The organism is Massilia agilis (assembly GCF_024756255.1).
GTDB classification, from domain to species: domain Bacteria; phylum Pseudomonadota; class Gammaproteobacteria; order Burkholderiales; family Burkholderiaceae_D; genus Telluria; species Telluria agilis.
Genome location: NZ_JANUHB010000001.1, coordinates 910,573 through 967,386, shown reverse-complemented (window position 1 = coordinate 967,386; position 56,814 = coordinate 910,573). Strand labels below are relative to the sequence as shown.

55 protein-coding genes (2 of these 55 cut by a window edge) are annotated in these 56,814 nt (G+C 65.4%); 37 read left to right on the top strand and 18 right to left on the bottom strand.

The genetic code is table 11. The features are described 5' to 3' along the window. The 5 genes from NX774_RS04420 to NX774_RS04400 form a co-directional block, all read right to left on the bottom strand. A protein-coding gene (locus tag NX774_RS04420) for an OmpA family protein (protein WP_258820940.1) crosses the window boundary here: on the bottom strand, positions 1–642 show its 5' portion. Its footprint begins 210 nt before the window's first position; 642 of the gene's 852 nt are visible here — the first part of the coding sequence; its start codon is at positions 640–642; its stop codon lies off the left edge, out of view. A gap of 329 nt (positions 643–971) precedes the next feature. Next, complete coding sequence (acnA, locus tag NX774_RS04415; RefSeq protein WP_258820939.1) at positions 972–3,680, bottom strand: aconitate hydratase AcnA; 2,709 nt, start codon at positions 3,678–3,680, stop codon at positions 972–974. A 62-nt stretch (positions 3,681–3,742) separates the two neighbouring features. Next, positions 3,743–4,231, bottom strand: coding sequence for a hypothetical protein (locus tag NX774_RS04410; RefSeq protein WP_258820938.1), 489 nt, complete (start codon positions 4,229–4,231; stop codon positions 3,743–3,745). Then, the gene (locus NX774_RS04405) at positions 4,231–5,220 is read right to left on the bottom strand and encodes an HpcH/HpaI aldolase/citrate lyase family protein (protein WP_258820937.1); all 990 of its coding nucleotides are present in this window, start codon (positions 5,218–5,220) and stop codon (positions 4,231–4,233) included. Before NX774_RS04405 ends, NX774_RS04410 begins: the two co-directional genes overlap by 1 nt. Positions 5,221–5,323: 103 nt before the next feature. Further along, positions 5,324–6,313: a malate dehydrogenase gene (locus tag NX774_RS04400; RefSeq protein WP_258820936.1), complete on the bottom strand. Its 990-nt coding sequence runs from the start codon at positions 6,311–6,313 to the stop codon at positions 5,324–5,326. 255 nt (positions 6,314–6,568) lie between these two features. Here NX774_RS04400 and NX774_RS04395 point away from each other — a divergent pair, with 255 nt between their 5' ends. The 7 genes from NX774_RS04395 to gltA all read left to right on the top strand — a co-directional run bounded on the left by NX774_RS04395 (position 6,569) and on the right by gltA (position 12,723). Next, positions 6,569–7,333, top strand: a complete 765-nt coding sequence (locus NX774_RS04395; protein WP_258820935.1) for a GntR family transcriptional regulator — start codon at positions 6,569–6,571, stop codon at positions 7,331–7,333. Positions 7,334–7,540: 207 nt separating this feature from the next. Beyond that, positions 7,541–7,966: a succinate dehydrogenase, cytochrome b556 subunit gene (sdhC, locus tag NX774_RS04390; protein WP_258820934.1), complete on the top strand. Its 426-nt coding sequence runs from the start codon at positions 7,541–7,543 to the stop codon at positions 7,964–7,966. Further along, the gene (gene sdhD / locus NX774_RS04385; RefSeq protein ID WP_258820933.1) at positions 7,966–8,331 is read left to right on the top strand and encodes a succinate dehydrogenase, hydrophobic membrane anchor protein; all 366 of its coding nucleotides are present in this window, start codon (positions 7,966–7,968) and stop codon (positions 8,329–8,331) included. Before sdhC ends, sdhD begins: the two co-directional genes overlap by 1 nt. 2 nt (positions 8,332–8,333) lie before the next feature. Further along, positions 8,334–10,112, top strand: coding sequence for a succinate dehydrogenase flavoprotein subunit (sdhA, locus tag NX774_RS04380; protein WP_258820932.1), 1,779 nt, complete (start codon positions 8,334–8,336; stop codon positions 10,110–10,112). Positions 10,113–10,162: 50 nt separating this feature from the next. Beyond that, a complete protein-coding gene (locus tag NX774_RS04375) occupies positions 10,163–10,873 on the top strand; it encodes a succinate dehydrogenase iron-sulfur subunit (protein WP_258820931.1) in 711 nt (236 codons plus the stop codon). Between the two features lie 235 nt (positions 10,874–11,108). Continuing rightward, the gene (locus NX774_RS04370) at positions 11,109–11,375 is read left to right on the top strand and encodes an FAD assembly factor SdhE (protein ID WP_258820930.1); all 267 of its coding nucleotides are present in this window, start codon (positions 11,109–11,111) and stop codon (positions 11,373–11,375) included. 46 nt (positions 11,376–11,421) lie between these two features. Continuing rightward, on the top strand, positions 11,422–12,723 hold the full coding sequence (gene gltA, locus NX774_RS04365; RefSeq protein WP_258820929.1) for a citrate synthase: 1,302 nt from the start codon (positions 11,422–11,424) through the stop codon (positions 12,721–12,723). Positions 12,724–13,512: 789 nt separating this feature from the next. On the opposite strand, the gene NX774_RS04360 is transcribed toward gltA, so the two are convergent. From NX774_RS04360 to NX774_RS04350, 3 genes are read right to left on the bottom strand one after another with little or no spacing between them, the layout of a single operon-like run. Next, a complete protein-coding gene (locus tag NX774_RS04360; RefSeq protein WP_258820928.1) occupies positions 13,513–13,758 on the bottom strand; it encodes a DUF3297 family protein in 246 nt (81 codons plus the stop codon). Between the two features lie 50 nt (positions 13,759–13,808). Continuing rightward, entirely contained in the window at positions 13,809–14,165 is a 357-nt protein-coding gene (locus NX774_RS04355) for a hypothetical protein (protein ID WP_258820927.1), read from the bottom strand. Position 14,166: 1 nt separating this feature from the next. After that, positions 14,167–14,562 carry a hypothetical protein gene (locus NX774_RS04350; RefSeq protein WP_258820926.1) on the bottom strand — a complete coding sequence of 132 codons (396 nt, stop codon included), beginning with the start codon at positions 14,560–14,562 and terminating at the stop codon, positions 14,167–14,169. A gap of 146 nt (positions 14,563–14,708) precedes the next feature. Here NX774_RS04350 and NX774_RS04345 point away from each other — a divergent pair, with 146 nt between their 5' ends. From NX774_RS04345 to gluQRS, 4 genes are all read left to right on the top strand, one after another. Next, positions 14,709–15,743 carry a proline iminopeptidase-family hydrolase gene (locus NX774_RS04345; RefSeq protein ID WP_258820925.1) on the top strand — a complete coding sequence of 345 codons (1,035 nt, stop codon included), beginning with the start codon at positions 14,709–14,711 and terminating at the stop codon, positions 15,741–15,743. After that, a complete protein-coding gene (locus NX774_RS04340) occupies positions 15,740–16,237 on the top strand; it encodes a nuclear transport factor 2 family protein (protein WP_258820924.1) in 498 nt (165 codons plus the stop codon). Before NX774_RS04345 ends, NX774_RS04340 begins: the two co-directional genes overlap by 4 nt. Before the next feature lie 279 nt (positions 16,238–16,516). Continuing rightward, a complete protein-coding gene (locus tag NX774_RS04335; RefSeq protein ID WP_258820923.1) occupies positions 16,517–17,107 on the top strand; it encodes a hypothetical protein in 591 nt (196 codons plus the stop codon). Positions 17,108–17,164: 57 nt separating this feature from the next. Beyond that, positions 17,165–18,061 (top strand): tRNA glutamyl-Q(34) synthetase GluQRS, encoded by an 897-nt coding sequence (gene gluQRS, locus NX774_RS04330; protein ID WP_258820922.1) that lies wholly within the window; start codon positions 17,165–17,167, stop codon positions 18,059–18,061. Positions 18,062–18,070: 9 nt separating this feature from the next. Here the strand turns inward: gluQRS and NX774_RS04325 are convergent, their stop codons facing one another. Then, positions 18,071–18,652, bottom strand: coding sequence for a CHRD domain-containing protein (locus tag NX774_RS04325; RefSeq protein WP_258820921.1), 582 nt, complete (start codon positions 18,650–18,652; stop codon positions 18,071–18,073). Positions 18,653–18,828: 176 nt separating this feature from the next. Between NX774_RS04325 and NX774_RS04320 the strand changes: the two genes are divergently transcribed. Further along, the gene (locus tag NX774_RS04320; protein WP_258820920.1) at positions 18,829–19,791 is read left to right on the top strand and encodes a hypothetical protein; all 963 of its coding nucleotides are present in this window, start codon (positions 18,829–18,831) and stop codon (positions 19,789–19,791) included. On the opposite strand, the gene NX774_RS04315 is transcribed toward NX774_RS04320, so the two are convergent. From NX774_RS04315 to NX774_RS04295, 5 genes are all read right to left on the bottom strand, one after another. Further along, positions 19,753–19,923, bottom strand: coding sequence for an oxidoreductase-like domain-containing protein (locus NX774_RS04315; protein WP_258820919.1), 171 nt, complete (start codon positions 19,921–19,923; stop codon positions 19,753–19,755). The two genes, NX774_RS04320 and NX774_RS04315, sit on opposite strands and share 39 nt — an antisense overlap. Then, positions 19,920–20,258, bottom strand: a complete 339-nt coding sequence (locus tag NX774_RS04310) for a BlaI/MecI/CopY family transcriptional regulator (RefSeq protein ID WP_370660400.1) — start codon at positions 20,256–20,258, stop codon at positions 19,920–19,922. The genes NX774_RS04315 and NX774_RS04310 overlap by 4 nt, the downstream gene beginning before the upstream one ends. 220 nt (positions 20,259–20,478) lie before the next feature. Beyond that, the gene (locus NX774_RS04305) at positions 20,479–20,886 is read right to left on the bottom strand and encodes a hypothetical protein (RefSeq protein ID WP_258820917.1); all 408 of its coding nucleotides are present in this window, start codon (positions 20,884–20,886) and stop codon (positions 20,479–20,481) included. Between the two features lie 80 nt (positions 20,887–20,966). Beyond that, positions 20,967–21,629 carry a response regulator gene (locus tag NX774_RS04300; protein WP_258820916.1) on the bottom strand — a complete coding sequence of 221 codons (663 nt, stop codon included), beginning with the start codon at positions 21,627–21,629 and terminating at the stop codon, positions 20,967–20,969. Next, on the bottom strand, positions 21,626–23,158 hold the full coding sequence (locus tag NX774_RS04295) for an ATP-binding protein (protein ID WP_258820915.1): 1,533 nt from the start codon (positions 23,156–23,158) through the stop codon (positions 21,626–21,628). The genes NX774_RS04300 and NX774_RS04295 overlap by 4 nt, the downstream gene beginning before the upstream one ends. A gap of 327 nt (positions 23,159–23,485) precedes the next feature. On the opposite strand from NX774_RS04295, the gene NX774_RS04290 reads away from it, so the two are divergent. The 6 genes from NX774_RS04290 (at position 23,486) to NX774_RS04265 (ending at position 31,592) form a co-directional block, all read left to right on the top strand. Then, positions 23,486–26,341, top strand: coding sequence for a 2-oxoglutarate dehydrogenase E1 component (locus tag NX774_RS04290; protein ID WP_258820914.1), 2,856 nt, complete (start codon positions 23,486–23,488; stop codon positions 26,339–26,341). A gap of 85 nt (positions 26,342–26,426) precedes the next feature. Further along, positions 26,427–27,677: a 2-oxoglutarate dehydrogenase complex dihydrolipoyllysine-residue succinyltransferase gene (gene odhB / locus NX774_RS04285; protein ID WP_258820913.1), complete on the top strand. Its 1,251-nt coding sequence runs from the start codon at positions 26,427–26,429 to the stop codon at positions 27,675–27,677. A gap of 60 nt (positions 27,678–27,737) precedes the next feature. Further along, the gene (locus tag NX774_RS04280; RefSeq protein WP_258821439.1) at positions 27,738–28,064 is read left to right on the top strand and encodes a PspC domain-containing protein; all 327 of its coding nucleotides are present in this window, start codon (positions 27,738–27,740) and stop codon (positions 28,062–28,064) included. A 179-nt stretch (positions 28,065–28,243) separates the two neighbouring features. Then, the gene (lpdA, locus tag NX774_RS04275; RefSeq protein WP_258820912.1) at positions 28,244–29,677 is read left to right on the top strand and encodes a dihydrolipoyl dehydrogenase; all 1,434 of its coding nucleotides are present in this window, start codon (positions 28,244–28,246) and stop codon (positions 29,675–29,677) included. Positions 29,678–29,803: 126 nt separating this feature from the next. Continuing rightward, a complete protein-coding gene (gene zapE / locus NX774_RS04270) occupies positions 29,804–30,901 on the top strand; it encodes a cell division protein ZapE (RefSeq protein WP_258820911.1) in 1,098 nt (365 codons plus the stop codon). Positions 30,902–30,932: 31 nt separating this feature from the next. Continuing rightward, positions 30,933–31,592, top strand: coding sequence for a hypothetical protein (locus NX774_RS04265; protein ID WP_258820910.1), 660 nt, complete (start codon positions 30,933–30,935; stop codon positions 31,590–31,592). 83 nt (positions 31,593–31,675) lie between these two features. On the opposite strand, the gene NX774_RS04260 is transcribed toward NX774_RS04265, so the two are convergent. Further along, positions 31,676–32,479, bottom strand: a complete 804-nt coding sequence (locus tag NX774_RS04260; protein ID WP_258820909.1) for a PP2C family protein-serine/threonine phosphatase — start codon at positions 32,477–32,479, stop codon at positions 31,676–31,678. 191 nt (positions 32,480–32,670) lie between these two features. Between NX774_RS04260 and NX774_RS04255 the strand changes: the two genes are divergently transcribed. From NX774_RS04255 to rlmD, 9 genes are all read left to right on the top strand, one after another. Beyond that, positions 32,671–32,868 carry a YdcH family protein gene (locus NX774_RS04255; protein WP_258811062.1) on the top strand — a complete coding sequence of 66 codons (198 nt, stop codon included), beginning with the start codon at positions 32,671–32,673 and terminating at the stop codon, positions 32,866–32,868. A 14-nt stretch (positions 32,869–32,882) separates the two neighbouring features. Then, complete coding sequence (yoaA, locus tag NX774_RS04250; protein ID WP_258820908.1) at positions 32,883–34,937, top strand: DNA repair helicase YoaA; 2,055 nt, start codon at positions 32,883–32,885, stop codon at positions 34,935–34,937. A gap of 245 nt (positions 34,938–35,182) precedes the next feature. Then, a complete protein-coding gene (locus NX774_RS04245) occupies positions 35,183–35,791 on the top strand; it encodes a toll/interleukin-1 receptor domain-containing protein (RefSeq protein ID WP_258820907.1) in 609 nt (202 codons plus the stop codon). Between the two features lie 8 nt (positions 35,792–35,799). After that, positions 35,800–38,226, top strand: a complete 2,427-nt coding sequence (locus NX774_RS04240; RefSeq protein ID WP_258820906.1) for a tetratricopeptide repeat protein — start codon at positions 35,800–35,802, stop codon at positions 38,224–38,226. A gap of 146 nt (positions 38,227–38,372) precedes the next feature. Continuing rightward, on the top strand, positions 38,373–39,110 hold the full coding sequence (gene surE / locus NX774_RS04235; RefSeq protein ID WP_258820905.1) for a 5'/3'-nucleotidase SurE: 738 nt from the start codon (positions 38,373–38,375) through the stop codon (positions 39,108–39,110). Continuing rightward, positions 39,107–40,150, top strand: a complete 1,044-nt coding sequence (locus NX774_RS04230) for a protein-L-isoaspartate(D-aspartate) O-methyltransferase (RefSeq protein ID WP_258820904.1) — start codon at positions 39,107–39,109, stop codon at positions 40,148–40,150. The genes surE and NX774_RS04230 overlap by 4 nt, the downstream gene beginning before the upstream one ends. Before the next feature lie 28 nt (positions 40,151–40,178). Further along, positions 40,179–41,069: a peptidoglycan DD-metalloendopeptidase family protein gene (locus NX774_RS04225; protein ID WP_258820903.1), complete on the top strand. Its 891-nt coding sequence runs from the start codon at positions 40,179–40,181 to the stop codon at positions 41,067–41,069. 9 nt (positions 41,070–41,078) lie between these two features. Beyond that, positions 41,079–42,092: an RNA polymerase sigma factor RpoS gene (rpoS, locus tag NX774_RS04220; RefSeq protein ID WP_258820902.1), complete on the top strand. Its 1,014-nt coding sequence runs from the start codon at positions 41,079–41,081 to the stop codon at positions 42,090–42,092. 128 nt (positions 42,093–42,220) lie between these two features. Continuing rightward, complete coding sequence (gene rlmD / locus NX774_RS04215; RefSeq protein ID WP_258820901.1) at positions 42,221–43,573, top strand: 23S rRNA (uracil(1939)-C(5))-methyltransferase RlmD; 1,353 nt, start codon at positions 42,221–42,223, stop codon at positions 43,571–43,573. 27 nt (positions 43,574–43,600) lie between these two features. Here rlmD and NX774_RS04210 read toward each other — a convergent pair whose 3' ends face one another. Both NX774_RS04210 and NX774_RS04205 read right to left on the bottom strand, forming a co-directional pair. Beyond that, positions 43,601–44,098 carry a Spy/CpxP family protein refolding chaperone gene (locus NX774_RS04210; protein WP_258820900.1) on the bottom strand — a complete coding sequence of 166 codons (498 nt, stop codon included), beginning with the start codon at positions 44,096–44,098 and terminating at the stop codon, positions 43,601–43,603. Between the two features lie 59 nt (positions 44,099–44,157). Then, positions 44,158–45,324 carry an MFS transporter gene (locus tag NX774_RS04205; protein WP_258821438.1) on the bottom strand — a complete coding sequence of 389 codons (1,167 nt, stop codon included), beginning with the start codon at positions 45,322–45,324 and terminating at the stop codon, positions 44,158–44,160. 188 nt (positions 45,325–45,512) lie between these two features. Between NX774_RS04205 and NX774_RS04200 the strand changes: the two genes are divergently transcribed. Then, on the top strand, positions 45,513–46,403 hold the full coding sequence (locus NX774_RS04200; RefSeq protein ID WP_258820899.1) for a LysR family transcriptional regulator: 891 nt from the start codon (positions 45,513–45,515) through the stop codon (positions 46,401–46,403). A gap of 45 nt (positions 46,404–46,448) precedes the next feature. Here the strand turns inward: NX774_RS04200 and NX774_RS04195 are convergent, their stop codons facing one another. Continuing rightward, positions 46,449–47,132, bottom strand: a complete 684-nt coding sequence (locus tag NX774_RS04195) for a Bax inhibitor-1/YccA family protein (RefSeq protein WP_258820898.1) — start codon at positions 47,130–47,132, stop codon at positions 46,449–46,451. Positions 47,133–47,346: 214 nt separating this feature from the next. On the opposite strand from NX774_RS04195, the gene ndk reads away from it, so the two are divergent. The 9 genes from ndk to der all read left to right on the top strand — a co-directional run. Then, positions 47,347–47,772, top strand: a complete 426-nt coding sequence (gene ndk, locus NX774_RS04190; protein ID WP_036240108.1) for a nucleoside-diphosphate kinase — start codon at positions 47,347–47,349, stop codon at positions 47,770–47,772. 76 nt (positions 47,773–47,848) lie between these two features. Continuing rightward, positions 47,849–49,018 (top strand): dual-specificity RNA methyltransferase RlmN, encoded by a 1,170-nt coding sequence (rlmN, locus tag NX774_RS04185; protein WP_258820897.1) that lies wholly within the window; start codon positions 47,849–47,851, stop codon positions 49,016–49,018. Then, on the top strand, positions 49,015–49,818 hold the full coding sequence (gene pilW, locus NX774_RS04180; protein WP_258820896.1) for a type IV pilus biogenesis/stability protein PilW: 804 nt from the start codon (positions 49,015–49,017) through the stop codon (positions 49,816–49,818). The genes rlmN and pilW overlap by 4 nt, the downstream gene beginning before the upstream one ends. 7 nt (positions 49,819–49,825) lie before the next feature. Beyond that, a complete protein-coding gene (locus NX774_RS04175; protein WP_258820895.1) occupies positions 49,826–50,806 on the top strand; it encodes a helix-turn-helix domain-containing protein in 981 nt (326 codons plus the stop codon). A gap of 11 nt (positions 50,807–50,817) precedes the next feature. Next, a complete protein-coding gene (gene ispG / locus NX774_RS04170; RefSeq protein ID WP_258820894.1) occupies positions 50,818–52,092 on the top strand; it encodes a flavodoxin-dependent (E)-4-hydroxy-3-methylbut-2-enyl-diphosphate synthase in 1,275 nt (424 codons plus the stop codon). A 103-nt stretch (positions 52,093–52,195) separates the two neighbouring features. After that, positions 52,196–53,533 (top strand): histidine--tRNA ligase, encoded by a 1,338-nt coding sequence (gene hisS / locus NX774_RS04165; RefSeq protein WP_258820893.1) that lies wholly within the window; start codon positions 52,196–52,198, stop codon positions 53,531–53,533. Between the two features lie 39 nt (positions 53,534–53,572). Beyond that, positions 53,573–54,241 carry a YfgM family protein gene (locus NX774_RS04160; protein WP_258820892.1) on the top strand — a complete coding sequence of 223 codons (669 nt, stop codon included), beginning with the start codon at positions 53,573–53,575 and terminating at the stop codon, positions 54,239–54,241. 146 nt (positions 54,242–54,387) lie between these two features. Further along, on the top strand, positions 54,388–55,533 hold the full coding sequence (bamB, locus tag NX774_RS04155) for an outer membrane protein assembly factor BamB (RefSeq protein ID WP_258820891.1): 1,146 nt from the start codon (positions 54,388–54,390) through the stop codon (positions 55,531–55,533). Between the two features lie 9 nt (positions 55,534–55,542). After that, positions 55,543–56,814, top strand: partial view of a ribosome biogenesis GTPase Der gene (gene der, locus NX774_RS04150; protein WP_258820890.1) — the 5' portion only. 72 nt of this gene lie beyond the right edge of the window; only the first 1,272 of its 1,344 coding nucleotides appear in the window; it begins with the start codon at positions 55,543–55,545; its stop codon lies off the right edge, out of view.

The window sequence follows — 56,814 nt, the reverse complement described above, 5'->3', positions numbered from 1 at the left end:
GACCACGGACAGCTTGAGCGAGGCATCCTTCTTGAGCAGCGCCACGACTTCGCCCACCAGCGCCTGCGACTCCGGCTTGATGGTCGCTTTGCCGGTGTCAAACAGGATGCCATTCAGGGCGATGAAGCCGTCTTTCTTGATCGCCTCGGCCATCTGGTCGGCCGAAAACTCGACCTTCTGCTCCATGGCCGCGGTGTCGATGATGGTGAGCTGGTAGCGCTCGCCCTCGTTGTCGATGTGCATCAGCATCCAGCGCTCGCCGCCGCCCGAGAGCGGCTGGCGATAGGTCGCCTCGTCGCCGTCCGGGCCGTGATAGACCAGGCTGCCGCCGTTTTTCCTGAAGGCGTTTTCGTAGTTCTTCTTCAGTTCCACAATGCTGGGATGACGGTTGCCTTCCTTGATGATGTAGTCCACGAACCAGTACTTGCCGCCCTTGTTTTCCTGACCGGCCTTCACCGGGAAGGCGACCTCGTTGTAGTCGTTGCGCTTGCTGTTATCGATGTAGAAGTTGGGGAAGCGCACGACTTCCGGATGCTCTTCGGTGCCTTCCAGGTCGGCGGGGTCCTTGCCGCCGGCGGCCAGCGCGCAGGTGGCGGCCAGGGCGAGCAGCAGAAAGGCCAGCAATTTGGTCCACGGTTTCATGTTCGGTCTCTTTCCTGTCAGTGGCAGCAGGGCGCCGCCGGTGTACATACTTGTGCAACAGGCAAGTCTAGCAAGCGGGACCGTCCAGGGCATCCCCCACGGGTGGGGGTAATGGGGGCGAGATTTAGCCTGGAGCAACGTAGGGTGGGCAGCTCGTCTGCCCGCGCGTCCAACCAGCGCATGGGCTGCCACAACGCCGCCTTTTGTTGAACGCGTGGGCGGGAAACCCGCCCGCCCTATGCGCGGCGAGGGTTAGTGGCGACGAAAAAAAAGCGCCGGACGAATCCGGCGCTCCTTGTGCAGCCCGCCGAGGCGGGCGCAGCGGTCGATTACGCGACCAGCAGCTGGCGCAGCACGAACGGCAGGATGCCGCCATGCTTGTAGTAGTCCACTTCGATCGGGGTGTCGATGCGCAGCAGGACCTTCGCTTCGGTGGTCTCGCCGTTGGCACGATGGATCACCAGGGTGCACATCTGTTGCGGCTTGATCTCGCCTTCCAGGCCCTTCAGGTCGTAGGTTTCGTTGCCGGTGATGCCCAGCGACTCGACGCTGTCGTTGCCCACGAACTGCAGCGGCAGCACGCCCATGCCCACCAGGTTGGAACGGTGGATACGCTCGAACGAACGGGCGATCACGGCCTTCACGCCCAGCAGCTGGGTGCCCTTGGCGGCCCAGTCGCGCGACGAGCCGGTGCCGTACTCTTCGCCACCGAAGATCATGGTCGGCACGCCGTCGGCGATGTACTTCATCGCGGCGTCGTAGATCGACAGCTGTTCGCCGGTCGGCTGGTGGATCGTGATGCCGCCTTCGACTGCGGAACCGTCGGCCTTCGGCGGGATCATCTTGTTCTTGATACGCACGTTGGCGAAGGTGCCGCGCATCATGATCTCGTGGTTACCGCGGCGCGAGCCGTAGGAGTTGAAGTCGGCTTTCTGCACGCCGTGTTCCTTCAGCCACTTGCCTGCCGGACCGTCTTCCTTGATCGAACCTGCCGGCGAGATGTGGTCGGTGGTGATCGAGTCGCCAAACACGCCCAGTGCGCGCGCGCCAGTGATGCCGGCAGCAGCGGCTTTCGGGGTCATCTCGAAGTCGGCGAAGAACGGCGGCTCGGCGATGTAGGTCGATTCCGGCCAGTTGTACACTTGGCCTGCCACCGACGACACGTTCTCCCACAGCTTGCCCGGGTTGTTCTTCACGTCGGCGTAGTTCTTGCGATACGCATCGGCGTCCAGTGCCAGGCGCATCAGCGCGCCGACTTCCTGCGACGACGGCCAGATGTCGCCCAGGTACACGTCCACGCCGTTCTGGTCCTTGCCGATCGGCTCGGACATCAGGTCCTTCGTCATGTTGCCGGCGATCGCGTAGGCGACGACCAGCGGCGGCGAGGCCAGGAAGTTCGAACGGATGTTCGGGTGGATACGTGCTTCGAAGTTGCGGTTGCCCGACAGGACGGCCGCGGCGACGATGTCGTTTTCGGTGATGCAGGCGTTCAGTTCCGGGGTCAGGTCGCCGGCGTTACCGATGCAGGTGGTGCAGCCGTAGGCGGCCAGCTCGAAGCCGAGCTTGGACAGGTACTGCATCAGGCCGGCTTTTTCCAGGTAGTCGGTCACCACGCGCGAGCCCGGGGCCAGCGAGGTCTTGATGTGCGGGGCGATGGTCAGGCCTTTTTCGACCGCCTTCTTGGCCACCAGGCCGGCAGCCAGCAGCACGCTCGGGTTCGAGGTGTTGGTGCACGAGGTGATCGCGGCGATCAGCACGTCGCCGTTCTTCACGCGCACGCCGTTGCTGGTCTCGTACACCTTGGACAGGTCGTCCTGGCTCTTGTTGAAGCCGTTTTCCTTGGTCGGCTTGGAGAACAGCTCGGTGAAGGTGTTCTTCACGTGGCCCAGTTCGATACGGTCCTGCGGGCGCTTCGGGCCGGCCAGCGACGGGGTCACGGTCGCCAGGTCCAGTTCCAGCACGCGGGTGTAGTCGATCTGGCCTTCAGCCGGGATGCCGAACAGCTGCTGTGCCTTGAAGTAGTTTTCGAACGCGACCAGTTCCTCTTCGGTACGGCCGGTGCCGCGGAAGTAGTCCACGGTCGCTTCGTCCACCGGGAAGAAGCCCATGGTGGCGCCGTATTCCGGTGCCATGTTGGCGATGGTGGCGCGGTCGGTCAGCGACAGGCTGCGGGTGCCTTCGCCGAAGAACTCGACGAACTTGCCGACGACCTTTTCCTTACGCAGCATTTCGGTGATGGTCAGCACCAGGTCGGTTGCGGTGCAGCCTTCGCGCAGCTTGCCTTTCAGGTTCACGCCGATCACGTCCGGGGTCAGGAAGTACACCGGCTGGCCCAGCATGCCGGCTTCCGCCTCGATGCCGCCCACGCCCCAGCCCACCACGCCCACGCCGTTGATCATGGTGGTGTGCGAGTCGGTGCCCACCAGGGTGTCCGGGTAGTACAGCGAGCCGTTCTTCATCACGCCGCGTGCCAGGTATTCCAGGTTGACCTGGTGCACGATGCCGAAGCCCGGCGGCACCACGCCGAAGGTGTCGAATGCCTGCATGCCCCACTTCATGAACTGGTAGCGCTCGTTGTTGCGCTGGAATTCCAGTTTCATGTTCAGGTCCAGCGCGTGCGGCTCGCGGAAGTGGTCGATGGTGACCGAGTGGTCCACCACCAGGTCCACCGGCACCAGCGGCTCGATCTTCTTCGGATCGGCGCCGGTCTTGGCGGCGACGTTGCGCATCGCGGCCAGGTCGGCCAAGAGCGGCACGCCGGTGAAGTCCTGCAGCACGACGCGGGCGACGACGAACGGGATCTCGTCGGTGCGCTCGGCGGTCGGGGCCCAGTTGGCCAGCTGCTTGACGTGCTCTTCGGTGACCTTCTTGCCGTCGCAGTTACGCAACACGGACTCAAGGACGATACGGATCGACACCGGCAGGCGCGACAGGTTGACGCCCAGGGCCTCGGCCAGCGCCGGCAGCGAGTAGTACTGGCCTTGCTGGCCGGCCGATAGCGGGAATTCCTTGAGCGTATTCAGAGTGTTGCGGGACATGACCTCTCCTTCAGTGGGTTTTTTTCTAGCTAATCAGTGATGAGTGACAATGGGCCGACGGATCAGCCTTGTTTCGCCTCCGGCGACGTTGCGGCCAACGGCTTGGACTGTTCGGCGCTCTTGCACTCGTTGGCCAGCTGGCGGTTCAGCTTGGAGTCGAGCAGGATACCCTTGGACGGGATGCCGATCCAGATGATGCCGGACACGGGATTTTCGAACCGCTGCGCGCCGGTGGTGGTGGCGATGCGGTTCATGCGGTGCAGCCGGTGTTTCCAGCGCAGCGCCATGTGGTCCGTGTCCTTCTCATTCGTGTAAATGGTGATCTTGTTACCGAGCTCGCAGTTGTAGTCGGTGGTGACGGTGTCGGTGATGTCCGGTTCCGGATTGTTCTTGTCGTCGAACACGTCCTTGGCCGGCTCGGCCTTTTTCGCCATGTGCTTGTGCATTTTGCCGTGGTGCGTTTCGGGCGTGGCCTGCGCGACGGGCGCAAGGCTGGCGCCCGCCAGCAGGGCGAGGCAGGCGGCGAGGGTGTGTTTCAGTCGGATGGCCATTAGATCGATTCCTTGTGGTTGAGGATTGCCGCCGCGGCCTCCGGCAGCGCAAGGCCTGCCAGCTTCGCGCGCTGCAACACCGTCCAATAATATCGGTAGCTGGCGCGGTCGTGCAAGCGGCCATGCTGGGCGATGGGGCCCCAGTTTGCCGCGATGGCGTCCAGGATGATGTTGGTCGCTTCATTCACCTCCGACAGCCGCGGCGTGAACGCCTTGATGATCGGCTTGATCTGGTCCGGATGAATGCTCCACATGCGCGTGAAACCGAACTCGCCGGCAGCGCGCTGGGCGTCGTTGGCGACCACCGCGCTGTCCTTGATCTCGGTGGTGACATTATGCGAGGCGACCTTGCCATGCGCATGAGCTGCCGCAACCATCTCCAGCTTTGCGCGCACCACCAGCGGGTGGGTGAACTGGCCGGGCGTGCGCATGGCGCTGGCGGGAATGGCGCCGAAGTGCGCCGAGACGAAATCCATGATGCCGAACGACAGGCACTCGACCTGCGGCAGCGCCGCGATCTGGTAGGCGTCATGCAGGGCGCCGTGCGTTTCGATCAGCACGTGCACCGGCAGCGCCGCGCGCCCGGCGGCCACGGCGTGGCGGTTGATGATGTCGAGCGCCTGCTGCACGTCGGCCAGCCCGCCCGGCTTGGGCAGCACCACGTAGGCCAGCTTGTGCGCGGCCTGGCCGACGATGGTGGCCACGTCCTGCTCGAAATGCGGGTGGGTCACATCGTGCAGGCGCGCGCCGATGCGGTTGAAGCGGTTGTCGTCGGAATTGATGAGCGCGGCGATCAGCTGTGCGTGCTCGGCCTCGTGGCCGGCGGCGGCGCCATCTTCACAGTCGAAGGTGATGTCGAACAGCGGGCCAAGCTCTTGTTGCAGGGCCATCGATTTGCGCATCAGCTTGTCGGAACCTGCGTAATGGTCGCAGGCCGGCAGCAGCAGCGGCTGGCGTTTGCCCTGGAATAAAACCTCGGAAGGATGCATGCTTGTGTTCGGGTGTGCGGGAGCCGCCGTGCCGCTGGATGCGGCGGCACGGCGGGTGCGGCGAACGGTTGGCCTGGCCTCCACGAACGCCGCTTGATTGCGATTACTTCAGCAGGTGAGCAACGCCGGCGCGCTCTTCTTCCAGCTCGGCCAGGGTCTTGTTGATGCGCTCGCGCGAGAACTCGTCGATCTCCAGGCCTTGCACGATCTTGTACTCGCCGTTCTCGGTGGTGACCGGGAAGCCGAAGATGATGCCTTCCGGGATACCATACGAACCGTCCGACGGCACGCCCATCGTGGTCCACTTGCCGGCGGTGCCGAGGACCCAGTCATGCACGTGGTCGATTGCGGCGTTGGCGGCCGAAGCTGCCGACGAGGCGCCGCGGGCGTCGATGATGGCGGCGCCGCGCTTGCCGACGGTCGGCAGGAACACGTCGCGGTTCCATTCCTGGTCGTTGATCATGTCCTTGACCGACTTGCCGCCGACGGTGGCGAAGCGGTAGTCAGCGTACATGGTCGGCGAGTGGTTGCCCCACACGCACAGTTTCTCGATGTCGCCGACGGCCGTGCCGGTCTTGGCAGCCACTTGCGACAGGGCGCGGTTGTGGTCCAGGCGCAGCATGGCGGTGAAGTTCTTGGCCGGCAGGTTCGGGGCCGACTTCATGGCGATGTAGGCGTTGGTGTTGGCCGGGTTGCCGACCACCAGCACTTTGACGTCGCGCGAAGCGACGGCGTCCAGCGCCTTGCCCTGCACGGTGAAGATCTGGGCGTTCGCTTCCAGCAGGTCCTTGCGCTCCATGCCGGGGCCGCGCGGGCGGGCGCCGACCAGCAGGGCCACGTCGGCGTCCTTGAATGCGGTCATCGGGTCGCTGTGCGCGGTCATGCCGGCCAGCAGCGGGAACGCGCAGTCTTCCAGTTCCATCATGACGCCCTTGAGCGCCTTCTGAGCCTTCTCATTGTCGATTTCGAGCAGCTGCAGGATGACCGGCTGGTCCTTGCCCAGCAGGTCGCCGTTGGCGATGCGGAACAGCAGCGAATAGCCGATCTGGCCGGCCGCGCCGGTTACCGCGACGCGCTTGGGGGTTTTAGCCATGATGAATCTCCAAAAGTGGGAATGAAAACGGGGCAAGCCGAGGGAGCCTGTTCGGGAAACCGAGATGATACCAAAACAGCATCCGTCAATCGGACAGCGTGCGTGCCGTGCCAGGCACACCGGCGAGCCGATTCGTCCGCGAGTGTAGTCCTGTGCTATTCCATCTGTCAATTCATATCATATGTCTTATATAAGACAGATCTCTTGACCCTTTCCTCTGGACGGGCAGGGGGTTTTGTGGTGAAATGGTTGTTTATGAACCCAGCATCGTCCAATCCGGGCGGTGACGCCGTACAAGGCGCCTCGCCAACCTTCAGTCCGCTGTATCAGCAGATCAAGGCATTGATCACGCAAAGTCTGCAGTCGGGCGAATGGAAGCCCGGCGAGCTGATGCCCAGCGAAGTCGAACTGGCTGCCCGTTTCAAGGTCAGCCAGGGCACCGTGCGCAAGGCGATCGACGAGCTGTCCGCCGAAAACCTGGTGGTGCGCCGCCAGGGCAAGGGCACCTTTGTCGCCACCCACCACGAAGAGCGCGCCCACTACCGCTTCCTGCGCCTGATGCCCGACGAGGGCGTGCCGCACCATCCCGAGAGCCGCTTCATCGAAGTCAAGCGCATGCGTGCGCCGGCCGAGGTCGCGCGCCTGCTCGAGTTGCGTTCTGGCGACGCGGTGGTCTATATCAAGCGCGTGCAGTCCTTCGACGGGGTGCCGGCGATCCTGGAAGAACTGTGGCTGCCGGGGCAGCTGTTCAAGGGGCTGACGGCGGAACGACTGGTCGAGTACAAAGGTCCGATGTACGGGTTGTTCGAATCGGAATTCGGCACGCGCATGATCCGCGCGAGCGAAAAGATCAAGGCCGTGGCGGCGGACCCGGCCGCGGCCCATCTGCTGGGCGTGGCCGAGGGCACGCCGCTGTTGTGCGCGGAGCGGGTCTCGTTCACCTACGGGGACAAGGCGGTGGAACTGCGGCGCGGGATGTACCTGACCGCGCGCCACCACTACCTGAGCGAATTGTCGTAAGGCGGTAACTACGCCGGAGGCAAGCGCCAGGACAGCCTGCGCCGTTTGCTTCCAGCGATTAAAATGTGTTGTTTATTGGAAAGCGGCAGGGGACGACCCGGTCTTGTCGCAAAAAGCCAGTAACCGATTCGGTGTGGTTGGTGCAGCCACCGAAAATCGGTAACAATGAAGGGTTCTTTACATTTGTCAGTCTAAGGGAGGTGTTGTATGTCCGAAGCCGTGAGAGAGGTTCCCAAAAAGGAGCGGCCGGAATTCCGTAATGTCAACTTTTCCGACATTACGTCTAACTATCGCATGCCGCCGTCGGCCATGGTTTCGATCCTGCACCGCGTCAGCGGCGCCGGGATGTTCCTGCTGCTGCCGTTCCTGCTCTACCTGCTGCAGGAAAGCCTGCGCTCGGAGATTTCGTTTGCCCACTTCGCGGGCATCGTCGATAACGTCTTCGTGAAGATCATCCTCCTTGGCCTGTCCTGGGCCTACCTGCACCACTTTACCGCCGGCATCCGCCACCTGTTCATGGACAACCACATGGCCCTGGACAAGGACGCCTCGCAGCGCACCGCACGCTGGGTGCTGGTGATCAGCCTGGCGCTGACCGTGCTGGTCGCCCTCAAACTGTTTGGAGTGTTTTAATGGCAAAGAATAACATCGGACCGAAGCGCCTGGTCGTCGGCGCGCACTACGGCGTCAAGGACTGGCTGGCGCAACGCGTGACCGCGATCCTCATGGTGGTCTACACCGTCGTCCTGCTCGGCGCCTTCCTCACTGCACAGAATTTTTCCTACGAAGGCTGGGCGTCCCTGTTTGCCCGCCAGTGGTTCAAGCTGTTCTCGGCCGTGACCTTCCTGGGCCTGTTCTACCACGCCTGGGTTGGTGTGCGTGACATCTGGATGGACTACATCAAGCCGGTTGGCGTACGCCTGTTCCTGCAACTCGTCACGATCGCATGCCTGGTGGCCTATGCCGTCTGGATGATTCAAATTCTGTGGAGCGTTTAATCGTGGCAGCAATCAAATCTGCAATCCCTACCCGTCACTTTGACGTAATTATCGTTGGCGCCGGCGGTTCCGGCATGCGTGCATCGCTGCAGCTGGCAGAAGCCGGCCTGAACGTGGCGGTGCTGTCGAAAGTGTTCCCGACCCGTTCGCACACCGTGGCGGCCCAGGGCGGCATCGGTGCGTCGCTGGGCAACATGAGCGAGGACGACTGGTACTGGCACATGTTCGACACCGTCAAGGGTGGCGACTACCTGGGCGACCAGGACGCGATCGAGTTCATGTGCCGCGAAGCACCGAAGGTCGTGTACGAGCTGGAACACTTCGGCATGCCATTCGACCGCAACCCGGACGGCACCATCTACCAGCGCCCGTTCGGCGGCCACACCGCCAACTTCGGCGAAAAGCCGGTGCAGCGCGCCTGCGCCGCGGCTGACCGTACCGGCCACGCCCTGCTGCACACCCTGTACCAGCGCAACGTGCGCGCCCGCACCCACTTCTTCGTCGAATGGATGGCGCTGGACCTGATCCGCGACGCCGACGGCGACGTGCTCGGCGTGGTGGCCCTGGAAATGGAAACCGGCGAAGTCATGCAGCTGGAAGCGAAGACCACCATCTTCGCCACCGGCGGCGCCGGCCGCATCTTCGCGGCCTCGACCAACGCCTTCATCAACACCGGCGACGGCATGGGCATGGCGGCGCGCGCCGGCATCCCGCTGCAGGACATGGAGTTCTGGCAGTTCCACCCGACCGGCGTGTCCGGCGCGGGCGTCCTGATCACCGAAGGCGTGCGCGGCGAAGGCGGCATCCTGATCAACAGCAACGGCGAACGCTTCATGGAGCGCTACGCGCCGACCCTGAAAGACCTGGCGCCGCGCGACTTCGTGTCGCGCTCGATGGACCAGGAGATCAAGGAAGGCCGCGGCTGCGGCCCGAACAAGGACCACGTGCTGCTCGACCTGCGCCACATCGGCGCGGACACCATCCGCAAGCGCCTGCCGTCGATCCTGGAAATCGGCCACAAGTTCGCCAACGTCGATGCGACCAAGGAACCGATCCCGGTCGTGCCGACCATCCACTACCAGATGGGCGGTATCCCGACCAACATCCACGGCCAGGTCGTCACGCCTGACGGCAAAGGTGGCGAGAAGATCGTCAACGGCCTGTACGCGATCGGCGAATGCTCGTGCGTGTCGGTGCACGGCGCCAACCGCCTGGGCACCAACTCGCTGCTCGACCTGGTGGTGTTCGGCCGTGCCGCCGGCAACCACATCATCGCGCAGAAGCTGGACCAGCAAGAGCAGAAGCCGGCGCCGGCGGACGCTGCCGACTTCGCCCTGAGCCGCCTGAACCGCATCGAAACCTCGACCGGTGGCGAAAAAGTGCAGGGCGTGGCCAACGACATCCGTGCCTCGATGCAGAAGTACTGCGGCGTGTTCCGTACCCAGGAACTGCTGGACGCCGGCGCCAAGGAAATCCTCAAGCTCGAAGAGCGCGTCAAGCACATCTCGTTCAAGGACAAGTCGAAGGTCTTCAACACCGCCCGCGTCGAAGCGCTGGAAGTGGAGAACCTGATCGAAACGGCCAAGGCCACCATGATCTCGGCAGCGGCACGCAAGGAATCGCGCGGCGCCCACGCGCACAGCGACTTCCCGACCCGCGACGACGAAAACTGGATGAAGCACACGCTGTTCTTCTCGTCGGGCAACCGCCTCGAGTACAAGCCGGTGCGCACCCAGCCCCTGACGGTCGAGACCTTCAAGCCGAAAGCACGTACTTTCTAAATAGTTTTGCGGCCGGGCCACGATCCCGGCCGCCACAAGATAGGTAAAACATGGCACGCACAGTCCAACTCAAGATTTACCGCTACGATCCGGACAAGGATACGAAGCCCTACATGCAAGACGTTACGGTCGAATGCAAGGACACCGACAAGATGCTGCTGGACGTGCTCCAGCGCATCAAGTCCGACGTCGATGACTCGCTGGCGCTGCGCCGCTCGTGCCGCGAAGGCGTGTGCGGTTCGGACGCGATGAACATCAACGGCAAGAACGGCCTGGCCTGCACCACCAACCTGAACGAGCTGACCCAGCCGATCGTGCTGCGTCCGCTGCCGGGCCTGCCGGTGATCCGCGACCTGATCGTGGATATGACCAACTTCTTCAAGCAGTACCACTCGATCAAGCCGTACCTGATCAACGACTCGATCCCGCCGGAGAAAGAGCGCCTGCAGACCCCGGAAGAGCGCGAAGAGCTCGACGGCCTGTACGAGTGCATCCTGTGCGCCTGCTGCTCGACCTCGTGCCCGTCGTTCTGGTGGAACCCGGACAAGTTCGTCGGTCCGGCTGGCCTGCTGCAAGCCTACCGCTTCATCGCCGACAGCCGCGACGAAGCGACCAGCGAGCGCCTGGACAACCTGGAAGACCCGTACCGCCTGTTCCGCTGCCACTCGATCATGAACTGCACGGACGTGTGCCCGAAGGGCCTGAATCCGAACAAGGCGATCGGCAAGATCAAGGAAATGCTGGTGCGCCGCGCGATCTAAGCGGATCGGTTTTGCTGCGGCTGGCTGGACGCGTGGGCGGGAGACCCGCCCACCCTACGACGGCCGCGGCAGAGGGTAGGGTGGGCAGCTTGCTGCCCACGCGTTCAAGCGGCAGCAGCAGTGCTGCGCAGGGCGCAGCACGTTAGCCCGCAGCAAGTAGCAAATACAGTAAAAATACCGTACTGCCCCAAACAGGCAGCCGGAGTATAGTGTTGACCCAACAACGGACTCTAGTGTGAAAACGCATCAATCGGATCCGGCCAATCGCGCGCGCCTGCGCTGGCGCGCCCGCCGGGGCCTGCTCGAGAACGACCTGATCCTCACGCGCTTCCTCGACGCGCACGAGGAAGACATGACTGACGAGGAGGTCGATGCGCTGACCCGCTTGCTGGACCTGGCGGACAATCCGCTGCTGGACCTGCTCCTGGGGAGAGCCGAGCCCGAAGGCGAAGTCGACCAGCCCCATGTGCGTGCCTTGCTGGCGCGCCTGCGGCAAGCGTAGGAAAACCCCGTTTTTTTAATTGTAGATTTCCCAACAAGGAAGCGCCATGAACATTTCTGAAACCAAAGCCACGTTGTCGTTCTCGGACGGCAGCCAGTCCGTTGACTTCCCAATCTACAAGGGCACGATCGGCCCGGACGTCGTCGATATCCGCAAACTGTACGGCCAGACCGGCAAGTTCACCTATGACCCGGGCTTCATGTCGACCGCATCGTGCCAGTCGGCCATCACCTACATCGATGGCGACAAGGGCGAGCTGCTGTACCGCGGCTACCCGATCGAGCAACTGGCGGTCAATGCCGACTTCCTGGAAACCTGCTACCTGCTGCTGAACGGCGAACTGCCGAACAAGGCGGAAAAGGAAAAATTCGTCAGCACCGTGACCCGCCATACCATGGTGCACGAGCAGATGAATTTCTTCTTCCGCGGCTTCCGTCGCGACGCGCACCCGATGTCGGTGCTGGTCGGCACCGTCGGCGCCCTGGCCTCGTTCTACCACGACTCGCTGGACATCAATGACCCGGCCCAGCGCGAAATCTCGGCCATCCGCCTGATCGCCAAGCTGCCGACCCTGGTCGCAATGGCATACAAGTACTCGGTCGGCCAGCCGTTCGTGTACCCGCGCAACGACCTGTCGTACAGCGCGAACTTCATGCACATGATGTTCAGCAACCCGTGCGAAGAATACAAGGTCAACGACGTGCTGGTGCGCGCGCTGGACCGCATCCTGATCCTGCACGCCGACCACGAGCAAAACGCATCGACCTCGACCGTGCGTCTGGCCGGTTCGTCGGGCGCCAACCCGTTCGCCTGTATCGCTGCCGGCATCGCCTGCCTGTGGGGCCCGGCACACGGCGGCGCGAACGAAGCTGCCCTGAACATGCTGAAAGAAATCGGCACCCCGGACAAGATCCCTGAGTTCATCGCCAAGGTCAAGGACAAGAACTCGGGCGTGAAGCTGATGGGCTTCGGTCACCGCGTGTACAAGAACTTCGACCCGCGCGCCAAGCTGATGCGCGAAACCTGCCACGAAGTGCTGAACGAGCTGGGCCTGCAGAACGACCCGCTGTTCAAGCTGGCCATGGAACTGGAAAAGATCGCGCTGGAAGACGACTACTTCGTGTCGCGCAAGCTGTACCCGAACGTCGACTTCTACTCGGGCATCGTGCAATCGGCCCTGGGCATCCCGGTCTCGCTGTTCACCGGCATCTTCGCGATGGCCCGTACCATCGGCTGGATCGCCCAGTGGAACGAAATGATCGCCGATCCGGAGCAGAAGATCGGCCGTCCGCGCCAGCTGTACGTGGGCGCCGCACGCCGCGACGTGCCGACCATCGACAAGCGTTAATCGCTTCTCGTCGTCAACAAAAAAGCGAGCTTCGGCTCGCTTTTTTATTGGCTTGCGCTAAAGCTTGCGACGGTTCGGTGAACAGTGGCATTTTGCGACTGTCTGGTGTGCTTTAACCATCGCCAATCGCGCCCAACATGTCTCGCACGCCCGTCGTCAGCGCTCCCGACTCCTGGCTCGAGAACCCCGACAATGGGCAAGAGCGCAGGTATGGAACCAATGGACGTCCCGAGTATGATATCGACTGGAACCACAGCCATGGATCTGGCGTTCCACATGGCCATAACTGGACCAATTACCGGCGTGGTCCTGCTGTGCAGTTGTGCGCGTACCCCCGCGGGCGAAGTCCATTAGATCGGAGCAGGTCATGAAGAGCGTTGCACTGATACTTGACCCGGAATTTGGGCAACGCATCGAGAGCGTTGCGCGGGAAATGCCTGTCTGGGTTCTTTCCAGCCGTGCGAATGACCCTGCCGTTGAGCGCGCTCGCAGCCTGCTCGGGGAGCCGGACATCACGTCGTTTTACCCCCCACGGGCAGGCGACAGGACGGCCACCCGCGCACAAGTTTTGTACGATATTGACGAGCACCACGGGTGCTCGAGCTCTTCACATCCTTACGAAGAGCTGCTGGTATTCGGAGCTGGCCCCGCCGACTTCTCGCCTGAGACGATGGAGGAGCTGGGTCTGGAGCCGGCAGGCGCCCGAAAGGACGCCTTCGTGCTGCGAAAGCGCAATGCTGCAGATTGCGCTACTGGTTGGAGAGGATGGCGCGGGCCTCGGTCCCAAGGTCAGCGGTAAAACGGCTCGACCTTGCCTTTGAGCTTGAGGAGCATCGGCTTGCCCTTGCGGTCGAGCACCTTGCCGGCGGCGACTTTGATCCAGCCTTCGCTGATGCAATATTCCTCGACGTCGTGGCGTTCCTTGTCGTTGAAACGGATGCCAATGTCGTGCTGGAAGACGGCCGCCACATGGTGCGGGCTCTTCGGGTCGATGGACAGGCGGTCGGGCAGGGTGGGTTTGGTCGTATCGTTCATGGTGAGCAATTATCCATGATTCGCGCCTTTGAGGCGAGCGCCACGCCGGCTTAGCGGCACTTGCCGCGGACCGCCGCCGCCACCCAGAACGGGATCGCCAGCAAGCCGCCGAAGAATGTGGGCTGGAATTTCAGCGCATCGGCGTGCAGGCAGTCGGGGATTTTTGATTCCGAAAACTGGCGCGAGAAGTTCTCGACCTTTTGGCCGCCGTACGCGCCTTCGTGCGCGAGCTGCTGGCCCTTCTTGTCCTCGGCCAGCGTCTGCTGAACCGCTTGCCGGATCGTCTCGTCCGTCAGCTTGGCGCGCAGCGGTGCCGGCGCCGGTGCGGGCGTGGCGCCAGGCGCCTGGGCGCGCGCTGCCGTTGCAGTCAGCGTGACGACCAGGCCGGCGGCAATGAGCGTTCGCATGTCAGGTGCACTTGCCGCGCCACTTCGCCACGATCACGAACGGGAACGCCGCGCGTAGGCCATGCACGGTGAATGGGCCGAGCATCGGCGGCTGCCATTTCAGGCCGTCCGGCTTCAGGCAACCCGGCATGCGCGCGTTGTCGAAGGCACGCTCGAAGGCGTCCACATTGGCTCGCGCCAGCACCTGGCCCCGTTCGGCGGGCGGGGTCTCGGCAAGCGCCTGCTGCACGGCGCGTTCCACCACGCTATCGGGCAGCAGCGCCGGGGGCAAGCCCGTCGGCAGCGAGTACAGCGGGAACAGGAACAGCGGCGGCGGGGCGGCGGGAACCGCCGGTTCAGCGGCCCGGGCTCCGGGCAGCAGCGCGGCGACCAACAGGGCAACGGCGGCGGCTTTCATTTGTCTGTTTGAAAAGTGTTTGCGCTACCACTCTACACCTTCCGGTGCGTAGTTTCCACGTTGTACATTTGCTCATCTGTTACAGATACAATGGTTCGCCGGCACCGCCGGACCAGAACTCTAAAAATTACCGGAGACAAGACAACATGAGGAAGCTCGCAGCACTCCTGGCCGCGTTGCTGATGGCCGCCGCCAGCCCGATGGCGTGCGCCGGCGCCGGCACCAAGGCCAATGCTTATTTCGACAATGCCGGCCGCACCGACGTGCTGGCCGGCGGCGTGCGCATGATCCCGATCACCACGCCGAAGGGCACGTTCAAGGTCTGGACCAAGCGCGTTGGCAGCAACCCGACCATCAAGGTGCTGCTCCTGCACGGCGGCCCGGGCGCCACCCACGAGTATTTTGAAGCGGCCGACAGCTATTTTCCCGGTGCGAGCGTCGAGTACTACTACTACGACCAGCTCGGCTCGGCCTACAGCGACCAGCCGGACGAGCCTTCGCTGTGGGAGATTCCGCGCTTCGTCGATGAAGTCGAGCAGGTGCGCAAGGCGCTGGGCCTGGACAAGAACAATTTTTACCTGCTGGGCCATTCCTGGGGCGGCATCCTGGCCGCGGAATATGCGCTCCAGCATGGCGACAAGCTCAAGGGCCTCATCATCTCGAACATGATGATGAGCATCCCCGCCTACAACGAGTACGCCGACAAGGTGCTGATGCCGCAGATGGACCAGAAGGTACTGGCCCAGATCCTGCAGATGGAAAAGGAAGGCAAGTACGACGACCCGCGCTACGAGGAGCTCCTGGTGCCGTACTACGAGGCGCACATCCTGCGCATGCCGAGCGCCCAGTGGCCCGACCCGGCCTTGCGCGCGTTCGCCAAGATCAACAAGAGGATCTACGTGCCGATGCAGGGCCCGAGCGAGATGGGCTCGCACAACTCCAAGCTGGAGCACTGGGACCGCGTGGCCGACCTGCCGAAGATCACGGTGCCGACCCTGGTCATCGCCGGCAAGTACGACACCATGGACCCCAGGCACATGAAGATGGTGTCGGAGAAGGTCAAGCACGGGCGCTTCCTGCTGACCAACGGCGGCCACATGGACATGTATGACGACCAGAAGGTGTATTTCGACGGGCTGGTCAAATTCCTGAAAGACGTGGACAGCGGGAGGTTCAAATGAAGCGCCTGATCGCAGCTTTCCTTCTGCTGGCCGCCAGCCTTGGTGCGCACGCGCAGCAGGCCGATGCCGGGCTCACGCGCGTCGTCAACGTCTTCATGGACGAGTGGCACGACGACGCCGCGCATGCGCGCATGGCCTACTTCGACAAGATCGCCCCGGACGGGGTGTACATCGGCACGGACAAGCACGAACTGTGGCACAGGGACGAGTTCAAGGCATGGGCGGACAAGTTCTTCAAGCGCGGATCGGCCTGGTCGTTCAAGGCGGTGCGGCGCAACGTGTACGCATCGTCCGACGGAAAGTACATCTGGTTCGACGAGATCCTCGACACGCCCAACATGGGGCCGTGCATGGCAAGCGGGGTGATCCGCAAGACGGCCAAAGGCTTCGAGATCCTGCATTACCAGCTCTCGTTCGCGGTGCCCAACGAGCTGGCGGGGCAGGTTACCAAGCTCGTCAAGGAGTTCGAATCGAAGGCCGACGCGAAACGCTGAGACTATTCGCCCCATGCTGCCCACCCTGGCCGAGTTGCCTGCGATTGACTGGAACAATCCGGCGAACCCGCCTGTTGGGCCAGATGGAAGGCCGTGGGTGTGGCGGGGCGGGCAGCCCCAAGGCGGTCCGTCTGGCGGATACACGAACCCGGCCAATCCGCATCAAAGCTTGCACCCGGATCTGAAGCATGACCCGCCTGAGGGGCCGCATTGGGACTACACTGATCGGGGGCGAGGCATCCGTTGTCGAATTTTTCCGAATGGGACGGTGAGGTCGAAATGAACCAACAAATTGAACTACACCACCTGAGCGGGACCTCGACGGTATCGTATTTCATGCATGTGCTGGACGATGCAGGCGTACCGAGCAAGGATGCAAGTGTCCTGACACTTGGCAAAGGCCATTTCTTTGGCCTGTTGCCGCCAGGGGTGCCCACGCAGCGCATCCGCCAGTTCAACCACGCGGGTATCTTGCCAGCCGGGCCGCTGGTCGAGGTTCCGGATGGCATGGTGCAAGAGGTGACACCGCCCTTCGAGGCGATCGCGCGGCTGCTCGCGAAACGGCTTGATGGCTACGAGCGCCCTGTATTGTGGGTGCACGAGCCGATGATGCAAGAAGATGAGATCCAGCGTGAGCACTTGGCATATAAACGTCTCGGCGGGCAACTCTACTTGGCCTATGACGATCTCCGGGAAAAAAAGATTGCCAAAGCGCTGCGGTTTTCAATGTTGAGCTGGCATTTCCTCGCCTTCGTGACGGATCAGACTCGTCAGGTGGAGTCGGTCGATAGCCTGCTCGCCCTGACGAAGATGATCCTGGTCGGCGCCTATGACGGCGAAAGTGTCTTGCTCTGGGAGAGGGGCGCTTAAGGCCGTCCTAATGCGCGTGTCATAATGTGAGGCTTGGACACCACCCAGGCATCACACGTGAACACCCCCTACGTCGGCCGTTTCGCGCCATCCCCCACCGGTCCGCTGCACGCCGGCTCGCTGGTGGCCGCCGTCGCCAGCTACCTGGACGCGCGCGTCCACAACGGCACCTGGCTGATCCGCATCGAAGACATCGACGAAGGCCGCAGCGTGCCCGGCGCCGCCGAAGGCATCCTGGACTTGCTGCAGCGCCTGGGCATGCAATCGGACCGCGACGTAGTGTGGCAAAGCCGCCGCAAGCACCTGTACCAGGCCGCGTTCGACCAGCTCGCCGCCAACGCCTACGCCTGCGGCTGCAACCGCCGCGAGATTGCCGATTCAAGGCTGGGATTCGGTCCGGACGGCGCCGCGATCTACCCGGGCACCTGCCGGAACGGCCTCGCGCCCGGCCGGACCACGCGCAGTTTGCGCCTGCGCGTGCCCGAACCGGGTGCGGACCTGGTCGAATTTACCGACCGCTTCGCCGGCCCCATCCGCCAGCGGCTTGCCCTTGAGTCCGGCGACTTCGTCCTGAAGCGGGCCGACGGTTACTGGGCCTACCAGCTGGCGGTGGTGGTCGACGATGCCGAGCAGGGCGTCACCGACGTGGTGCGCGGGGCGGACCTGATCGATTCGACCCCGCGCCAGATCTACCTGCAACGCCTGCTCGGCGTACCGACCCCGCGCTACCTGCACGTGCCGGTCGTGCGCAACGCAGCCGGCGAGAAGCTCTCCAAACAGACCGGGGCACTGGCCATCGCGCCGGACGACGAACCGGCCGCCGTCGCCGCCCTGCAGGATGCTGCCCGCTTCCTCGATCTGTCGCTCGAGCCCGTCGATTCGCTCGCCGGATTCTGGCAAGCAGCCGTCCCGGCCTGGGCCAGGCTGCTCTCGTTGCGCGAAGTTGCTGCTTAACCCTCCTGGTTAACCGACACGGCGCCGTGCCATGAACCCCAGCCCGGCAAGACCGATCCCCAACATTGCCCACGACGCCGGTTCAGGAATCGGCGCGGCCACCAGCCAGCCCCGGATCTCGCCAGCCGGTTTGTCGCTGGTGTGAATGTTCACGTACGCTTCGTTGGCCTTGATACCCGTCATCAGTGCGGACATGGCGGACGATGCCGTGCCGCCGTTGGATGACAGGAACCCGGAGTCGAACGAGGTGTCCAGCGCCAGGTCCAGTCCGTTGGTGTACTGGCTTGCGTGTACACCGGTCGGGAAGCTCGTGAACGGCACTGCGATCGGAGCGTTGCCGGTAAAGGCGGTGCTCGTGCAGCAGTGAACGTGGGCCTCGGTCGTTGCGCCGAGCAAGTCGCGGAACCGAGCATCGACGAACATCTTCGTTCCCGCAATGTCGATCTGGGTCAGGCCCCAGCCCGGCGAGGCGTTGGGCGGGCTTTCCAGCGGACCCGCTTCAACGGCTCGAAAGGTGGTCTGTGCCTGCGCCCCTCCCGCGGCAAAAGCGGCCGTGGTTGCCAGTGCCAGGATAGACAGAACTTTTTTCATTACAACCTCCTCTTCTTGAACAATGACTCTCCATTAGCGCCTTACCGCAGCGCTGCCTAAAAAAGTAGCATTCAGGAGAGGCGAGGCTGCACACCGTACGGCTGGGAAGTGTCGCGTGCGACTCTTCTGCGCGAAAAGCGGCATGATGTCAAAAAGTCATTTTTCCGAGGCATCACATGCGACGCATTTTCCCGGCCATATCCTTGTTCCTGGTCTCCTGTTTCGCGGCAGCGCAGGACGCCTCGCTGCTGGCTGGCGGCATGCAGGTCGATCGCAGCGGCGAGCAGTCGTTCGCGGTCAACCTGGGCTACACGCAGCGGCTCGGGAAGTACACCGCGGCGAGCCTGGAATACACCAACGAAGGCCACCCGCGGCTGCACCACCGCGACGGCCTGACGCCGCAGCTGTGGCTGCACACGGCGGTGCCCGAGCGCGGCTTCTCGTTCGCGGTCGGGGCCGGGCCGTACTACTACTTCGACACCACCACCGGCAGCGGCGCGCTGGCCGACTACCGCAACGAGCATGGCTGGGGCATACAGGCCAACTTCAGCGCCAAATACCACCTGGGCGACCAGCGCACCTATGCCGAGGCGCGCCTGTCGCGCATTCACGGCCGCAGGGAGCATGACAGCACGCTGCTGATGGTTGGCCTGGGCTACGAGCTGCGCAACTTGCCGCACGAGGTGAAAGCCGAGAACGCTGACGGCGGCGAGGACCTCATCATGGTGCTGGCCGGGCGCTCGATCGTGAACAGCTTCAAGTCGGAAAAAGCGACCGGCGGCGGCATCGAATACCGCCACACGCTCACGCCGAACATGGAGTGGAGCGTGATTGCCATGAGCGAGGGCCGCGTTGGCGTGGCCGAGCGCAAGGGCGTATCGAGCCAATTGTGGCTGCTGCGGCCATTCACCGAGCGCACGGTGCTGGAGCTGGGAATGGGCGGCTACGTGATGCGCGACCAGCTGAACCGCGACAGCGTGCGCGAGGAACCGAAGACGCACTTCGCGCCGATCGCCTCGATCGGCATGCGCTGGCGCCTGAGCCCGACCTGGCGCGCGCAGCTAAGCTGGAGCCGCGTGATCACCGATTACCACCGCGATTCAGACGTGTTCCTGCTCGGTGTCGGCAGCCTGTACTGAGCTTGGCTTGCCCGCCTGGGCCGCGCACCAGGTTTCGTAGCGTTCGAGCGCTTCGGCGTACAGGTCGAACACGCACGGGCAGCAGCCGCTGCGACAGCAGTCTTCCAGTTCGGGTTCGACGGGCGGTGTCATTGGTGCTTGTCGCCGTTGAGGATCGCCTGGATCTCGTCGCGCTCCTTCTGGCTCACGTGCCCGCGCAGGGCGGCCAGCACCAGCTCCTTGCCGGAGCCGGAAAACGCCTTGTTGATCAGTTCCTTGACCAGGCTGGTCTGCATCGATTCCTGCGGCTGCGCGGGCGCGTACACGTGCGCGCGCTGGCTCTCGTCGCGCGCCAGCAGGCCCTTGGTGTGCATCACCTGCAGCAGGCGCAGCACGTTCGCATAGGGCATGTCCGGACGGGCGGCCAGGGCCGCTTCGTGCACCTGGCGCGCGGTGGACGGGCCGAGCTGCCACAGCAGGCGCAGCATTTCCAGTTCGGATGGGGTCGGCTTGGGTGGAGCAGGGGATTTCGGCATGGGGCTAGAATAAATGATCTAGATGCGGATGTCGATCACTTGCCGCCCCCCGTCCGTCGTTCCCGCGCAGGCGGGGACCCATGCTGAGTGTGCCGGCCCACCGCGCGGACTACGGATACTGTGCATGGGTCCCCGCCTTCGCGGGGACGACGTGCCGAGGTTCGTGAGGGGCTCAATCCATGTGGTACATCCGCAGCTGGAACACCATTTTCCCATCCTCCTTTTCGCACACGCCGCGCATGTACTCGCCCTTCTTGATGTTGTAGGTGACATCGCTTCCCTCGGCCTTGCCGGCGCAGGCGGCGTGGGCACCGGCCGGCACGTCGGGCACCGGTGGCGGGGGCGGGGGCGCCGGGATGGCCGGCACCGGCGGCATCCCTGGCATCGGGGGCGGTGCAAACGCAAAGCCCCCGGGCGGTGGCGGCGGGACCGGCGGGGCCGGCGGAGCAGGGGGTACCGGCGGGGCCGGCGGCACGCACTTGCCGTGCGCCTGCTTGCATTCCACATGGACGGTGGCCGAGCTGGCGCCAGCCGCGGCGCACAACAGGGCGAACAAAACGACGGATGCGGTCTTCTTCATGCTTTTCTCCTCTGGGACTGGGCGCGGGGCGCCGTTGAAAAGCATCTTGCCGCCCAAATGTGGAGAAAAAATGAAGGCCGCTACAGATCGAAGCGGTAGCCCAGCCCGTAGATCGAATGGATCGGCTCCAGGCCCGGCGCTGCCGCATCGATCTTGCGGCGCAGGTTCTTGACGTGGCTGTCGATGGCGCGGTCGGTCACGTCCATGCTGTCGCCAAAGGCCAGGTCGAGCAACTGCGCGCGCGAGAACACCTGGCCAGGCCGGCGCGCCAGCACGGCCAGCAGCGCATATTCGCTGGGCGTCAGGTCGAGCGCTTTGCCGTGGATGGCAATGCGGCGCGATGCCTCGTCGATTTCGACGGCGCGCTGGCCGGGCGCGCCGCCGCAACGGCGCAGGATGGCCTTGATGCGGGCCATGAGCTCGCGCGGGCTGAAGGGCTTGCACAAGTAGTCGTCCGCCCCGGCCTCCAGGCCCAGCAGGCGGTCGATCTCCTCGACCCGCGCGGTCACCATCACCACCGGCACGTCGGAAAATTCGCGCAGCGAGCGGCACAGCGACAGCCCGTCCAGCCCGGGCAGCATCAGGTCGAGCACGACCAGCGCAGGTGCGGCGCTGCGCAAGGCGTCCAGCGCCGCCGCGCCATCATCAAACACCATCGGCGCAAATCCGGCCGCGCGCGCGTAATCGGCCACCAGCGCCGCCAGCTCCGGCTCGTCCTCGACGATGAACAGCTCCTGCTTCATGCGCCCTCCAGCGAAAAGCCGAGGGTGGCGCGCAGGCCGCCCAGCGGCGAATGATCGAAGGCGAGGGTGGCGCCATGCGCCTGCAGGATGCGCTGGCACAGCGCCAGGCCCAGGCCCGCGCCGCCTTGCGCGCGGCTGCGCGAAGCGTCCACGCGGTAGAAGCGCTCGCCCAGCCGCGCCAGCGCTTCGTCCGGCACGCCGGGCGCAGTGTCTTCGATGGTGATCACCAGTTTGCCGTCAGCGCGCCGCGCGTTGAGCTGCACCCGCCCGCCGCTTGCGGTGTAGCGCAGCGCGTTTTCCAGCAAATTGCCGAAGACCTGGCGCAGCCGGTCGGGGTCACCCGATACCAACGCGGAGCCGGGCGCCGGGCCGATGGCGAGGGCCAGCCCGGCCGCTTCCAGCCGCGCGCGGAACGCTTCGGCGCTGTCGCAGGCCAGCGCCCACAGGTCGAGCGGCTGGCGCTGCACGTCGAGGGCGCCGACGTCGGCGCGTGCCAGCGCGTACAGCTGGTCGATCAGCTTGTTCAGGGCCAGCACCTGGCGCAGCATCGCGGCCACGGTCTGCGCATCGGCCACGCGCACCCCGTCCTCGATCGCCTCGAGCTGGGCGCGCAGGACCGCCAGCGGCGTGCGCAGTTCGTGCGAGGTGTCAGCCACCCACTGCCGGCGCGAAGCCTCCATCGCTTCCAGCCGCTGCGCGAGCTGGTTGAAGCTGTGCGCCAGTTCGCCCAGTTCGTCGCTGCGGTCGGCCGCCAGGCGCGTGTCGAAGCGGCCCTCGGCCAGCTGCTGTGCGCCGGCCGCCAGGCGCCGGATCGGCTTGCGAAAGTGCGCCGCGAGCAGCACGGCGGCCAGCGCGGAGAGCGCGACGCTGGCCGCGGCGATCGCGACCAGGCTCGAACGCAATTGGTCGAGGAAGGCGGCGGCCAGCGCGTCGCCCGGGCGCAGCACGCGCGCCACGCGCAGGTAACCGACCGTCCTGCCGTCGGCCAGCACCGGGCGCTGGGCCGCCGGCTCCGCCCCCGGCACCCGGCCGGCCAGGTAGGCGCCGGATGCGTCGAGCAGCGTGACGCGATCGGGCAGGCCGAGCTGGTCCACGTCGGCCGGCGGCGCATGGGGTGCGGGCGGCGCCGGTGGTGCCGGTGGCGCCGGGGGAGGTGGCAAGGGTGGCAGGACCGCAGGCGCCGCGCCGGCGATGGCAAGCGCCGCCGGCGCCGGCGGTGGCGCGGGCATCTGCACCGGCCGGGGCTGTGCCGGCTGGTAGCGGCCCAGCTCGAGGCGCCGCAGTTGGTCGCCGATCCAGCGCCGCCGGGCACCTGGGTCGCGCGGAACGAAGTCCCAGCCGCCCCGGCTCCCACGGCGCGCGCCCAGGTCGTGCGACAATTCCTCCAGCCGGTCCAGTTCGATATTGACCGCGTACTCGGAGAAGCTGCGCATCACGTTATGCCGCATCAGGGCAATGCCGGCCACCGCGACCGCAAGGATCGCGAGCAGGACGGAGGCAAACAGCCGGTGGCCGATCGAAATGCGCAAGATATGGTATCCGGGGCGTCAAAACCCTGAGTGTAATGGCAACGCTTGCCCTCGGGTAGTTGCCGTTACGGCAATCTGGCGATCCGAACAAAATACGGCCGCGTAGCAAAACCGCCAAAAGATTGCCGTTTTTCCGCTGGTCGGGATGTTGCGTTACAATGTTGCGTGCTATTCTGAGCGGCTTTCCCAAGCAACGAATTCTGTCGCTTTTAGTCCTTCCCCACAACTTGATGTCTAGTAAGTGCGATCCGCTAACCGGTCAGGCCGTGTCGCGGAAGGTTAGATTAACCCGCCACAATCGCGAAACGCGAAGAAAGGTGAGCAAGAATGATGAAGCAATATGAAGGCAACTCCTACCTGTTTGGCGGTAACGCGCCTTACGTGGAAGAGTTGTACGAAGCCTACCTGAACAACCCAGGCTCCGTCCCGGACAATTGGCGCTCCTATTTCGACGCCATGCAGCACGTGCCGGCCGTCGATGGCAGCAGCAAGCCCGACGTCGTGCACTCCTCCGTGATTGCCTCCTTCGCAGAACGCGCCAAGCACGGCCCGATCCGCACCGTTACCGCCGGCGCCGACCCGGAACTGGCACGCAAGAGCGTCGCCGTCACCCAGCTGATCGCCGCCTACCGCAACCTGGGCCTGCGCTGGGCCAACCTGGACCCGCTGCAGCGCACCGAGCGTCCGGCCCTCCCCGAACTCGACCCGTCGTTCTACGGCTTCACCGAAGCCGACCTCGACACGGTGTTCAACATCAGCAATACCTACTTCGGCGTGGAGAACGCGTCCCTGCGCGACCTGCTGAACATGCTGCGTGACACCTACTGCCGCTCGATCGGTGCCGAGTTCATGTTCGTGACCGACCCGACCGAAAAGCGCTGGCTGCAAGAGAAGCTCGAGTCGATCCGCTCGACCCCGACCTTCACCGCCGAAAAGAAAAAGCACATCCTCGAGCGCCTGACCGCGGCCGAAGGCCTGGAGCGCTACCTGCACACCCGCTACGTCGGCGCCAAGCGCTTCTCGCTGGAAGGCGGCGAATCGTTCATCGCGTCGATGGACGAAGTGATCCAGCGCGCCGGTGAGAAAGGCATCCAGGAGATCGTGATCGGCATGGCCCACCGCGGCCGCCTGAACGTGCTGGTCAACACCCTGGGCAAGTCGCCGGCCGACCTGTTCGAAGAATTCGAAGGCAAGCACGCCGACGACCTGCCGTCGGGCGACGTGAAATACCACCAGGGCTTCTCGAGCGACATCTCGACCACCGGCGGCCCGGTGCACCTGTCGCTGGCGTTCAACCCGTCGCACCTGGAGATCGTCAACCCGGTGGTGGAAGGCTCGGTCAAGGCGCGCATGGACCGCCGCGGCGACCCGGAAGGCAAGCAAGTGCTGCCGATCCTGGTGCACGGCGACGCCGCATTCGCCGGCCAGGGCGTGGTCATGGAGACCCTGAACCTGGCCCAGACCCGCGGCTACGGCACTGGCGGCACGGTCCACCTGGTGATCAACAACCAGATCGGCTTCACCACCTCCGACCCGCGCGACACCCGCTCGACCGTGTACTGCACCGACGTGGTCAAGATGATCGAAGCGCCGGTGTTCCACGTGAACGCCGACGATCCGGAAGCCGTGGTGCTGGCCTCGCAAATCGCGATGGACTACCGTACCGAATTCGGCAAGGACGTGGTGGTGGACATCGTCTGCTACCGCAAGCTGGGCCACAACGAGCAGGACACCCCGGCCCTGACCCAGCCGCTGATGTACAAGAAAATCGGCAAGCACCCGGGCACCCGCAAGCTGTACGCCGACAAGCTGGCAACGCAAGGCACCATGGCCGCCGACATCGCCGACCAGATGGTCGCCGGCTACCGCGCCGCGATGGACGCCGGCAAGCACACGGTGGATCCGGTGCTGACCGACTTCAAGAACAAGTACGCCGTCGATTGGGCGCCGTTCCTGGGCAAGAAGTGGACCGACGCTGCCGACACCGCCGTGCCGCAGACCGAACTGAAGCGCCTGGCGCAGAAGATCACCACCGTGCCGGAAGGCTTCAAGCTGCACTCGCTGGTCGAAAAAGTGCTGGCCGACCGCGCCACCATGGGCCGCGGCGAAATGAACCTGGACTGGGGCATGGGCGAGCACCTGGCGTACGCCACCCTGCTGGCGTCGGGCTACCCGATCCGCTTGTCGGGCCAGGACGCCGGCCGCGGCACCTTCGTGCACCGCCACGCCGTGCTGCACGACCAGAACCGCGAGAAGTGGGATGCCGGCACCTACGTGCCGCTGCAGAACGTGTCGGACAGCCAGGCGCCGTTCACCGTCATCGACTCCGTGCTGTCGGAAGAAGCGGTGCTGGGCTTCGAATACGGCTACTCGACCGCCGAGCCGAACACCCTGACCATCTGGGAAGCCCAGTTCGGCGACTTCGCCAACGGCGCGCAAGTGGTCATCGACCAGTTCATCGCCTCGGGCGAAGTGAAGTGGGGCCGCGCGTCGGGCCTGGTGATGATGCTCCCGCACGGCTACGAAGGCCAGGGTCCGGAGCACTCGTCGGCCCGCATCGAGCGCTTCCTGCAGCTGTGCGCCGACAACAACATGCAAGTGGTGCAGCCGACCACCGCCGCGCAGATCTTCCACCTGCTGCGCCGCCAGATGGTGCGCCAGTTCCGCAAACCGCTGGTGATCTTCACGCCGAAATCGCTGCTGCGTAACAAGGACGCCGGCTCGCCGCTGACCGACCTGGCCAAGGGCGCGTTCCAGACCGTGATCGGCGAAGTGGACGAGAAGATCGAAGCGGGCAAGGTCAAGCGCGTGATCGCCTGCTCGGGCAAGGTCTACTACGACCTGGTCAACACCCGCAAGACCCGCGGCGCCACCGACGTGGCCATCATCCGTGTCGAGCAGATGTACCCGTTCCCGCACAAGTCGTTTGCCGCCGAACTGAAGAAGTTCCCGAACGCGACCGAGGTGGTGTGGGCACAGGACGAGCCGCAGAACCAGGGTCCGTGGTTCCAGATCCAGCACAACATCTTCGAGAACATGGAGTCGGGCCAGCGCCTGTCGTATGCCGGCCGTCCGGCGTCGGCTGCACCGGCCGTCGGCTACAGCGACAAGCACGTCGCGCAGCAGAAGGAACTGCTGGAAACCGCGTTCGCGAAGATCAAGGGTTTCGTGCTGACCAAGTAAGGCCACGAGAGCGCCGCGCTACCCGCGCGGCGCCTGCACACTGAACAGCGCGACGTGCGCACAGAATAATTTACGGAGTTTTTAAATGGCACAAATCGAAGTCAAGGTCCCCCAACTGTCGGAATCGGTTGCTGAAGCGACCCTGCTGTCCTGGCACAAGAAAACCGGCGAGGCCGTCTCGCGCGATGAAAACCTGATCGACATCGAAACCGACAAGGTGGTCCTCGAGCTTCCCGCGCCTGGCGCCGGCGTGATCACCCAGATCATCAAGGGCGACGGCTCGACCGTCGTGTCGGGCGAAGTGATCGCCATCATCGACACCGAAGCCTCGGCCCAGACCAGCCCGCTGCAAGTGTCGGCCGCCCCGGTCGCGGCAGCCCCGGCAGCAGCTGCCCCGGCCGCCGCCGAAACCGGCGGTTCGAAAGCCGGCGTGGCCATGCCGGCCGCCGCCAAGATCCTGGCTGACAACGCGATGAGCGCAGCGCAAGTGGCCGGCACCGGCCGCGATGGCCGCGTGACCAAGGGCGACGCCCTGGCCGCCGTGGCCGCCAAGCCGGCCGCACCGGCTCCGCTGGCACCGCAAGCCGCCAAACCGGCCCTGCAGCAAGTGGCCGCCCCAAGTGTGAACCTGGGCGACCGTCCGGAAGAGCGCGTGCCGATGAGCCGCCTGCGCGCCCGTATCGCCGAGCGCCTGCTGCAGTCGCAATCGACCAACGCCATCCTGACCACTTTCAACGAAGTGAACATGAAGCCGGTCATGGATCTGCGTAACAAGTACAAGGACAAGTTCGAGAAGGAGCATGGCGTCAAGCTCGGCTTCATGTCGTTCTTCGTCAAGGCCGCTGTCGCCGCGCTGAAGAAGTACCCGATCCTGAACGCCTCGGTCGATGGCAACGACATCATCTACCACGGCTACTTCGACATCGGTATCGCCGTCGGTTCGCCGCGTGGCCTGGTGGTGCCGATCCTGCGTGACGCCGACCAGCTGTCGATCGCCGAGATCGAGAAGAAGATCGGTGAATTCGGCCAGAAAGCCAAGGACGGCAAGCTGACGCTGGAAGACCTGACCGGCGGTACGTTCTCGATCTCGAACGGCGGCGTGTTCGGTTCGATGCTGTCGACCCCGATCATCAACCCGCCGCAGTCGGCGATCCTGGGCATCCACGCCACCAAGGACCGCGCCGTGGTCGAGAACGGCGAGATCGTGATCCGCCCGATGAACTACCTGGCCATGTCGTACGACCACCGCATCATCGACGGCCGCGAAGCCGTGCTGGGCCTGGTGGCGATGAAGGAAGCGCTGGAAGATCCGGCCCGCCTGCTGCTGGACCTGTAATCGGGAATGCGCGCTGGCCTGCCGCGCGGCGCGTGCTGACTGTGACTTGTTGAGGATCGACTGATGATCTCCGATGAAATCAAACGTTTGCACGAACTGCACCAGGCCGGCGCGCTGTCGGACGCGGAATTCGAGCAGGCCAAGGCCAGGGTGCTGGCCAGCTCCACCGTCAACCTGAACAAGGGCGACGGCACCCTGTCCGGCGAGATCAACAGCCTGCGCCGCTCGCGCACCGACCGCTGGCTAGGCGGCGTGTGCGGCGGCCTGGCGGTGGCCTCGGGCGTGGAGTCGTGGGTGTGGCGGCTGGTGTTCGTGCTGTTCACGCTCACCTTCGGCTTTGGGTTCCTGATCTACATCCTGATGTGGATTTTCGTCCCGGAAGAATAAGACCGACGGGTTCGCGCGAACCCGTCGTCCCCGCGAAGGCGGGGACCCATAGAACGCGTAGCGAAGCCGTTGGCGGCAGCGATGCCGCATGCTCAGCATGGATCCCCGCCTTCGCGGGGATGACGTGCTAGCGCAGGTGGCGCGGTTAGCAGCGCTGAACGCAAACTAAGGAAACAAGAATGAGCAACGCAAAACAATTTGACGTCGTCGTGATCGGCGGCGGCCCGGGCGGCTACATCGCCGCAATCCGCGCGGCGCAGCTGGGCTTTAACACCGCCTGCATCGACGACTGGAACAACGCCAAGGGCGGCCCGGCCCCGGGCGGCACCTGCACCAACGTCGGCTGCATCCCGTCCAAGGCACTGCTGCAGTCGTCCGAACACTACGAGCACGCCGGCCACGGCTTCAAGGAGCACGGCATCGAAGTGTCGGGCCTGTCCCTGAACCTGGGCCAGCTCCTCAAGCGCAAGGACGGCGTGGTCAAGGCAAACAACGACGGCATCCTGTACCTGTTCAAGAAGAACAAGGTCAGCTTCTTCCACGGCCGCGGCAGCTTTGCCGGCGCGGGCGAGGGCGGCTACACCATCAACGTGTCGGGCCAGACCACCGACACCCTGCAAGCCAAGCACGTGGTCGTCGCCACCGGCTCGAACGCGCGCGAACTGCCGGGCGCGGCGTTTGACGAGAAGCTGATCCTGTCGAACACCGGCGCGCTGGCGATCGACGCCGTGCCCGCCAACCTGGGCGTGATCGGCGCCGGCGTGATCGGCCTGGAGATGGGCAGCGTGTGGCGTCGCCTGGGCGCCAAGGTCACGGTGCTGGAAGGCCTGCCGACCTTCCTGGGTGCGGTGGACGAGCAGATCGCCAAGGAAGCGCAGAAGCTGTTCACCAAGCAGGGCCTGTCGATCAACCTGGGCTGCAAGATCGGTGCGATCACCAAGGGCGAGAACAACGTCACCGTGGAATACGCCGACGCCAAGGGCGAAGCGCAGAAGGCCACCTTCGACAAGCTGATCGTGTCGATCGGCCGCGTGCCGAACACCAACGGCCTGAACATCGAATCGGTTGGCCTGAAGCTGGATGACCGCGGCTTCGTCGTCGTGGACGACGAGTGCCGCACCAACCTGCCGAACGTGTGGGCGGTGGGCGACGTCGTGCGCGGCCCGATGCTGGCGCACAAAGCGGAAGAAGAGGGCGTCGCGGTTGCCGAGCGCATCGCCGGCCAGCACGGCCACGTCAACTTCAACACCATCCCGTGGGTGATCTACACCTCGCCGGAAATCGCTTGGGTCGGCAAGACCGAGCAGGCGCTCAAGGCCGAAGGCGTGGCCTACAAGGCCGGCACCTTCCCGTTCATGGCCAACGGCCGTGCGCGCGCGCTGGGCGATACCAACGGCATGGTCAAGTTCCTGGCCGACGCGACCACCGACGAGATCCTGGGCGTGCACATCATCGGCCCGATGGCCTCCGAGCTGATTTCGGAAGCCGTGGTGGCGATGGAGTTCAAGGCCTCGGCCGAAGACATCGCGCGCATCTGCCACGCGCACCCGTCGCTGTCCGAAGCGACCAAGGAAGCAGCGCTCGCCGTCGACAAGCGTTCGCTGAACTTCTAAGTTAAAGCCGGCCTTGCCGGTTTTGTAGGGTGGGCTCTTGAGCCCACGCGGCGTTACGCGACCCGTGGCGACCCGCGTGGGCTCAAGAGCCCACCCTACGTTCAAAGCATCACATCCGCCTCACCCATGAACGTACAAGAGTATTACCACCACGCGCTGAAAGAGCGCGGCTACAAACCCGACCCCGCGCAGCAGCGTGCGGTCGACCGCCTGCAGCGCGCGTACGACGAATGGGTGGCGTACAAGGGCAAGCGCTCGTCCAGCTTCAAGCGCTTGATCAACCGTCCCGACGTGCCGCGCGGCGTGTACATGTGGGGCGGGGTTGGGCGCGGCAAGTCGTTTTTGATGGACAGCTTCTATTCGGTGGTGCCGGTAGTGCGCAAGACGCGCCTGCACTTCCACGAATTCATGCGCGGCGTGCACCGCCAGCTCGACGAACTGAAAGGCGTGGCCGATCCGCTGGACGAAGTGGCCAAGCGCATCGCCCGCAAGTACCGCCTGATCTGCTTCGACGAATTCCACGTCTCGGACATCGCCGACGCGATGATCCTGTATAACCTGATGTCGGCCCTGTTCGCCAACGGCGTCACCTTCGTGATGACCTCGAACTACGACCCCGACCTGCTGTACCCGGACGGACTGCACCGCGACCGCATGCTGCCCACCATCGCACTGCTCAAGGAAAAGCTGGACGTGATGAACGTGGATGCCGGCATCGACTACCGCCACCGCGCGCTGGAGCAGGTACAGGCCTATTACACGCCGCTGGGTGCGCGTGCCGACCAGGCCCTGCGCGACGCCTGGGCCAAGCTGGCCGATACCGCCGACGAGGACCCTCGCGTGCACATCGAGCAGCGCGAGATCCGCGCCTTGCGCCGCGCCGGCGGCGTGATCTGGTTCGACTTCGCCACCCTGTGCGGCGGCCCGCGCTCGCAGAACGACTACCTCGAATTGTCGGAGCGCTTTCACACCGTGATCCTGTCGGGCGTGCCGGCGATGTCGGCCTCGCAGTCGTCCGAGGCGCGCCGTTTCACCTGGCTGGTGGACGTGTTCTACGACCACAAGGTCAAGCTGATCATGTCGGCCGAGGTGGCGCCCGACCAGCTTTACACCAAGGGCGTGCTGTCGAACGAGTTCCACCGCACGGTCTCGCGTATCATTGAAATGCAGTCGCGTGAATACATGCTGGCCGAGCGCCGCGGCGTCGCCGACTCGCTTGCCTGATGCAGCTGAAAGGACCTGATCGATGAAACCAATGGCAGCACTTCGCACCGCAGGCTCGCTGGCGATCGCCGCCGCGCTGCTGGCCGCTTGCGCGAGCGAACAGCAAGTCGCTTCCGGCCCGGCGCCCACGCCAACCGCGTCGGTGGAGCAGGCGGACCAGCGCCTGGCCGCGGTGGCGGCCGAGCGCGCGGCGATCGAGGCGCGCTTCGTCGAACGCGAACGGGTGTGCTACCAGAAGTTCTTCGTCACCCGCTGCCTGGACGAAGCCAAGGAGCGTCGCCGCAGCGCGCTCGCGGCCCAGCGCTCGATCGAAATCGAAGCCGAGCACTTCAAGCGCAAGGCCAAGGTGGAGGAGCGTGACCGCGCGATGGCCGAAGCCGAGGCGCGCTACCGCGACGAGGAAGCGCGCATGGCCGCGCAGCCGCCGGCCGCCCCGCGCCAGCCGACCGAGGAGCCGCCGCCGCGCCCGTCGCCGGTGGCCGAGCGCATCGCCAAACACAACGCCAGGCTGCAGAAGGCACAGGCGCAGGAACAGGCCGAGGCCGCCAGGCGCCAGGCCAACGTGCGCGACTACGAGGCGCGCAAGCGCGAATCGGAAGAGCGCCAACGCAAGGTGGCCGAGCGCATGGCCGAAAAGCGCGCCAAGGAAGCGAAGAAGGAAGCCCTGACGCCGCCGGCGACCAACCCGTAGGGTGGGCAGCTCGTCTGCCCACGCGTTCAAACACATCCGGATTGGCCCGCTGGCCGAACCTGCCAGGACGGCAAATCCGCCCGTCAGCGCAAAGGTTTCGCCCCCGGCACGACGCCCGGCGTTCCCTGCTGCGGCGGCTGCACCAGCTTGATGATCGCCATCGTGCAATTGCCGCCCTTGCCCTGGGCCCGCTCGCCGGCTTTGTTGATGAGCATTTCGGACGCCTGCCGCGGCGTCGCGCGGGAAATGGCTGCACCCAGTTCGGCGTCGGTAAAGAAATGCCACAGCCCGTCCGTCGCCAGCAGGAAGCTGTCGCCGGCCTTTAGCCCGACGAGGCTGCCGGTCGTGACGAACGGTTCCTTGTGGCTATTGCCCATCAGATTGAGCAGCAGTTTGGACTTGCGGTGATTGCGCGCCGCGTCCGGCGGCAGCTTGTCGCTGGCGACGAGGTGCTCGACATAGCCGGCATCGCTGGTGCGCGCCATGCACTTGCCGTTCGAGAAATGGTACAGCCGCGAATCACCGACGTGCGCCCACACCGCGTCGCCATGCGGCGACAGGATCAAGCCGACGAAACTGGCCAGCGCCTCGGTCTTGTGCGCGACCGCGTTCATCTTGATGATCATGTGGGTTTCGTCGACGATCTCGCGCAGCAGCTGGCCGAGACGCTCCACGCTGGGGCGATCGCCCGGCTTGTAGAGGTCGAACACATGCTTGGCCGTGTGCAGCACCTGCTCCGAGGCCTGCGACCCGGCCACGCCGTCGGACAGCACGGCCAGCACGTAGCCCGGTGCGCGCGCGCCGGTCAGCAGGGCCACCCGGTCGTTCTGCTGCGGGCGGTTGCCGATATGTTGCGCGGTTCCCGCTTCGATCTTGTATGAACTCATATACTTGGAGCGTTTCCGTGTCACGTCCGCCAACTTTTGTTGGCGGCAACGTCGGCGTAGATTAAACTATGCACCGAGAACCATAAATGTTGCAAGCCGTGACGTGCGGGACTGCTTGATTGTAGGCGGCAACGGTCCGCGCGTGCGGGAAGTTTTTGTAACAAAACAAAACTGTTGGGAACAGGTACGACATGGACGTCCAGGAGATCCAGCGCCGCATTATCGAACTCGATGTGGAACACCGCGACCTCGACGCGGTCATCGCCATGCTCACGCTCGACGGCCACGCGGACCAGTTGCAACTGCGCCGCCTGAAAAAGCGTAAACTACAGCTCAAAGATCACATCACCCTGCTGAAAATGCAGCTCGTGCCGGACGTCCCGGCCTGACTGCCCGACATCCCTTGACCGACCATCTTCCCGTCCCGGGCGCCGCACCAGGCGAACCCGGCCAGAGCGTTTCCGCCGCACCCGAACAGCCGCCCGGCAAATACGACGCCGAGATCGACCGCCTGTTCGGCGCGGGCGGTCCGCTCGCGCCTGCCGTCGGCACGTTCAAGCCGCGCCAGTCGCAGACCGAGATGGCCAAAGCGGTGGCCGGCGCGATCGCGAACCAGACCACGCTCATGGCCGAGGCCGGCACCGGCACCGGCAAGACCTTCGCCTACCTGGTGCCTGCGCTGCTGTGGGGCGGCAAGACCATCGTCTCGACCGGGACCAAGAACCTGCAGGACCAGCTGTTTTTGCGCGACATCCCGACGGTGCGCATGGCGCTGCGCGCGCCGGTCTCGGTGGCACTGCTCAAGGGTCGGTCGAACTACGTCTGCCATTACCACCTGGAACGCACGCTGCAGAACGGCCGCCTGACCTCGCGCGACGACGTGGGCCACCTGCGCGAGATCTCGCGCTTCATCAAGATGACCAACTCGGGCGACAAGGCCGAGCTGGCCAAGGTGCCCGAGAATGCGTCGGTATGGAACCTGGTCACCTCCACCCGCGACACCTGCATGGGGCAGGAGTGCCAGTACTACCAGGATTGCTTCGTGATGAAGGCGCGCCGCGAGGCGCAGCAGGCGGACGTGGTCGTGGTCAACCACCACCTGTTCTTCGCCGACGTGGCGCTGAAGGACACCGGCGTGGCCGAGCTGCTGCCATCGGCCAACACGATCATCTTCGACGAGGCGCACCAGCTGCCGGACACGGCGACGCTGTTCTTCGGCAAGAGCGTGTCCACGTCGCAGGTGCTGGAGCTGTGCCGCGACGTGCTGGCCGAGGGCCTGGCGCACGCGCGCGGCGCGACCGACTGGGCCAAGGCCGTGACTGTGGTGGAAAAGGCCGCGCGCGACCTGCGCCTGTCGTTCTCGCAGGACAACATGCGCCTGTCGCTGCCGCAGATCGTGCCGAGCTCCGAGTTCTTCCCGGCGCTGGACAAGCTCAAGGAAGAGCTGGCGGGCCTGGTGACCGTGCTCGAAGCGCATGCCGCAGCGGCCGAGTCGCTCGAGCAGTGCCGTGTGCGCGCGGTGGAACTGGCGGCCGCCTACGACGACTGGAAGCCCGAGCCCAAGGGCAAGGAAGTGGAAGGCGACCAGGCGGTGCTGTGGGTCGAGGCGTTCTCGTCCTCGCTGCAATTGCACAAGACGCCGCTGTCGATCGCGCCGATCTTTTCCGGCCAGCGCGCCGGCACCCCGCGCAGCTGGATCTTCACCTCGGCCACGCTGGCGGTGAAGAACGACTTCAAGCACTTCGCCAGCCAGATGGGCCTGACCGGCGAGCCTGCGCAGACCTGGCCGAGCCCGTTCAATTACGGCGAGCAAGGCATCCTGTACGTGCCGACCGGTTTGCCGGAACCCAACTCGATGGGCTACACCGACGCCGTGGTCGATTGCGCACTGCCGGTGATCGAGGCGGCGGGCGGCCGAACCTTCTTCCTGTGCACCACGATTCGCGCCGTCAACCGCGTGGCCGAGCGCCTGCGCGCCGAGTTTGCCGCGCGCGGGCTCGAGTTCCCGCTGTTCGTGCAGGGCGAGCGCGGGCGCACCGAATTGCTCGATGCGTTCCGCAACACAGGCAATGCGGTGCTGGTGGGCAGCCAGAGTTTCTGGGAAGGCGTGGACGTGCGCGGCGACGCGCTGTCGCTGGTCATCATCGACAAGCTGCCGTTCGCCCCGCCGGACGACCCGGTGCTGGCCGCGCGCATCGAAGTGATGGAGAAGAAGGGCCTGAACGGCTTCATGCACCACCAGTTGCCCGAAGCGATCATCACGCTCAAGCAGGGCGCCGGCCGCCTGATCCGCGATGTCGACGACCGCGGCGTGCTGATGATCTGCGACCCTCGCATCATCTCCAAACCCTACGGCCGCCGCATCTGGCAAAGCCTGCCGCCGTTCAAGCGCACGCGCGTGCAGGACGAAGTCGTCGCTTTCTTCAAGCATCCGGCCAGCCCGAACGATCCCGCGTAGGGTGGGCAGCTTGTCTGCGCACGCGTTCAACCGTCGCATGCACTGGTTGAACGCGTGGGCAGGCGGACCTGCCCACCCTACCGTGATTCGGCGCCAACATTCCCGTCGCAATCTTCAGAAATGCCCGCCGGCACAGGCCGCGCACGCGTGTCCGGCCCGTTTGTGCACCCGCAAAATCCCTCATCCATAGCTTGTTAGAGTCTCTGGTGCGAGCGCGCCAGTGAGCATGACTGAGGGGGGATGAAATGGCGATCCGTTACGGCTGTTTCTTCAGCTATGCACACGGCAAACACGATTTGATGAACAAGTTCAAGATCGCGCTGGCCGATGCCTTGCGTTGCTATCTCGAGCCACACTTCGACAACGAGGACGAGCTGTTCATCGACACCGAGCAGCTCGGCGGCGGCGACGACCTCGACCACAAGATCGCACGCGCCATGTGCGAGAGCGTGTGCATGATCCTCATCTACACCCCGAAGTACGAGGCGCACGCCTACACACGGCGCGAATACGCCGCCATGCGCAAGCTCGAAGAAGAGCGCGCCGCCTGGTACGAACTGCCGAGCCACCTGATCATCCCCGTGATCATGACCCAGCATCCGGACAAGCTGCCGCCGCAGATCACGCAATCGAGCCTGTACGTGGACTTTTCCCATTTCACGATGGCGACCGCCGACCTGAAATCGAACCCCGATTTCTTGCCCGACATCGACAAGATCGTCAAACGAATCGCCAATCACTACCAGCTCCAGAAAAAGAACATGCCGCCGGGACATGATTGCAACCAGTTCGTGCTCCCCGATGTCCCACCCGAGTGGCGAGAACAACCGGTTCTAACTTTTCCAAAAAAATGAGGAGCAATATGGAAATCAACCGCATTACGCTGCCGCCGATTGCCGCGCCGGGCGAGGTCACCACGTTCTACTCATTCGAAAGCGGCACCGCGCGCAGCGTGACCTTGTCCAGCATGGCCATGCTGCTGGCGAGCCGCCAGAACGCCACCGTTCCGGTGCTGATGATCGATTGGGATACCGAGGCGCCCGGCCTGCACCACCTGTTCGCGCGGCACGACGACCGGCCCGGCCTGCTCGAATACTTCGATGCCTGCCGCGAGCAGCTGCAAGGCCTGGCGCACACCCACGCCGACGAGCCGGACGAGGAGCGCGCGCGGCTGGCGCTGGAGGCAATCGACTGGGAGAGCTATGTCGAACGCGTTGACGAAAGCCGCCCGCTGTACCTGATGCGCGCCGGCCGCTTCGACGATACCTATGGCGAGCGTGCCGACCGCATGGACTGGGACGGCCTGTTTGCCGACTGCCCGGCGCTGTTTCGCAGCTTTGCCACCCACCTGACGCGCCAGTTCCAGCATGTACTGATCGACGCGCGCGGCGGGCGCTCGGCCGCCGTGTCGGTGTGCACCACGCTGCTGCCGGACAAACTGGTGGCGCTGTTCACGCCCAACCCCCGCAGCATCGAGGGCATGAGCGGCGTGGTCACGCGCGCCATCGACTACCGCTGCACGCACGAGGACGAGCAGCGCCCGCTGCTGGTGTACCCGGTGCCATACGCCATCGACAGCGGCGACTGCGAGCGGCGCCTGCTGTGGCGGCGCGGCGATCCGCACAAGGGCGTGCCGGGCTACCAGCCAATGCTGGAAAAGCTGCTGCGCGCCTGCTATGGCGTGTCGCGGCTCTCGCTCGACAGCTATCTCGACGAAGTGCAGCTGCAGCAGACGAATGCCACCGTCGGCGGCGAGCACCTGGGCCTGGTGCCCGAGCGCGATGCCGATCGCTTCTCGCTCACCCGCACGCTGGAAACCCTGCTCGACTGGATCGTGCCGGGCCGGCTGCCGTGGCAGTCGCGCGCCGAAGTCGAACTGCTGGCATCGATCGACGCGGCGCGCACCGCCTTCCGCGACGGCATCGCCACCGAAGCGGCGGTGCCGCTGGCGCGCGACCTGGCCGCGCTGGCCGGGATCTACCAGCGCCAGGGGCGCGAGCGCCTGGCGCAGGAGTGCCTGGAAGAGAGCATCGGCTTGCGCCAGCGCGTGCTCGGCGCCGACCATGCCGAAACGCGCGCCAGCCGCGCCGCGCTGGCCACGCTGCTGCGCGATTCCGGCAAGCTGCACGAGGCGCAGTTCATGATCCAGACCCTGGTGGACGACTGCCAGCGCATGGCCGGCGCCGACCACCCCGAAACGCTGGCTGCCCGTTCGGCGCTGGCGGCCACGCTGTCGCAGCTGGGCGAGTTCGAACGCGCGCTCAAGCTGCACGAGCAGATCACGCAAGCCTGCGAACAGCACTTCGGGCGCGGGCACATGGCAACCCTTGACAGCCTGGCCGGGCAAGCCGAGACCCTGACCCGCCAGGGCGAGCTGAGCCGGGGGCGCATGGTGTACGAGCGCGTGCTGGAAGGGCGCCAGCGCCTGCTCGGCACCGAACACGAGGATACGCTGCGCTGCACCCAGCAACTGGCCTCGCTGTTGTGCGAGCTGGGTGACCTGGCCAACGCGCGCAAGCTGCAGGAAGAGGTGGTGCGCGCGCGCGAGAAGCACGCCGGCCCGGACGGGGCGGCAACCCTGCAGGCGCGCGAGAGGCTGGCCGAGATCTTCGCGGCCCAGGGCGACTTGGACGCCGTGCGCAGGATGCAGGAGGCGCTGGCCCGGGCCCGCGAGCGGCGCTTTGGCTCGGAACACCCGGACACGCTGAGCATCCAGATGCGGCTGGCCTCCACGCTCAGCCAGCAGGGCGACCTGGAAGAGGCGCGGCGGCTGCAGCAGCATGTGGTCAATCTGCAGGAACGTATCCACGGGATGGACGACCAGGAAACCTTGCGCAGCAAAAAACTGCTGGCCGCCACGCTGTCGAGCCAGGGGCATAGCGTGGACGCGCGCAAGCTCGAGGAGAGCGTGCAGCAGTTCAACCGGCTGCGCGCCATCTCATCCGGGCCGCATGACCCGCACAGCGCCTTGCCGGGCCAGCGCGGCGGGCCTGGCGACCGGCGCGACCTGGGCGTTGGCGAATCGCTCGACGACAGGCTGGCGCAGCTGCAAAAGATGATGGACAGCAGCCCGCGCGAGGCCCGGGCCCTGGCCGACAGCCTGCGCAAGCCGATTTTGCGCCTGAGCGTCTCGCATCCCCTGCGCCAGCGCGGCGTGGCCATGATCAAGCGCGTGTACATGCAAGACGGCGACATGGACGCGGCGCTCGCGTTCACGCAGGACTACGCCTCGTCGCTCGAGGGCGCCCTGATCGAGGCGGCGGCGGGGCGGCCGATGGCGATGCGGTGAGCGGTGTCCGGGGCAGCGCGGGGCGCCGGCGCAGCGCCGCAACATGGTGCAAAACGTTTCTGAACGGTAAAGCTGGAGACCCAAATGTAAATTAATGTTGGAGGCAGGCGAGCGATGCGGGCATTGCTTCAGGTAAAATCTGGGGTATGCGTATCCTTATCAGTAACGACGACGGCTATCTCGCACCCGGCATCAACGCGCTGGCCGGGGCGCTCGCGGACATCGCCGAGATCGTCGTGGTGGCGCCGGACAGCAATCGTTCGGGCGCTTCCAACTCGTTGTCGCTCGACCGCCCGCTGTCGGTCAACCGGGCCGCCAACGGTTTTTATTTCGTCAACGGCACCCCCACCGACTGCGTGCACGTGGCCCTGACCGGCCTGCTCGACTACCGGCCCGACCTGGTCGTCTCGGGCATCAACAACGGCCAGAACATGGGCGACGACACGCTGTACTCGGGCACTGTCGCCGCGGCCACCGAGGCCTACCTGTTTGGCATCCCGGCGATCGCTTTCTCGCAAGTCAATCCCGGCTGGGAACATATCGATGCGGCAGCGCGCGTGGCGCGCGAGATCGTGCTGCGCCGCTTCGACGCCTTGCCCTCGCCGTTCCTGCTGAACGTGAATATTCCGAACCTGCCCTACGAGCAGCTCGGCAAGCTGGTGGCCACGCGCCTGGGCCGCCGCCACCAGGCCGAACCCGTGATCCGGTCGCAGGACCCGCGCGGCCGCGAGATATTCTGGATCGGCGCGCCCGGCGCCTGCCGCGATGCGGGCGAGGGCACCGATTTCCATGCCACCGCCCAGGGCCAGGTGTCGCTGACGCCGCTGCAGATCGACCTGACCCACAAGAGCCAGCTCGAGCGCCTGGCGCAGGAGCTGCCGTGAAGAAGGAGCGCAGCAATTTCCCGTTGCCGCTGTCCTCGGTGACCGGCCCCGCCCGCAAGCCTGCCGAGCCGGCCCGGGTGGTGGCCACCCCGCAGACCGCCACGCAGAACGCCCGCACCGCCGGCCAGGCCGGCCCCGTGCGCGCTTCGTATCAACAGGAAGCGACCGTGCGCGCGCCGGCGTACGCCCAGCCGGCTGCCCCGCGCGCCGCCGCTGCCGTCCAGCCGCCACGCGCCGCGCCGCGCGTGGCCGCGTTCCCCCAGGCCGCCCCGGTGCCGCTGCGCGGCGCTGCATTCCCGCAGCCGGCGCCCGTGCCGCAGCGTGCGCCCGGCTTTGGCGCGCCGGCGGCGCCCGTCCGGCAGGGGGCGTTTGCCCAGTCGGCCACGGTGGCGCCGCGTTCGGACCTGCAGGCCACCGAGGCCTTGCGCCGCGCAATGGCCGCCGGCGTGGCCCGGCGCGGGGTCAAGGACCACAAGGTGCTGGCCGCACTCGAAGCCGTACCGCGCCACATGTTCATCGAGCCGGCCCTGTCGGCCCAGGCTTACATCGACGCCTCGCTGCCCATCGGCCACAACCAGACCATTTCCCAGCCGTACATCGTGGCCCGCATGATCGAGGCGATGGGCGAGGGTGGCCAGCTCGGCAAGGTGCTCGAGATCGGCACCGGCTGCGGCTACCAGGCCGCGGTGCTGTCCTGCGTTGCCGGCGAGGTGTACTCGATCGAGCGCATCAAGCCCCTGCACGAACTGGCCAAGACCAACCTGCGCCCCTTGCGCATTTCCAACATTCGATTGCAATATGGCGATGGTATGCTGGGACTGCCCCAGGCCGCGCCGTTCGACGGCATCATCCTGGCCGCGGCCGGGCTGGAAGTGCCGCGCGCCCTGCTCGAGCAGCTCGCCATCGGCGGACGCCTGGTGGCGCCGGTCGGCGCCCAGAACCAGCAACTGCAACGCATCACGCGCATCGGGCCCCACGAATGGGCCAGCGAAACGCTCGAATCCTGCCATTTCGTCCCGCTGCGCCCAGGCACCGCCTGACTCTTGCACGACTCTAGACAAGATGAGAATGAAACAATTACCACGCCTAGCCCTGTTGACCCTCACCCTCGGCCTGCTCGCCGCCTGCAGCACGCCGACGCGCCAGGCCCCGGTCATCGACCGCCCGGTGCAATCCGCCCACCACCCCGTGAAACCGGCCGCGCCGGCACCGGCGCCGGCCGCCGCCAGCGAGGAATCCAAGCCGGATGCGCGTGGTTCCTATACCGTGCGCAAGGGCGATACGCTGCTGCGCATCGCGCTTGACCATGGCCAGAACTACCGCGACATCGTGACGTGGAACAACCTCGCCGATCCGGACGATATTAAGGTCGGACAGGTGCTGCGGGTGAGCCCGCCTGACCGCGTCGCCGGCGTCCAGACCAACCCGGTCCAGATGCCCGAGAAGGCCGGCCAGACGCCGTCGCGCAAGGTCGTGCCCAAGCGCCAGGAAACGAACGTGGCCGAGGCGGTCAAACCGGACAGGAACGAAAAGGCCGAGAACGTGGCCTCCGGCCCCGCGCCCGGCACCATCGTCACCGCCAACGACGACGAGCGCCTGAGCTGGATGTGGCCGGCCAACGGCAAGATTGTCGCCACCTTTGATGACGGCAAGAACAAGGGCATCGATATTGCCGGCAGGGCCGGGCAGCAGGTGATGGCGGCGGGCGCAGGAAAGGTGATGTATGCCGGCAGCGGCATCCGTGGTTATGGTAATCTCGTGATCGTCAAACACAGCAACACGTTGCTGTCGGCTTATGCCCACAACCGCGCGATCGTGGTCAAAGAGGGTGACACCGTCAGCAAAGGCCAGGTCATCGCCGAGATGGGCGATACCGACGCCGATTCGGTCAAACTGCATTTCGAAATCCGCCAGCAGGGCAAGCCAGTCGACCCCACGAGGTTCTTGCCCAGCCGTTAAGGAGGGCCAATGACGCAGCCGCATCTGGAGCACGACGCCTCGGACGACACCCCGGACGAGCCGCTCGACGACGTGTTGCTCGATGCGGACGGCAGCGCGCCCGCCGCCGAGCCGGGCGAGCAGGGGCCCGAGGGCAATGTCGTGCTCGAAAGCGTGGACGAGCTCAAGAAGATGCTCGCCGCCGAGTTGTCCACCGACACCACCCAGCACTACCTGAACCAGATCGGCTCGCGCCCGCTGCTGTCGGCCACCGAGGAGGCGCACTACGCCACCCTGGCCAAGGCCGGCGACTTTGCCGCGCGCCAGAAAATGATCGAACACAACCTGCGGCTGGTGGTGTCGATCGCCAAGCACTACATCAACCGCGGGGTCGTGCTGCTCGACATGATCGAGGAAGGCAACATCGGCCTGATGCGCGCCATCGACAAGTTCGAGCCCGAGCGCGGCTTCCGGTTCTCCACCTATGCCACCTGGTGGATACGCCAGAGCATCGAACGGGCGATCATGAACCAGGCGCGCACCGTGCGCCTGCCGGTGCACATGGTGCGCGAACTCAACCAGATACTGCGCGCCAAGTACCACCTCGAAGCGCAGCGCCACAACGGCAAGGACGCCTCCAGCGAAGACATCGCCAGCCTGGTCGGGCGCCCGGTGGAAGAGGTGCAGGACATCCTGGCGCTGTCCGAGCACGCCACCTCGCTCGACGCGCCGCTGGACAACGATCCGCAGTCGAGCCTGATGGACATGCTGCCCGGCGAAACGGACGATAGCCCCGACACGCGCGCCGAGCAGCATGAAATGACCGCGCTGGTGCGCGACTGGCTGGCCAAGCTGCCCGACAAGCAGCGGGTGGTCGTCATGCGCCGCTTTGGCCTGGACAACGACGACCCGGCCACCCTCGAGACCCTGGCCGAGGAGATGGGCGTGACGCGCGAGCGCGTGCGCCAGATCCAGCAAGAGGCGCTCGTCAAGCTCAAGCGGGCCATGGCCGCCCGTGGCGTCGTGCGCGATTCCTTGCTATGATCCCCGGTTTGCGGTTGGCTTGAGCCCTGCGTTCCTCCCGCCCGATCAACCATGCTCGTCACCGCCGTTCCCGGCCATGGGAGGGCGGTGCGTGGCGTTTGGCAGTTTGATTTCCAGTCTTCACTCACATGCAAGAAACCTTCATCGACATTAAAGCCCTCGACATGGAAGCGCGCGGCGTTGGCCACCTCGACAACGAGGACGGCACGCCGGGCAAGGTGATTTTCGTCGAAGGCGCGCTGCCGGGAGAACGTGTCAGTTTCGAGACCCTGCGCAAGAAGAAGAACTGGGAGTCGGGCCGGCTGGTCACCTTGCGCCGCGCCTCGTCGATGCGGGTCGAGCCCAAGTGCCAGCACTTCGACAACTGCGGCGGCTGCTCGATGCAGCACCTCGAGCCCACGGCCCAGGTCGCCATCAAGCAGCGCGTGCTGGAAGACAACCTGTGGCACCTTGGCAAGGTCAAGGCCGAGAACATCATGCGCCCGCTGCAAGGCCCGACCTGGGGCTACCGCTACCGCGCGCGGCTGTCGGTCCGTTACGTGGCCAAGAAGGAAACGGTGCTGGTCGGCTTTCACGAAAAGCACTCGTCCTACGTGGCCGACATGACCCAGTGCCACATCCTGCCGCCGCATGTGGCCCAGCTGCTGGTGCCGCTGCGTGACATGGTGCGCGCGCTGTCGATCTACACCCAGATGCCGCAGATCGAGGTGGCGGTGGGCGAGGAAACCACGGCGCTCGTGATGCGCAACATGGCGCCACTCACGCCGCAGGACGAGGAGCTGATCAAGGCCTTTGCCGACCAGTGGAACATCCAGTGGTGGCTGCAGCCGAAGGGTCCCGACACGGTCTATCCGTTCTATCCGGCAGATAAGGAGCTGTTCTACACGCTGCCCGAGTTCGGCATCCGGATGCCGTTCAAGCCGACCGACTTCACCCAGGTGAACCACCAGATCAACCGGGTGCTGGTGTCCAAGGCGCTGCGCCTGCTGGACGTGCAGCCGGGCGAGCGCGTGGCCGACCTGTTCTGCGGCCTGGGCAACTTCACGCTGCCGCTGGCCACGCAGGCACGCGAAGTGGTCGGCATCGAAGGCAGCACCGCGCTCACCACGCGCGCGCTGGAGAACGCCAAGGCCAATGGCGTGTCGGAAAAGACCACCTTCTACACGCGCAACCTGTTCGAAGTGACGAGGGACGACCTCGTTGCGCTGGGCAAGTTCGACCGCATGCTGATCGACCCGCCGCGCGACGGCGCCGTGGCGCTGGCGCTGGCGCTGGCCGAGCTGAAGGAAACCCAGCCAGAACTGCTGCCGCGCCGCATCGTGTACGTCTCGTGCAGCCCGTCCACGCTCGCGCGCGACGCCGGCATCCTGGTGCACCGCGCCGGCTACGTGATGCGCAAGGCCGGCATTGCCAACATGTTCCCGCACACCTCGCACGTCGAATCGATCGGCGTGTTCGAGCTCGCCGAACAGCAGGCATAAGGGTAGGGTGGGCAGAATCTGCCCACCCTACGAGCTAGACTGCCGCGCCAGCTGCTGGCGCTGCGCCGGCGTCAGCAACGCATCCATGCGCTTGTGCGCATCCAGCGCATTTTCGAACATCTGCCGCCGCAGCTTTTCGGTCGAATCGTAGGCGCGCCGCACTGCCTGCTCGTCGAACTGGCCGTTGCGATAGAACGGCGTGCCATGCATCTGGTCGTGCATCTGGTCCATCAGCGCGAACTGCCGGTTGCGCAAATCGCGCCGGATGGCTTCGATCTTGCTGCGCTGGTCGGCGGTCAGGTCGGGAATGTTGCGCCACCCGAACCCGCCCATCATGCCCGGCCCCATCATGCCGCCGCCGTAGCCGCCGTAGCCGTCCATCATGCCATGGTTGCCCCAGCCGCGGCCGCCTTGTGGCCCGGGCTGGCCGCCGGGTCCGGGCTGGCCGCTTGGCCCGGGCTGGGCCAGTGCAAGGCCGGCTGCGAAGATGCCGCCCGCAAAGACGGCCAGTGTGCGCTTGTTCATCTGCCACCTCCAGTCCTGTTACCCGCCGCCCGATGCGCGACCGGTCCCATAATGGACAGTCAGGCGGCGCGCGGGTTCGCGGTGCCTCGTTCCGTCACCCAGTAGGCCTGGCCGAGTGCGCACAAGGCCATGCCGACGGCCATTGCGCCGGTGGCGCCATGGGTTGCGTAGATCCACCCGCCGATCGACGATCCGGCCGCACCGCCGGCGAAGAACAGCGCAAAGTAGATGCCGTTCAGGCGGCTGCGCACCTCGGCGCCCAGCGTGTAGATGGCGCGCTGGCCGAGCACCAGGTTGGCCGCGACCCCCATGTCCAGCAAGATCGACGCCGCCACCATCAGGGCCAGCGACACCGGGCGCGAGGCCGGCGCCAGCATCGGCAACACGAAGCTCACCGTACCCAGCGATAGCGCAACCCCTGTCGCAATCCGCGTGTGCCCGGCATCGGCCAGGCGCCCCGCCACCGGCGAGGCCACCGCCCCCGCCATGCCGACCAGCGCGAACACGGCGATGCCGGTCTGCGACAGGTGCAAGCCAGGCCCTTGCAGGTACAGCGGCGCAGTGGTCCAGAACAGGCTGAAGGCACCGAACAAGGCGGCGTGGTAGGCGGCGCGGCGGCGCAGCACCGGCGTGGTGGCGAACAGGTGCCACAGCGACTTGATCAGCTGCGGGTAGGCCGGTCCCGCCACGGGCAAGCGTTGCGGCAGCTTGTGGTGCAGGACCAGCGCAAGGCCCACCAGCGCGACGGCCGCGCCGGCAAAGACGGCATGCCAGCCCGCATAGCCGGCCACCAGGCTGGCGAGGGGGCGGGCCAGCATGATGCCCAGCAGCAGGCCGCTGACGACCTTGCCGACGATCTCGCCGCGGCTCGCTTGCGGCGCCAGGTGGGCCGCGAAAGGCACCAGGACCTGGGCGACCACGGCGCCAAGGCCGATGCACAGCGCCGCCAGCAGGAACACCAGGGCCGACTGTGCCAGCGCGGCGGCGGCCAGCGCGGCGGAGGTGAAGGCAATGCCGGTCACGATCATGCGCCGGTTCTCAAGCCGGTCGCCCAGCGGAACGATGAACAGCAGGCCCAGGCAATAGCCAAGCTGGGTCAGCGTGACGACCAGCCCGGCCGCGCCCGGCGACAGCCCGGTGGACGCGCTGATCGGGCCGACCAGCGTCTGGGCGTAATACAGGTTGGCGACAATCATGCCCGCCGCAACGGCGAGCAAGCGGACCATTCCTTGTGCGATGCCTGGCTCGACTACGGCGCCAGCCGGCCGGTTTGCTATCAGTTGGTTCACGATCAGCTCCTCATGGTTGACTGGAAACCAGTCTATTGGAAATGTGATAGCAAATAATCGGCTTAGAATGGATAATAGAGTTCACTTTATGTGAACAAAGGGTGGCTATGGATCGCCTGCGTGCCATGACTGTCTTCGCGCGCATCGTTGAAGCGCGCAGTTTTTCGAAAGCGGCCGAAACGCTCAACTTGCCGCGCTCCGCGGTGACCGCGACGGTGCAGCGCCTCGAATCGCACCTGCAGGCCAAGCTCCTGCAGCGGACAACGCGGCGCGTGTCGCCCACGCCGGAGGGCGAGGAGTACTATCGCCGCTGCGTCGAGATCCTGGCGGCGGTGGAGAGCGCCGACGAGGCCATGCGCCAGCTGGGCACGCAGCGGCCGCGCGGGCTGTTGCGTGTGGACATGCCGGGCGCGTTGGCCCGCAACGTGGTGCTGCCGCGGCTGGGGGCATTCCGCGCTGCCTATCCCGAGATCGAACTCATGCTCAGCGTGAGCAACCGCGTGGCCGACCTCGCGCAGGAGGGGATCGATTGCGCGCTGCGCGTCGGCCAGCCGCACGACTCGACGCTGGTGGCGCGCCCGCTTGGTCAGATGCGCTTTGTCACCTGCGCCTCACCCGAGTACCTGGCGCGGCGCGGCACCCCGCGCAGCATCGCCGACTTGGCCGGGCACGACCTGGTGGTCTATTTCTCCGGGCGCACCGGGCGGCCGCTGGACTGGGATTTCGTGGTCGGCAGCGAGGTGGTCAAGGTCGATGCAAAGGCGACGGTGGGAGTCAACGATGCCGACGCCAATGTGCTGTGCGGCCTGGCCGGCTGCGGGCTGATCCAGGCGGGCGCTTACCAGGTCCGGGAACACCTGGCGCAGGGCCGGCTGGTCGAAGTGCTCGCGCAGTCGCGCCCGACGCCGATGCCGGTCTCGCTCATGTACCGCGACAGCCGGCTGGCGGCGCCCAAGGTGAGGGCGTTTTCGCAGTGGGTGCTGGAATTGTTCGGGGCCGACCCCGATTTCAATTAAAACGCCCGGCCAGGGCCGGGCGCAAAGAGGGGGAGCGGGCGCGCGTCAGTCGCGGCTGCCGGCGGTAAAGCCCAGCAGTTGCAGCAGGCTGGTGAAGATGTTGTACACGTCCAGGTAGATCGACAGGGTGGCGGTGATGTAATTGGTTTCGCCGCCGTTGACGATGCGCTGCACGTCGAACAGGATGAAGGCCGAGAAAATGCCGATCGCCAGCACCGAAATCACCAGCTGCAGTGCCGTCAGGCCAAGGAAGATGTTGGCCACGGCCGCCAGCAGCAGCACGATCACGCCGGCCGTCAGCCAGCTGGACAGGCCCGAAAAGTCGCGCTTGGACACGGTGGCAATGCTGGCCATGACCGCGAACACGCAGGCGGTGCCGCCGAATGCCGTCATGATCAGCGCCGGGCCATTGGCATAGCGCAGGGTGTAGGTCAGCAGCGGCGTGAGCATCAGCCCCATGAAGAAGGTGAATGCCAGCAGCACGGCCACGCCGGCCGCCGATTCCTTGGTTTTTTCGATGGCGGCGATGAAGCCGAACGCGATCAGCATGAACAGCAAGAAGCCCATGCCGCCGCGTAGGACCGGCACGTGCATGGTCACGCCGATGATCGCGCCCAGCACGGTCGGGACCATCGACAGCGCCAGCAGCCAGTAGGTGTTGCGCAGCACCTTGTGCCGCGTGGCCCGGGCGCCGGTAATGTCGTAACTGTTTTGGATGCTTGGGATCATGATGCCTCCGGTTTGTTGGTTGGTGACGCTTCCCGCCCAGCTTACCACCGGTTGCTGACACGGGTGTGACAGGCGGGAGCGCGGCGCCCCCAACTGTAACACTTTGCTTGACGGCAGGGCAATATCGGTGATCCGGGGGATGTATGGTAAAATCAAAGGTTGATTGAGTTCTCAACATCTCGATTTAAACCATTCTTTTTATTGGAGTTTTTACATGGCAATTGAACGCACCCTGTCGATCATCAAACCAGACGCTGTTGCAAAAAACGTGATCGGCCAAATCTACAGCCGCTTCGAAGGCGCTGGCCTGAAGATCGTCGCTGCCCGCATGGCGCAGCTGTCGCGCGCTGAAGCCGAAGGCTTCTACGCCGTCCACAAGGAGCGTCCGTTCTTCAAGGACCTGGTTGACTTCATGGTCTCGGGCCCGGTCATGATCCAAGTGCTGGAAGGCGAAAACGCCATCGCCAAGAACCGCGAACTGATGGGCGCCACCGACCCGAAGAAGGCCGACAAGGGCACCATCCGCGCCGACTTCGCCGACTCGATCGACGCGAACGCCGTGCACGGTTCGGACGCGGCTGAAACCGCTGCCGTGGAAATCGCCTACTACTTCCCGGCCCTGAACGTCTACTCGCGCTAATCACAGCGCCGTAGCTGTAACAAGCCGTAAAACCGCCCGCAGCCGCGGGCGGCTTTTGTAATACTTTAGGAAACAAATGACGACTCTCACCAACCTGCTGGACTTCGATCCCGCGCAACTCGCCGCATACTGCGCCGACTTGGGTGAGAAGCCGTTTCGCGCCAAGCAATTGCAACGCTGGATACACCAGTACGGCGCTGCCGATTTCGACAGCATGACCGACCTGGCCAAGTCGCTGCGCGAGAAGCTCAAGACGCGCGCGGAGATTCGCGCGCCCGGCATCATCAGCGACCACACCTCGTCCGACGGCACCCGCAAGTGGCTGGTGGACGTGGGCAACGGCAACGCCGTCGAAACCGTGTTCATCCCGGAGGAAACCCGCGGCACGCTGTGCATCTCCACCCAGGCTGGCTGCGCCGTCAACTGCCGCTTCTGCTCGACCGGCAAGCAAGGTTTCAGCCGCAACCTGACGGTGGCCGAAATCATCGGCCAGCTGTGGATGGCCGAGTTCGAGCTGCGCAAGACCAAGGGCATCGAGCCCGGCCCCAAGGGCGAGCGCCAGATCACCAACGTGGTGATGATGGGCATGGGCGAGCCGCTCCTGAACTACGTACCAACCGTCACCGCGCTCAAGCTCATGCTCGACGATAACGCGTACGGCCTGTCGCGCCGCCGCGTGACGCTGTCGACCTCGGGCGTGATTCCGATGATCAACAAGCTGTCGCAGGATTGCCCGGTGGCGCTGGCGGTGTCGCTGCACGCGCCGAACGATCCGCTGCGCGACATGCTGGTGCCCCTGAACAAGAAGTACCCGCTGCGCGATCTGATGGTGGCCTGCAAGCGCTATCTCCAATTCGCCCCGCGCGACTTCATCACCTTTGAATACTGCATGCTCGACGGCGTGAACGACACCGACGAGCACGCGCGCGAGCTGCTGGCGCTGGTGAACGACCCCGAAGTGGGCGTCAACTGCAAGCTGAACCTGATTCCGTTCAATCCGTTCCCGGAATCGGGCCTGGTACGCTCGAAGAACCCGCGCATCAAGGCCTTCGCCCAGATACTGATGGATGCGGGCGTGGTGACCACCATCCGCAAGACCCGCGGCGACGACATCGACGCCGCCTGCGGCCAGCTGGCCGGCGAGGTGCAGGACCGCACCCGGGTGCAGGAGCGCATGGAAAAGATGGCCGAATACAAGAGCAAGTTCGGCGCCGACTTCGGCCGCATCGTGGAGATCCGTTCTTGAGCGCCGCGCTCCTCAAGCGCGCCGCCGCCATCGTCGCGCTCGGCCTGCTGGCCGCGTGCGCGGGCGGCCCGAGCGCCGAGAAAGGCGAGCTCAAGACCGCGTCGGACCAGACCGCGGCCGAAAAGCGCGCCGGCATCCGCCTGCAGCTGGCGGTCGGCTACTACCAGGACGGCAAGTTCGAGATCGCGCTCGACGAGGTCAAGCAGGCCATCGCGATCTACCCGCAGTCGGCCGACGCCTACGGCATGCGCGGCCTGATCTACAGCTCCATGGGCGAGAACGGCCTGGCCGAGGAAAATTTCCAGCGCGCGCTCAAGCTGGCGCCGCACAGCCCGGACATCGCCAACAACTACGGCTCGTTCCTGTGCAATGCCGCCGGCAAGCCGGCGCAGGCGATCCCGTATTTCGAGGCGGCGCTGAAGAACCCGCATTACCAGTCGCCGCTGTCGGCCCTGGTCAACGCCGGCACCTGCAGCCTGAAGAACAAAGACCGCGATGCGGCCGAACGCTATCTGCTGGACGCGCTGCGTATCGCACCGGACCTGCCGGTCGTGAACACAGGGCTCGCACGGGTCTATTATGAAAAGCGCGACTACGTGCGCGCCGGTTTTTTCGTTAACCGCCTGACGGAGACGGCGAAACTCGATACGCTGTCGGCAGACGCGCTGTGGCTCGCGCTGCGTGTCGAGCGCAAGTTGGGCGACCGCAACCTGGAGGCGAGCCTGGCCGGGCAACTGCGCCGTCGCTTCCCCGGTTCGCCCGAGTTCGCTGCCTTCCAGCGCGGGGCATTTGATGAGTGAGACGACAATGAGTGAGCGGGCAGATCAGCCGGCAACGCCCGAAATCCCGAACGGCGTGCCAGGCAAGGCATTGGCGGCCCAGCGCGAAGCGATGGGCTGGACCGTGGAACAGGTGGCCGACCAGCTCAAGCTGGCGCCGCGCCAGGTGGTGGCGCTGGAAGCAGGCGACTACGCCTCGCTGCCCAGCCCGGCCGTGGTGCGCGGCTTCGTGCGCGCGTACGCCAAGATCCTCAGGCTCGACGCCGCGCCGCTGGTGGCGATGATCGCGATAGACACCCCGGAGACCGCCGTCAACACGGCCCCGGTGCGGCGCGAAAAGCCGGCCACGTTCTCGGAGTCGTCGCGCTTTCCGCTGCACGGCAAGCGCAGCAGCCTGCCGGTCGGCTGGATCGCGGCCGCCGTCGCCGTGATGGCTGCCGCGGCCGCCGCCTGGCACCTGGGCGTCTTCCGTTCCACCGTCGGCGAGGCGCCCTCCGGCTCGCCGGCCAGCACCACCGTCCTGCCGGCGCCGGCCAGCGTGCCCCCGGGCAGCGCGAGCGAGCCGGCGCAAAAGCCTGACGTGCCGCTGATTTCGGTGCCGGGCCAGAATCCGCCGGCCCCCAGTGGCGAGGCGCAGCCAGGCACTGCGCCGGCCGCCCCGGCCGCGGCGCCAGGCGCCACCGGCGGCCCGTCCGCTGCCGCGCAGCCTGCCGCCGCCCAGCCGGCAGCGCTGCAGCAACCGGTGCAGGCCGCCACCGAAACCGCCGTCGGCCCCAATTCGCTGGTACTGAACGTGCGCGAGGATTCCTGGATCCAGGTGCGCACGGCGGACGGCAAGAACCTGATTTCGCGCCTGGTCAAGGCAGGCAGCACGGAAAGCGTGACGGTCGAGCAGCCGGTCACCGTCACCGTCGGCAACCCGAAAGGCGTCAGCGCGTCCCTGCGCGGCAGCGCCGTCGAGCTGCCCATGCTGCCCGGTAAGACCATCGCGCGCGTCTCCCTGAAGTAACAGAGGAAAGCATGACTTCTTCGAACACGCCTATTGCCTCGGGCCCGCTGCCACGCCGCAAGAGCCGCGCCGTCGCGGTGTCGCATGGCGCGCGCACGGTCTGGGTCGGCGGCGACGCCCCGGTGCTGGTGCAGTCGATGACCAATACCGACACGGCCGATGCGATCGCCACCGCGATCCAGGTGAAGGAACTGGCGCGCGCCGGCTCCGAGGTGGTGCGCATCACAGTCAACACGCCGGAAGCGGCGGCGGCCGTGCCGGCAATCCGCGAACAGCTCGACAAGATGGGCGTGGACGTGCCGCTGGTGGGCGACTTCCACTACAACGGCCACCTGCTCCTGCGTGATTTTCCGGAGTGCGCCAAGGCGCTGTCGAAATACCGCATCAACCCCGGCAACGTGGGGCAGGGCGCCAAGCGCGACAGCCAGTTCGCCCAGATGATCGAGGCGGCCATCCAGTACGACAAGCCGGTGCGCATTGGCGTGAACTGGGGCAGCCTGGACCAGTCGCTGCTGGCGCGCATCATGGACGAAAACGCTGCCCGCGCGCAGCCGTGGAGTGCACAGGTGGTGATGTACGAGGCGCTGGTCACTTCCGCCATCGAAAACGCCCAGCGCGCCGAGCAGCTGGGCCTTGCCGGCGACAAGATCATCCTGTCGTGCAAGGTGTCCGGTGTGCAGGACCTGATCGCCGTGTACCGCGAGCTGGCCAAGCGCTGCGACTACGCGCTGCACCTGGGCCTGACCGAAGCGGGCATGGGCAGCAAGGGCATCGTCGCCTCGACCGCGGCGCTGTCGGTGCTGCTGCAGGAAGGCATCGGCGACACGATCCGCATTTCGCTGACCCCCGAGCCGGGCGGCGACCGCACCAAGGAAGTGGTGGTGGCGCAGGAAATCCTGCAGACCATGGGCCTGCGCAAGTTCGCGCCGATGGTGATCGCCTGCCCGGGTTGTGGCCGCACCACCTCGACCGTGTTCCAGGAACTGGCCGACAACATCCAGACCTTCCTGCGCGAGCAAATGCCCGAGTGGAAGAAGTCCTACCCTGGCGTGGAAGCGATGAACGTGGCCGTGATGGGCTGCATCGTCAACGGGCCGGGCGAATCGAAGCATGCCAACATCGGCATCAGCCTGCCGGGCACCGGCGAATCGCCGGCCGCGCCGGTGTTTGTCGACGGCCATAAAGTGGCGACGCTGCGCGGCGAGCGCATCGTGGAAGAGTTCCAGCAGATTGTGCTGGATTACGTGAAAAAGAATTACGGGACTCAACTCGAGTCCGCAGCCTAAAAATCGTCGTCCCGGCGAAAGCCGGGACCCATGCTGAGTTTGCCGACGCCGGATACTCAGCATGGGCCCCGATTTTCATCGGGGCGACGAGGGAAAGTACAAAATGTCCGAGAAAAAAGAGAAAATTGTAGCCATCAAAGGCATGAACGACATCCTCCCGGCCGACGCGCCGCTGTGGGAGCTGTTCGAAAACACCGCCGAGACCATCCTCAAGAGCTACGGCTACCAGAAGATCGTCACCCCGATCGTCGAGGAAACGCGCCTGTTCGCGCGCGCGATCGGCGCCGTCACCGACATCGTCGAAAAGGAAATGTACTCCTTCGAGGACTCGATGAACGGCGACCAGCTGACCCTGCGTCCGGAAGGCACCGCCGGCGTGGTGCGCGCCGTGATCGAGCACAACCTCGCTTACGACGGTCCCAAGCGCCTGTGGTACAAGGGCCCGATGTTCCGCCACGAGCGTCCGCAGCGCGGCCGCTACCGCCAGTTCTTCCAGTTCGGCGCCGAGGCCATCGGTTTCAGTGGCCCGGACATCGATGCCGAGCTCATCATGCTGTGCCGCCGCCTGTGGGATGACCTGGGCCTGGAAGGCATCCGCCTGGAGCTGAATTCGATCGGCAACGCCGAAGAGCGCAACCGCCACCGCGCCGACCTGATCGCCTACTTCGAAGCGAACATCGACCAGCTCGACGAGGAAGCCAAGCGCCGCCTGCACGCCAACCCGCTGCGCATCCTGGACACCAAGAACCCCAAGATGCAGGACCTGGTCAACCAGGCGCCCAAGCTGCTCGAATACCTGGGCGAGGAGTCGCTTGCGCACTTCGAGGGCTTGAAAAAGATCCTGGACGCCAATAATGTCCAGTACACCGTCAACCCGCGCCTGGTGCGCGGCCTGGACTATTACAACCGCACCGTGTTCGAGTGGGTCACCGACGAACTGGGCGCGCAGGGCACCGTGTGCGCGGGCGGGCGCTACGACCCGCTGATCGAGACCTTCGGCGGCAAGGCAACGCCGGGCGTGGGCTTTGCAATGGGCATCGAGCGCTTGATCGAGCTGATGAAGTCGGCCGGCGAGCCCGCCGCGCCGAGCCAGTGCGACGTGTACATGGTGCACCAGGGAAGCGAAGCCCAGATGCGCGCCTTCATCCTGGCCGAGCGCCTGCGCGACGCCGGGCTGGACGTGGTGCTGCACTGCGCCACGCCGCAGGGCGCCGGCAGCTTCAAGAGCCAGATGAAGAAAGCCGACGCTTCGGGCGCCGCGTTCGCCGTGATCCTGGGCGACGACGAGGTGGCGGGCAACGTCGCGGCCGTCAAGGCGCTGCGCGAAGGCGAGGAAGGCCAGCAGCAGACCAGTGTGCCGTTCGACAATGTGGTGGACTTCGTGGTTGACCAGATCGTCGGCCACGACCACGATCACGACCACGTGCACTACCACGCGTAAGATTTCCTCCAACCCAACCATTATTTGAACCAGACCGACATGGCATACGACCTCGAAGAACAAGAACAGATTGCCACTTTCAAGGCATTCTGGGCCTCCTATGGCAACCTGATCACCTGGGTGCTGATCGTCGCGCTCGCGGGCTACGCCGGCTACAACTTCTGGACTTCGCACCAGGGCAGGCAAGCAGCGGAAGCGTCGGCGCTGTACGACGAACTGCAGGCTTCGCTGCAGGCCAACGACAACGCCAAGGTGCAGCGCATCGCCACCGACGTCGAAGCCAAGTTCGACGGCACCACCTACGCGCAGATGGCGGCGCTGGGCGCGGCCAAGGCGGCGTTCGACGCGAACGACCTGAAGACCGCCAAGGCCCAGCTGCAGTGGGTGGTTGACCACGGCAACGACGAGTACAAGTCGATCGCCAAGCTGCGCCTGGCTGGCGTGCTGCTGGACGAGAAGGCTTACGACGACGCGCTCAAGCTGCTGGCCGGCGACTTCCTGCCGCAGTACAAGGCTGAAGTGGCGGACCGCAAGGGCGACGTGCTGGTCGCGCAGAACAAGATCGTCGAAGCGCGTGCCGCCTACCAGGCCGCGCTCGATGCCATGGACCAGAAGAACCCGGGCCGCCAGCTGGTGCAGATCAAGCTCGACGCGCTGGGTGTGCCGCAGCAGGCCCAGTCCGCTGCCCCGGCCAAACCCGCAGCCTGAAACCCGTAGGGTGGGCACATTGTGCCCACGCGGTGATACGTACCGTGTGAGCGGCCGTAACGGCTGGGCAAGCGATTCGTATCACCGCGTGGGCAGGAAACCTGCCCACCCTACGCACTTCGTGAGACAACAAGGTAAATAACAATATGCGCACTACACGTAAGCTTGTCGGCGTTGGCGTCCTGGCCCTGATCGCCGGTTGCTCGAGCCTGAACCCGTTCGCGTCCAAGCCAAAAGGCAACCAGCCGGCCGCACTGACCGAGCTGAAGGCGAGCATGGCCGCACGCACCAGCTGGAAACTGAGCGTCGGCAAATCGAACAACTACGAGCTGTCGCCTGCGCTGGCCGGCAACACCGTGGTGCTGGCCAGCGGCGATGGCAACATCGTGCGCGTGCAGGCCGACAACGGCAAGGAGCTCTGGCGCACCAAGGCCGGCATGGACCTGACCGCCGGCCCGGGCACCGACGGCAACCTGATCGCCGTGGGCGGCGCCAAGGGCATGCTGCTGGCATTCGACATGGACGGCAAGCCGCTGTGGAAGGCGCAGCTGTCGAGCGAAATCCTGTCGGCCCCGGCGGTCGCGCACGACATCGTGGTGGCGCGCTCGATCGACAACCGCATCGTCGGTTTCGACGCCAAGACCGGCGAGAAGAAATGGACCGTGCAGCGCCCGGCGCCGCCGCTGACCCTGCGCCTGGCGCCGGGCATGGCGGTGCACGACAAGGACGTGATCATCGCCCAGCCGGGCGGCAAGCTGTCCTCGCTGCTGATCGCCACCGGCGCCCCGCGCTGGGAGGTGGAAGTGGGCGTGGCGCGCGGCGCCACTGAACTGGAGCGCGTGACCGACATCGGCGGCGCCCCGGTGGTGTTCGACAACGACGTGTGCGCCGTGTCCTACCAGGGCCGCGTGGGCTGCTTCGACCTCACCACCGGCTCGGCACGCTGGACGCGCGACCTGTCCTCGCAAGTGGGCGTGGCCGTGGACCAGCTGTACGTGTTCGCCGCCGACGACAAGGGCGCGGTGTACGCGTTCAACCGCGACGGCGGCACCAGCGCCTGGAAGAACGACAAGCTGTCCTTCCGCGCACTGTCCACGCCGGTATCGTTCGGCCGCGCCGTGGCCGTGGGCGACTACCAGGGCTACGTGCACTTTTTGGCGCGCGAGGACGGCAAGCTGCTGGCCCGCGTGGCGACCGATGGCAGCGCCATCACCGCGAGCCCGATCGTGGCCGGCTCGAACCTGATTTTTCAAACGCAGAATGGCACCGTGACCGCGATCGCGGTGGAATAACATAATTACATGAAGCCGGTAATCGCATTAGTAGGCCGACCCAACGTCGGGAAATCGACCCTGTTCAACCGCCTGACCCGCTCGCGCGACGCGCTGGTGGCAGACCTTCCTGGCCTGACCCGCGACCGCCACTACGGGGAAGGGCGGGTGGGCGAGCGCCCGTTCCTGGTCATCGATACCGGTGGTTTTGAGCCTGTCGCCAAGGAAGGCATCATGCACGAGATGGCGCTGCAGACGCGCCAGGCCGTGGCCGAGGCCGACGTGGTGGTGTTCATCGTGGACGGCCGCCAGGGCCTGACCCCGCACGACAAGACCATCACCGACTTCCTGCGCAAGAGCGGCCGCAAGGTCATGCTCGTGGTGAACAAGAGCGAGGGCATGAAGTACACCTCGGTCACCGCCGAGTTCTATGAGCTGGGCCTGGGCGACCCGTACGTGATCTCGGCCGCGCACGGCGACGGCGTGGTGGACCTCGTCAACGAGGCGCTCGACCTGGCGTTCCAGCAGCGTCCGGAAGACGCCGAGGAGCTCGAACCGGCCGAGCGCGGCATCCGCATCGCCATCGTCGGCCGCCCCAACGTGGGCAAGTCCACGCTGATCAACACGCTGGTGGGCGAGCAGCGCGTGATTGCCTTCGACATGCCGGGCACCACGCGCGACTCGATCGAGGTGCCGTTCGAGCGCGACGGCAAGCATTACACCCTGATCGACACCGCCGGCATCCGCCGCCGCGGCAAGGTGTTCGAAGCGATCGAGAAGTTCTCGGTGGTCAAGACGCTGCAGTCGATCTCGGAAGCGAACGTGGTCATCCTGCTGCTGGACGCCCAACAGACCATCTCGGAACAGGACGCCCACATCGCCGGCTTCATCCTGGAGTCGGGCAGGGCGCTGGTGGTGGCCGTCAACAAGTGGGACGGCCTGCAGTCGGACCAGCGCGACCAGGTCAAGTTCGACCTGGACCGCAAGCTCGACTTCCTGTCGTTCGCCAAGCAGCATTTCATTTCGGCGCTCAAGGGCACCGGCATCAGCCAGCTGATGAAGTCGGTCGATGCCGCCTATGCCGCCGCCACCGCCAACCTGTCCACCCCGCGCCTGACCCGCGCGCTGGAACTGGCGGTGGAAAAGCAGGAGCCCAAGCGCAAGGGTGGCACCCGCCCCAAGATGCGCTACGCCCACCAGGGCGGGCAAAACCCGCCGGTCATCGTCATCCACGGCAATGCGCTCGATGGCGTCACCGAGCCGTACAAGCGCTACCTGGAGAAGCATTTCCGCGACACATTC

Coding starts and splice junctions, on each gene's coding strand:
- NX774_RS04315 (WP_258820919.1), bottom strand. CDS start 19,923: ATGACACCGCCCGTCGAACCCGAACTGGAAGACTGCTGTCGCAGCGGC.
- NX774_RS04310 (WP_370660400.1), bottom strand. CDS start 20,258: ATGCTGCGCCTGCTGTGGCAGCTCGGCCCGTCCACCGCGCGCCAGGTG.
- ndk (WP_036240108.1), top strand. CDS start 47,347: ATGGCAATTGAACGCACCCTGTCGATCATCAAACCAGACGCTGTTGCA.
- NX774_RS04160 (WP_258820892.1), top strand. CDS start 53,573: ATGGCATACGACCTCGAAGAACAAGAACAGATTGCCACTTTCAAGGCA.
- NX774_RS04255 (WP_258811062.1), top strand. CDS start 32,671: ATGGACGTCCAGGAGATCCAGCGCCGCATTATCGAACTCGATGTGGAA.
- rlmN (WP_258820897.1), top strand. CDS start 47,849: ATGACGACTCTCACCAACCTGCTGGACTTCGATCCCGCGCAACTCGCC.
- odhB (WP_258820913.1), top strand. CDS start 26,427: ATGGCACAAATCGAAGTCAAGGTCCCCCAACTGTCGGAATCGGTTGCT.
- sdhC (WP_258820934.1), top strand. CDS start 7,541: ATGTCCGAAGCCGTGAGAGAGGTTCCCAAAAAGGAGCGGCCGGAATTC.
- bamB (WP_258820891.1), top strand. CDS start 54,388: ATGCGCACTACACGTAAGCTTGTCGGCGTTGGCGTCCTGGCCCTGATC.
- ispG (WP_258820894.1), top strand. CDS start 50,818: ATGACTTCTTCGAACACGCCTATTGCCTCGGGCCCGCTGCCACGCCGC.
- NX774_RS04375 (WP_258820931.1), top strand. CDS start 10,163: ATGGCACGCACAGTCCAACTCAAGATTTACCGCTACGATCCGGACAAG.
- surE (WP_258820905.1), top strand. CDS start 38,373: ATGCGTATCCTTATCAGTAACGACGACGGCTATCTCGCACCCGGCATC.
- NX774_RS04340 (WP_258820924.1), top strand. CDS start 15,740: ATGAAGCGCCTGATCGCAGCTTTCCTTCTGCTGGCCGCCAGCCTTGGT.
- NX774_RS04205 (WP_258821438.1), bottom strand. CDS start 45,324: ATGGTCCGCTTGCTCGCCGTTGCGGCGGGCATGATTGTCGCCAACCTG.
- NX774_RS04200 (WP_258820899.1), top strand. CDS start 45,513: ATGACTGTCTTCGCGCGCATCGTTGAAGCGCGCAGTTTTTCGAAAGCG.
- NX774_RS04225 (WP_258820903.1), top strand. CDS start 40,179: ATGAAACAATTACCACGCCTAGCCCTGTTGACCCTCACCCTCGGCCTG.
- NX774_RS04350 (WP_258820926.1), bottom strand. CDS start 14,562: ATGAAAGCCGCCGCCGTTGCCCTGTTGGTCGCCGCGCTGCTGCCCGGA.
- NX774_RS04335 (WP_258820923.1), top strand. CDS start 16,517: ATGAACCAACAAATTGAACTACACCACCTGAGCGGGACCTCGACGGTA.
- NX774_RS04355 (WP_258820927.1), bottom strand. CDS start 14,165: ATGCGAACGCTCATTGCCGCCGGCCTGGTCGTCACGCTGACTGCAACG.
- NX774_RS04245 (WP_258820907.1), top strand. CDS start 35,183: ATGGCGATCCGTTACGGCTGTTTCTTCAGCTATGCACACGGCAAACAC.
- NX774_RS04320 (WP_258820920.1), top strand. CDS start 18,829: ATGCGACGCATTTTCCCGGCCATATCCTTGTTCCTGGTCTCCTGTTTC.
- NX774_RS04290 (WP_258820914.1), top strand. CDS start 23,486: ATGATGAAGCAATATGAAGGCAACTCCTACCTGTTTGGCGGTAACGCG.
- NX774_RS04300 (WP_258820916.1), bottom strand. CDS start 21,629: ATGAAGCAGGAGCTGTTCATCGTCGAGGACGAGCCGGAGCTGGCGGCG.
- NX774_RS04405 (WP_258820937.1), bottom strand. CDS start 5,220: ATGCATCCTTCCGAGGTTTTATTCCAGGGCAAACGCCAGCCGCTGCTG.
- NX774_RS04210 (WP_258820900.1), bottom strand. CDS start 44,098: ATGAACAAGCGCACACTGGCCGTCTTTGCGGGCGGCATCTTCGCAGCC.
- NX774_RS04345 (WP_258820925.1), top strand. CDS start 14,709: ATGAGGAAGCTCGCAGCACTCCTGGCCGCGTTGCTGATGGCCGCCGCC.
- NX774_RS04400 (WP_258820936.1), bottom strand. CDS start 6,313: ATGGCTAAAACCCCCAAGCGCGTCGCGGTAACCGGCGCGGCCGGCCAG.
- NX774_RS04175 (WP_258820895.1), top strand. CDS start 49,826: ATGAGTGAGCGGGCAGATCAGCCGGCAACGCCCGAAATCCCGAACGGC.
- NX774_RS04265 (WP_258820910.1), top strand. CDS start 30,933: ATGGCAGCACTTCGCACCGCAGGCTCGCTGGCGATCGCCGCCGCGCTG.
- hisS (WP_258820893.1), top strand. CDS start 52,196: ATGTCCGAGAAAAAAGAGAAAATTGTAGCCATCAAAGGCATGAACGAC.
- lpdA (WP_258820912.1), top strand. CDS start 28,244: ATGAGCAACGCAAAACAATTTGACGTCGTCGTGATCGGCGGCGGCCCG.
- sdhD (WP_258820933.1), top strand. CDS start 7,966: ATGGCAAAGAATAACATCGGACCGAAGCGCCTGGTCGTCGGCGCGCAC.
- NX774_RS04260 (WP_258820909.1), bottom strand. CDS start 32,479: ATGAGTTCATACAAGATCGAAGCGGGAACCGCGCAACATATCGGCAAC.
- NX774_RS04395 (WP_258820935.1), top strand. CDS start 6,569: ATGAACCCAGCATCGTCCAATCCGGGCGGTGACGCCGTACAAGGCGCC.
- NX774_RS04240 (WP_258820906.1), top strand. CDS start 35,800: ATGGAAATCAACCGCATTACGCTGCCGCCGATTGCCGCGCCGGGCGAG.
- rpoS (WP_258820902.1), top strand. CDS start 41,079: ATGACGCAGCCGCATCTGGAGCACGACGCCTCGGACGACACCCCGGAC.
- zapE (WP_258820911.1), top strand. CDS start 29,804: ATGAACGTACAAGAGTATTACCACCACGCGCTGAAAGAGCGCGGCTAC.
- NX774_RS04410 (WP_258820938.1), bottom strand. CDS start 4,231: ATGGCCATCCGACTGAAACACACCCTCGCCGCCTGCCTCGCCCTGCTG.
- NX774_RS04195 (WP_258820898.1), bottom strand. CDS start 47,132: ATGATCCCAAGCATCCAAAACAGTTACGACATTACCGGCGCCCGGGCC.
- NX774_RS04305 (WP_258820917.1), bottom strand. CDS start 20,886: ATGAAGAAGACCGCATCCGTCGTTTTGTTCGCCCTGTTGTGCGCCGCG.
- NX774_RS04360 (WP_258820928.1), bottom strand. CDS start 13,758: ATGAACGATACGACCAAACCCACCCTGCCCGACCGCCTGTCCATCGAC.
- rlmD (WP_258820901.1), top strand. CDS start 42,221: ATGCAAGAAACCTTCATCGACATTAAAGCCCTCGACATGGAAGCGCGC.
- acnA (WP_258820939.1), bottom strand. CDS start 3,680: ATGTCCCGCAACACTCTGAATACGCTCAAGGAATTCCCGCTATCGGCC.
- gltA (WP_258820929.1), top strand. CDS start 11,422: ATGAACATTTCTGAAACCAAAGCCACGTTGTCGTTCTCGGACGGCAGC.
- NX774_RS04325 (WP_258820921.1), bottom strand. CDS start 18,652: ATGAAAAAAGTTCTGTCTATCCTGGCACTGGCAACCACGGCCGCTTTT.